This is a genomic window from Streptomyces sp. NPDC020801 (assembly GCF_044334385.1).
GTDB lineage: Bacteria > Actinomycetota > Actinomycetes > Streptomycetales > Streptomycetaceae > Streptomyces.
In genome coordinates, this window is sequence record NZ_JBIRST010000001.1 from 811,453 (window position 1) to 866,881 (window position 55,429).

The 55,429-nt window shown below is 71.5% G+C and carries 54 protein-coding genes and 1 pseudogene (2 of these 55 running past the window's edge); 26 read left to right on the forward strand and 29 right to left on the reverse strand.

Annotated features, from left to right (window positions below):
- A protein-coding gene (locus ACH4UM_RS03830; protein ID WP_398173151.1) for a Na+/H+ antiporter crosses the window boundary here: on the forward strand, positions 1–106 show its 3' portion. The gene continues 1,490 nt to the left of window position 1, outside the view; only the last 106 of its 1,596 coding nucleotides appear in the window; its start codon lies off the left edge, out of view; the stop codon is at positions 104–106.
- Positions 107–160: 54 nt separating this feature from the next.
- Here ACH4UM_RS03830 and ACH4UM_RS03835 read toward each other — a convergent pair whose 3' ends face one another.
- The gene (locus ACH4UM_RS03835; protein ID WP_398173153.1) at positions 161–1,078 is read right to left on the reverse strand and encodes a 1-aminocyclopropane-1-carboxylate deaminase/D-cysteine desulfhydrase; all 918 of its coding nucleotides are present in this window, start codon (positions 1,076–1,078) and stop codon (positions 161–163) included.
- Positions 1,079–1,320: 242 nt separating this feature from the next.
- Between ACH4UM_RS03835 and ACH4UM_RS03840 the strand changes: the two genes are divergently transcribed.
- From ACH4UM_RS03840 to ACH4UM_RS03855, 4 genes are all read left to right on the forward strand, one after another.
- Positions 1,321–2,727 carry a family 2B encapsulin nanocompartment shell protein gene (locus ACH4UM_RS03840; protein WP_398173155.1) on the forward strand — a complete coding sequence of 469 codons (1,407 nt, stop codon included), beginning with the start codon at positions 1,321–1,323 and terminating at the stop codon, positions 2,725–2,727.
- A 121-nt stretch (positions 2,728–2,848) separates the two neighbouring features.
- The gene (locus tag ACH4UM_RS03845) at positions 2,849–4,003 is read left to right on the forward strand and encodes a family 2 encapsulin nanocompartment cargo protein polyprenyl transferase (protein ID WP_398173157.1); all 1,155 of its coding nucleotides are present in this window, start codon (positions 2,849–2,851) and stop codon (positions 4,001–4,003) included.
- Positions 4,004–4,207: 204 nt separating this feature from the next.
- Positions 4,208–4,834: a GNAT family N-acetyltransferase gene (locus tag ACH4UM_RS03850; RefSeq protein ID WP_398173159.1), complete on the forward strand. Its 627-nt coding sequence runs from the start codon at positions 4,208–4,210 to the stop codon at positions 4,832–4,834.
- A gap of 89 nt (positions 4,835–4,923) precedes the next feature.
- On the forward strand, positions 4,924–5,112 hold the full coding sequence (locus ACH4UM_RS03855) for a hypothetical protein (protein WP_398173161.1): 189 nt from the start codon (positions 4,924–4,926) through the stop codon (positions 5,110–5,112).
- 79 nt (positions 5,113–5,191) lie between these two features.
- On the opposite strand, the gene ACH4UM_RS03860 is transcribed toward ACH4UM_RS03855, so the two are convergent.
- Genes ACH4UM_RS03860 through ACH4UM_RS03870 form a run of 3 tightly spaced genes read right to left on the reverse strand, consistent with a single transcriptional unit; the run spans position 5,192 to position 6,832 of the window.
- Positions 5,192–5,953: a VOC family protein gene (locus ACH4UM_RS03860; protein WP_398173163.1), complete on the reverse strand. Its 762-nt coding sequence runs from the start codon at positions 5,951–5,953 to the stop codon at positions 5,192–5,194.
- Positions 5,954–5,995: 42 nt separating this feature from the next.
- Positions 5,996–6,412, reverse strand: coding sequence for a VOC family protein (locus ACH4UM_RS03865; protein ID WP_398173165.1), 417 nt, complete (start codon positions 6,410–6,412; stop codon positions 5,996–5,998).
- Positions 6,413–6,421: 9 nt separating this feature from the next.
- Complete coding sequence (locus tag ACH4UM_RS03870) at positions 6,422–6,832, reverse strand: helix-turn-helix transcriptional regulator (RefSeq protein WP_398173167.1); 411 nt, start codon at positions 6,830–6,832, stop codon at positions 6,422–6,424.
- Between the two features lie 500 nt (positions 6,833–7,332).
- Here ACH4UM_RS03870 and ACH4UM_RS03875 point away from each other — a divergent pair, with 500 nt between their 5' ends.
- Complete coding sequence (locus ACH4UM_RS03875) at positions 7,333–8,310, forward strand: magnesium transporter CorA family protein (RefSeq protein ID WP_398173169.1); 978 nt, start codon at positions 7,333–7,335, stop codon at positions 8,308–8,310.
- Positions 8,311–8,374: 64 nt separating this feature from the next.
- On the opposite strand, the gene ACH4UM_RS03880 is transcribed toward ACH4UM_RS03875, so the two are convergent.
- From ACH4UM_RS03880 to ACH4UM_RS03890, 3 genes are all read right to left on the reverse strand, one after another.
- A complete protein-coding gene (locus ACH4UM_RS03880) occupies positions 8,375–9,643 on the reverse strand; it encodes an ATP-binding protein (RefSeq protein ID WP_398173170.1) in 1,269 nt (422 codons plus the stop codon).
- A gap of 567 nt (positions 9,644–10,210) precedes the next feature.
- Positions 10,211–10,492, reverse strand: a complete 282-nt coding sequence (locus ACH4UM_RS03885) for a hypothetical protein (protein WP_398173172.1) — start codon at positions 10,490–10,492, stop codon at positions 10,211–10,213.
- A 7-nt stretch (positions 10,493–10,499) separates the two neighbouring features.
- Positions 10,500–11,195, reverse strand: coding sequence for a DUF5994 family protein (locus tag ACH4UM_RS03890; RefSeq protein WP_398173174.1), 696 nt, complete (start codon positions 11,193–11,195; stop codon positions 10,500–10,502).
- Positions 11,196–12,376: 1,181 nt separating this feature from the next.
- On the opposite strand from ACH4UM_RS03890, the gene ACH4UM_RS03895 reads away from it, so the two are divergent.
- Together ACH4UM_RS03895 and ACH4UM_RS03900 are read left to right on the forward strand one after the other, a co-directional pair.
- The gene (locus ACH4UM_RS03895) at positions 12,377–12,805 is read left to right on the forward strand and encodes an STAS domain-containing protein (RefSeq protein ID WP_398173176.1); all 429 of its coding nucleotides are present in this window, start codon (positions 12,377–12,379) and stop codon (positions 12,803–12,805) included.
- Positions 12,754–13,023, forward strand: coding sequence for a hypothetical protein (locus ACH4UM_RS03900; RefSeq protein WP_398173178.1), 270 nt, complete (start codon positions 12,754–12,756; stop codon positions 13,021–13,023). The genes ACH4UM_RS03895 and ACH4UM_RS03900 overlap by 52 nt, the downstream gene beginning before the upstream one ends.
- A gap of 34 nt (positions 13,024–13,057) precedes the next feature.
- On the opposite strand, the gene sodN is transcribed toward ACH4UM_RS03900, so the two are convergent.
- Entirely contained in the window at positions 13,058–13,453 is a 396-nt protein-coding gene (sodN, locus tag ACH4UM_RS03905; protein ID WP_020136639.1) for a superoxide dismutase, Ni, read from the reverse strand.
- 145 nt (positions 13,454–13,598) lie between these two features.
- Here sodN and sodX point away from each other — a divergent pair, with 145 nt between their 5' ends.
- A complete protein-coding gene (gene sodX, locus ACH4UM_RS03910) occupies positions 13,599–14,033 on the forward strand; it encodes a nickel-type superoxide dismutase maturation protease (RefSeq protein ID WP_398173610.1) in 435 nt (144 codons plus the stop codon).
- Here sodX and ACH4UM_RS03915 read toward each other — a convergent pair.
- Entirely contained in the window at positions 13,937–14,566 is a 630-nt protein-coding gene (locus ACH4UM_RS03915; RefSeq protein ID WP_398173180.1) for a CGNR zinc finger domain-containing protein, read from the reverse strand. The two genes, sodX and ACH4UM_RS03915, sit on opposite strands and share 97 nt — an antisense overlap.
- Before the next feature lie 100 nt (positions 14,567–14,666).
- On the opposite strand from ACH4UM_RS03915, the gene ACH4UM_RS03920 reads away from it, so the two are divergent.
- Positions 14,667–15,455, forward strand: coding sequence for a class I SAM-dependent methyltransferase (locus tag ACH4UM_RS03920; RefSeq protein ID WP_398173182.1), 789 nt, complete (start codon positions 14,667–14,669; stop codon positions 15,453–15,455).
- Positions 15,456–15,567: 112 nt separating this feature from the next.
- On the opposite strand, the gene ACH4UM_RS03925 is transcribed toward ACH4UM_RS03920, so the two are convergent.
- The 3 genes from ACH4UM_RS03925 to ACH4UM_RS03935 are packed head-to-tail and all read right to left on the reverse strand — an operon-like array spanning position 15,568 to position 18,296.
- Positions 15,568–16,320 (reverse strand): amino acid ABC transporter ATP-binding protein, encoded by a 753-nt coding sequence (locus ACH4UM_RS03925; RefSeq protein WP_398173612.1) that lies wholly within the window; start codon positions 16,318–16,320, stop codon positions 15,568–15,570.
- Between the two features lie 50 nt (positions 16,321–16,370).
- Positions 16,371–17,306, reverse strand: a complete 936-nt coding sequence (locus tag ACH4UM_RS03930; protein ID WP_398173184.1) for an amino acid ABC transporter permease — start codon at positions 17,304–17,306, stop codon at positions 16,371–16,373.
- Between the two features lie 33 nt (positions 17,307–17,339).
- A complete protein-coding gene (locus ACH4UM_RS03935) occupies positions 17,340–18,296 on the reverse strand; it encodes an ABC transporter substrate-binding protein (RefSeq protein WP_398173186.1) in 957 nt (318 codons plus the stop codon).
- Between the two features lie 547 nt (positions 18,297–18,843).
- Here ACH4UM_RS03935 and ACH4UM_RS03940 point away from each other — a divergent pair.
- The 4 genes from ACH4UM_RS03940 (at position 18,844) to ACH4UM_RS03955 (ending at position 22,082) form a co-directional block, all read left to right on the forward strand.
- Positions 18,844–20,067 (forward strand): NADP-dependent malic enzyme, encoded by a 1,224-nt coding sequence (locus tag ACH4UM_RS03940; RefSeq protein ID WP_398173188.1) that lies wholly within the window; start codon positions 18,844–18,846, stop codon positions 20,065–20,067.
- Positions 20,068–20,208: 141 nt separating this feature from the next.
- Positions 20,209–21,174: a zinc-binding dehydrogenase gene (locus ACH4UM_RS03945; RefSeq protein ID WP_398173190.1), complete on the forward strand. Its 966-nt coding sequence runs from the start codon at positions 20,209–20,211 to the stop codon at positions 21,172–21,174.
- A 126-nt stretch (positions 21,175–21,300) separates the two neighbouring features.
- Complete coding sequence (locus tag ACH4UM_RS03950; protein WP_398173192.1) at positions 21,301–21,510, forward strand: HTH domain-containing protein; 210 nt, start codon at positions 21,301–21,303, stop codon at positions 21,508–21,510.
- Entirely contained in the window at positions 21,510–22,082 is a 573-nt protein-coding gene (locus tag ACH4UM_RS03955; protein ID WP_398173194.1) for a Clp protease N-terminal domain-containing protein, read from the forward strand. The genes ACH4UM_RS03950 and ACH4UM_RS03955 overlap by 1 nt, the downstream gene beginning before the upstream one ends.
- Positions 22,083–22,204: 122 nt before the next feature.
- Here ACH4UM_RS03955 and ACH4UM_RS03960 read toward each other — a convergent pair whose 3' ends face one another.
- Together ACH4UM_RS03960 and ACH4UM_RS03965 are read right to left on the reverse strand one after the other, a co-directional pair.
- Positions 22,205–23,251: a helix-turn-helix transcriptional regulator gene (locus ACH4UM_RS03960; RefSeq protein WP_398173196.1), complete on the reverse strand. Its 1,047-nt coding sequence runs from the start codon at positions 23,249–23,251 to the stop codon at positions 22,205–22,207.
- 1 nt (position 23,252) lies between these two features.
- A complete protein-coding gene (locus ACH4UM_RS03965) occupies positions 23,253–24,251 on the reverse strand; it encodes a DUF4097 family beta strand repeat-containing protein (RefSeq protein WP_398173198.1) in 999 nt (332 codons plus the stop codon).
- A gap of 208 nt (positions 24,252–24,459) precedes the next feature.
- Between ACH4UM_RS03965 and ACH4UM_RS03970 the strand changes: the two genes are divergently transcribed.
- Complete coding sequence (locus ACH4UM_RS03970; RefSeq protein ID WP_398173200.1) at positions 24,460–25,308, forward strand: hypothetical protein; 849 nt, start codon at positions 24,460–24,462, stop codon at positions 25,306–25,308.
- A 240-nt stretch (positions 25,309–25,548) separates the two neighbouring features.
- On the opposite strand, the gene ACH4UM_RS03975 is transcribed toward ACH4UM_RS03970, so the two are convergent.
- The 5 genes from ACH4UM_RS03975 to ACH4UM_RS03995 all read right to left on the reverse strand — a co-directional run bounded on the left by ACH4UM_RS03975 (position 25,549) and on the right by ACH4UM_RS03995 (position 32,604).
- On the reverse strand, positions 25,549–25,728 hold the full coding sequence (locus tag ACH4UM_RS03975; protein WP_028420339.1) for a DUF6104 family protein: 180 nt from the start codon (positions 25,726–25,728) through the stop codon (positions 25,549–25,551).
- Between the two features lie 138 nt (positions 25,729–25,866).
- The gene (locus ACH4UM_RS03980; protein WP_398173202.1) at positions 25,867–29,682 is read right to left on the reverse strand and encodes a multifunctional oxoglutarate decarboxylase/oxoglutarate dehydrogenase thiamine pyrophosphate-binding subunit/dihydrolipoyllysine-residue succinyltransferase subunit; all 3,816 of its coding nucleotides are present in this window, start codon (positions 29,680–29,682) and stop codon (positions 25,867–25,869) included.
- Between the two features lie 281 nt (positions 29,683–29,963).
- Positions 29,964–31,070, reverse strand: a complete 1,107-nt coding sequence (locus ACH4UM_RS03985; protein ID WP_398173204.1) for a sensor histidine kinase — start codon at positions 31,068–31,070, stop codon at positions 29,964–29,966.
- Positions 31,067–31,804 carry a response regulator transcription factor gene (locus ACH4UM_RS03990; protein ID WP_398173206.1) on the reverse strand — a complete coding sequence of 246 codons (738 nt, stop codon included), beginning with the start codon at positions 31,802–31,804 and terminating at the stop codon, positions 31,067–31,069. The genes ACH4UM_RS03985 and ACH4UM_RS03990 overlap by 4 nt, the downstream gene beginning before the upstream one ends.
- A gap of 122 nt (positions 31,805–31,926) precedes the next feature.
- Positions 31,927–32,604, reverse strand: coding sequence for a spermidine synthase (locus ACH4UM_RS03995; protein ID WP_398173208.1), 678 nt, complete (start codon positions 32,602–32,604; stop codon positions 31,927–31,929).
- A gap of 59 nt (positions 32,605–32,663) precedes the next feature.
- Here ACH4UM_RS03995 and ACH4UM_RS04000 point away from each other — a divergent pair, with 59 nt between their 5' ends.
- The 3 genes from ACH4UM_RS04000 (at position 32,664) to lon (ending at position 36,877) form a co-directional block, all read left to right on the forward strand.
- Entirely contained in the window at positions 32,664–33,035 is a 372-nt protein-coding gene (locus tag ACH4UM_RS04000; protein WP_398173210.1) for a hypothetical protein, read from the forward strand.
- A 127-nt stretch (positions 33,036–33,162) separates the two neighbouring features.
- Positions 33,163–34,125, forward strand: a complete 963-nt coding sequence (locus ACH4UM_RS04005; protein WP_398173212.1) for a rhomboid-like protein — start codon at positions 33,163–33,165, stop codon at positions 34,123–34,125.
- Positions 34,126–34,435: 310 nt separating this feature from the next.
- A complete protein-coding gene (lon, locus tag ACH4UM_RS04010) occupies positions 34,436–36,877 on the forward strand; it encodes an endopeptidase La (protein WP_398173214.1) in 2,442 nt (813 codons plus the stop codon).
- Between the two features lie 83 nt (positions 36,878–36,960).
- Here lon and ACH4UM_RS04015 read toward each other — a convergent pair whose 3' ends face one another.
- Positions 36,961–37,779 carry a lysozyme gene (locus ACH4UM_RS04015; RefSeq protein ID WP_398173216.1) on the reverse strand — a complete coding sequence of 273 codons (819 nt, stop codon included), beginning with the start codon at positions 37,777–37,779 and terminating at the stop codon, positions 36,961–36,963.
- Between the two features lie 275 nt (positions 37,780–38,054).
- Here ACH4UM_RS04015 and ACH4UM_RS04020 point away from each other — a divergent pair, with 275 nt between their 5' ends.
- Entirely contained in the window at positions 38,055–38,546 is a 492-nt protein-coding gene (locus tag ACH4UM_RS04020) for a MarR family winged helix-turn-helix transcriptional regulator (protein WP_398173218.1), read from the forward strand.
- A gap of 128 nt (positions 38,547–38,674) precedes the next feature.
- Here the strand turns inward: ACH4UM_RS04020 and ACH4UM_RS04025 are convergent, their stop codons facing one another.
- Positions 38,675–39,463: a hypothetical protein gene (locus tag ACH4UM_RS04025; RefSeq protein WP_398173220.1), complete on the reverse strand. Its 789-nt coding sequence runs from the start codon at positions 39,461–39,463 to the stop codon at positions 38,675–38,677.
- Between the two features lie 415 nt (positions 39,464–39,878).
- Between ACH4UM_RS04025 and ACH4UM_RS04030 the strand changes: the two genes are divergently transcribed.
- From ACH4UM_RS04030 to ACH4UM_RS04050, 5 genes are read left to right on the forward strand one after another with little or no spacing between them, the layout of a single operon-like run.
- Positions 39,879–42,668, forward strand: coding sequence for a nitrate- and nitrite sensing domain-containing protein (locus tag ACH4UM_RS04030; RefSeq protein WP_398173222.1), 2,790 nt, complete (start codon positions 39,879–39,881; stop codon positions 42,666–42,668).
- Positions 42,665–43,168, forward strand: coding sequence for a roadblock/LC7 domain-containing protein (locus tag ACH4UM_RS04035; RefSeq protein WP_398173224.1), 504 nt, complete (start codon positions 42,665–42,667; stop codon positions 43,166–43,168). The genes ACH4UM_RS04030 and ACH4UM_RS04035 overlap by 4 nt, the downstream gene beginning before the upstream one ends.
- A gap of 8 nt (positions 43,169–43,176) precedes the next feature.
- Complete coding sequence (locus tag ACH4UM_RS04040) at positions 43,177–43,599, forward strand: DUF742 domain-containing protein (RefSeq protein WP_398173614.1); 423 nt, start codon at positions 43,177–43,179, stop codon at positions 43,597–43,599.
- Positions 43,580–44,218, forward strand: coding sequence for a GTP-binding protein (locus ACH4UM_RS04045; RefSeq protein WP_398173226.1), 639 nt, complete (start codon positions 43,580–43,582; stop codon positions 44,216–44,218). Before ACH4UM_RS04040 ends, ACH4UM_RS04045 begins: the two co-directional genes overlap by 20 nt.
- Before the next feature lie 57 nt (positions 44,219–44,275).
- Positions 44,276–45,538 (forward strand): styrene monooxygenase/indole monooxygenase family protein, encoded by a 1,263-nt coding sequence (locus ACH4UM_RS04050; RefSeq protein WP_398173228.1) that lies wholly within the window; start codon positions 44,276–44,278, stop codon positions 45,536–45,538.
- Positions 45,539–45,698: 160 nt separating this feature from the next.
- Here ACH4UM_RS04050 and ACH4UM_RS04055 read toward each other — a convergent pair whose 3' ends face one another.
- The 4 genes from ACH4UM_RS04055 to ACH4UM_RS04070 all read right to left on the reverse strand — a co-directional run bounded on the left by ACH4UM_RS04055 (position 45,699) and on the right by ACH4UM_RS04070 (position 49,101).
- Complete coding sequence (locus tag ACH4UM_RS04055) at positions 45,699–46,817, reverse strand: NlpC/P60 family protein (RefSeq protein WP_398173230.1); 1,119 nt, start codon at positions 46,815–46,817, stop codon at positions 45,699–45,701.
- Positions 46,818–46,920: 103 nt separating this feature from the next.
- Positions 46,921–47,304, reverse strand: a complete 384-nt coding sequence (locus tag ACH4UM_RS04060) for a hypothetical protein (RefSeq protein WP_398173232.1) — start codon at positions 47,302–47,304, stop codon at positions 46,921–46,923.
- Between the two features lie 10 nt (positions 47,305–47,314).
- Positions 47,315–47,974 carry a TetR/AcrR family transcriptional regulator gene (locus ACH4UM_RS04065; protein ID WP_398173234.1) on the reverse strand — a complete coding sequence of 220 codons (660 nt, stop codon included), beginning with the start codon at positions 47,972–47,974 and terminating at the stop codon, positions 47,315–47,317.
- Positions 47,975–48,162: 188 nt separating this feature from the next.
- The gene (locus ACH4UM_RS04070; RefSeq protein WP_398173236.1) at positions 48,163–49,101 is read right to left on the reverse strand and encodes a diiron oxygenase; all 939 of its coding nucleotides are present in this window, start codon (positions 49,099–49,101) and stop codon (positions 48,163–48,165) included.
- A 151-nt stretch (positions 49,102–49,252) separates the two neighbouring features.
- Between ACH4UM_RS04070 and ACH4UM_RS04075 the strand changes: the two genes are divergently transcribed.
- Complete coding sequence (locus ACH4UM_RS04075) at positions 49,253–50,365, forward strand: ferritin-like domain-containing protein (RefSeq protein WP_398173238.1); 1,113 nt, start codon at positions 49,253–49,255, stop codon at positions 50,363–50,365.
- A gap of 81 nt (positions 50,366–50,446) precedes the next feature.
- Positions 50,447–50,772, forward strand: a pseudogene (locus tag ACH4UM_RS04080) (Uma2 family endonuclease); the annotation flags it as partial.
- Between the two features lie 227 nt (positions 50,773–50,999).
- On the opposite strand, the gene ACH4UM_RS04085 reads toward ACH4UM_RS04080, so the two are convergent.
- The 4 genes from ACH4UM_RS04085 to ACH4UM_RS04100 all read right to left on the reverse strand — a co-directional run.
- The gene (locus ACH4UM_RS04085; RefSeq protein ID WP_398173240.1) at positions 51,000–52,469 is read right to left on the reverse strand and encodes a peptidoglycan D,D-transpeptidase FtsI family protein; all 1,470 of its coding nucleotides are present in this window, start codon (positions 52,467–52,469) and stop codon (positions 51,000–51,002) included.
- A gap of 68 nt (positions 52,470–52,537) precedes the next feature.
- Positions 52,538–53,899 carry an FtsW/RodA/SpoVE family cell cycle protein gene (locus ACH4UM_RS04090; protein ID WP_398173242.1) on the reverse strand — a complete coding sequence of 454 codons (1,362 nt, stop codon included), beginning with the start codon at positions 53,897–53,899 and terminating at the stop codon, positions 52,538–52,540.
- Between the two features lie 43 nt (positions 53,900–53,942).
- Positions 53,943–54,146, reverse strand: a complete 204-nt coding sequence (locus ACH4UM_RS04095; RefSeq protein WP_398173244.1) for a hypothetical protein — start codon at positions 54,144–54,146, stop codon at positions 53,943–53,945.
- A gap of 41 nt (positions 54,147–54,187) precedes the next feature.
- A protein-coding gene (locus ACH4UM_RS04100; RefSeq protein ID WP_398173246.1) for an ATP-binding protein crosses the window boundary here: on the reverse strand, positions 54,188–55,429 show its 3' portion. 102 nt of this gene lie beyond the right edge of the window; the window shows 1,242 of its 1,344 coding nt (coding positions 103–1,344); its start codon lies off the right edge, out of view; its stop codon occupies positions 54,188–54,190.

A 55,429-nucleotide genomic window follows, 5' to 3' on the forward strand; every position in this document is an offset into this window, starting at 1 on the left:
CTTCGTACGGCTGCGCGACGGCCGCTACATCGACGACGAGATGCTGCGCACCCTGCTGCGCAGGCTGGATCTGGAGGAGGCGGCCGCCTACCGGGAGGCGGCGTGAGGGCGTGCCCGAAGGGGCGCGCTCGTCAGGGACGGCCGGGGACGGGGCACGGCCTCAAGGTCCGGCCGGGAAGGGGCGGCCCGTGATCACCGCGGCGATCGTCGTCCCGCGCGGGAAGGCGCCCTCGCCGGCCAGCGCGACGAGTCCGAACAGCAGCTTGGCGACGTAGATGCGCTCGACGGGGAGGCCGTGGCGGCCGCCGAAGTCCTCGGCGAAGGCGCCCAGTTCGGGTGTGGTGCGGGCGTAGCCGCCGAAGTGGAACCGGTCGTCGAGCGACCAGGTCCCGCGGCGGGCGCCGAATGCCTGTTCCTGCAGCGCCTGTACCTCGGCGGTCAGGAAGCCGCCCTTGAGCACCGGTATCCCGAGGGCGCGCCGGCCGGGGGCGAGTCCGGCGGCAAGTCCCGCCAGGGTGCCGCCGGTGCCGCAGGGCAGGGCGACGACGTCGGCGTGATCGCCCAGCTCCTCGCCGAGGGCGCGGCAACCGCGTACGGCGGCGGCGTTGCTGCCCCCCTCGGGCACGACATGGGCGTCGTCGGCGCCGAGCGTGCGCAGCAGGGCCGCGAGCGTCTCCCGCTCGGCCTTGCGGCGGTACGTCGCGCGGTCGACGAAGTGCAGCCGCATCCCGTCCGCCGCGCACCGGGCCAGGGACGGATTGAGGGGTCGGCCGGCCAGCTCCTGGCCGCGGACCACGCCGATGGTGGGTAGCCCGAGCAGCCGGCCCGCGGCCGCGGTGGCGCGCAGGTGGTTGGAGTAGGCACCGCCGAAGGTGAGAATCGTCCGGCCGGCCGCGTCCTGCAGGTTCGGCGCCAGTTTGCGCCACTTGTTGCCGATCAGCTCCGGGTGGATCAGGTCGTCGCGCTTGAGGAGCAGACGCAGGCCGTGCCGGGCGAAACGGTCGTCGTCGATCTCCTGCAGCGGCGATGGCAGCCGGGGGGAGAGGGCGGCGAGATCGGGGGCGGCGGAGCTGGTCACCCGGCCATTGTCGCCGGACCGCCGGGGCGGCGCCCATGGGCGCCGAAGTGTGCCGATGCCACCGACGCGGCGAGGCGGACCCGAAGCGCCCGGACGTGATCCCCATGTGTGCCCGGGCCGGCGATGATCCATTCCCGCTCGTTCGTGTAATGGCACGGACACGGTGCGTGATGGAAGGCTGGCGCATGCAAATCGATGCCCGGCGCCGCTGGTGCCGGGCATGAGCGGGAGGGCAATTCTTTATGTCGGTAGGCGAAGAGGTCCGCACGGAGCAGGGCCGGCCGCAGCAGAGCCTCGGCACCGCGGCCGCGCGGAACCTGGCCACCACCACCAAGTCCGTTCCCCAGATGCAGGAGATCAGTTCGCGCTGGCTGCTGCGCATGCTGCCATGGGTCGACGTCCAGGGCGGCACGTACCGGGTGAACCGGCGGCTGACCTACGCCGTCGGCGACGGCCGCATCACCTTCGTGAAGACCGGCGACCGCGTCGAGGTCATCCCCGCCGAGCTGGGCGAACTGCCGGCCCTGCGGGGGTACGAGGACGAGGACGTGCTCTCCGAGCTCGCCCAGCGCTGCCGGCAGCGGGAGATCGGCGCCGGCCAGGTGATCGCCTCGTTCGGCAACCAGGCCGAGGAGGTCTACCTTCTCGCGCACGGCAGGGTCGAGAAGGTCGGCACCGGCCCGTACGGTGACGACCAGGTCCTCGGAGTCCTCGCCGACGGGGCGTACTTCGGCGAACAGGCGCTTCTCGACCCGGACTCCATCTGGGAGTACACCGCCCGCGCGGACACCGCGTGCACCGTCCTCGTCCTGTCCCGGCACGACCTCGAGCAGGTCGCCGAGCGCGCCGACACGCTGCGCGCCCACCTCCAGCGGCAGCTGTCCATCCCCGAGCAGCAGACCAACAAGTACGGCGAGAAGGCGGTCGAGCTCGCCGCCGGTCACGACGGTGAGCCGGACATCCCGCACACCTTCGTCGACTACGAGGCCAGGCCCCGCGAGTACGAGCTGAGCATCGCCCAGACCGTCCTGCGCATCCACTCGCGCGTGGCCGACCTGTACAACCAGCCGATGAACCAGACCGAGCAGCAGCTCCGGCTGACCGTCGAGGCGCTCAAGGAGCGCCAGGAGCACGAGCTGATCAACAACCGGGACTTCGGCCTGCTCCACAACTGCGAGTACGACCAGCGCATCCAGCCGCACGACGGGGTGCCGGGCCCCGACGACATGGACGAGCTGCTCAGCCGGCGCCGCGGCACCAGGCTGTTCCTCGCCCATCCCCGCGCGATCGCCGCGTTCGGCCGCGAGCTCAACAAGCGCGGGCTGGTCCCGGAGACCATCGACATGGGCGGCAACCGCATCCCCACCTGGCGTGGCGTGCCGATGTTCCCGTGCAACAAGATCCCGGTGACCGAGGCCCGCACCAGCTCGATCATCGCGCTGCGTACCGGGGAGGAGGACCAGGGGGTCATCGGGCTGCGCGCCAAGGGCATCCCGGACGAGATCGAGCCGAGCCTGTCCGTGCGGTTCATGGGCATCAACGAACAGGCGATCGTCAAATACCTGGTGACGGCCTACTTCTCGGCGGCGGTGCTGGTGCCGGACGCGCTGGGCGTCCTGGAGAACATCGAGGTCGGCCGTTGGCGCTGACGTCTCTCACCCGCACACGGTGTCCCGGCCGGGCAGGCCGGGTACACCCCGGGGGTACGCACCCGTTGACCGAGGCGCCACCGCCCGCGGACTCTCCGAGGGGGATCGGATGGTCGAGTTCATGACGGAGACGACACAGCGCCCCTCCGGCGTGCCGCGCCCCGCCGGCACGGCGCGGCCGGGAGGGGCGGCGCCCGCCGGACCGTTGCCCCGCAGGCCCGTCGGCGAGCGCGACGTGCCGGCGGGAGGCGCCGACGGGCAGGACGCGTCGGGGATCCTCGAGCGTGCCCGGGCCGCTGTGGAGCCCGAGTTGCGGTCGGCGATCGACTCGTTGCCCGACTCGATGCGCCGAATCGCGCGTTACCACTTCGGGTGGGAGCACGCGGACGGCACCCCGGCCGCGGGCAACGCGGGCAAGGCGGTCCGCCCGGCGCTGGTCCTCGTCGCGGCCGCCGCGCTCGGCGGGCGCGGGGCGAGAGCGGCCGCGTCCCGGGCGGCCGCGGCCGTGGAACTGGTCCACAACTTCACGCTGCTGCACGACGACGTGATGGACCGGGACACCACGCGCCGGCACCGGCCCACAGCGTGGACGGTGTTCGGCGACACCGACGCCATCCTCGCCGGGGACGCCCTGCAGGCGCTGGCCCTGCGACTGCTCGCCGAGGACCCGCATCCGGCGTCCCGGGCGGCCGTCGCCCGGCTCGCGGCCTGCGTGGTCGAGCTGTGCGCGGGCCAGCAGGCGGACACGGCACTGGAACGGCGGGCCCCCGGCGAGGTCACGCTCGCGGAGGTGCTCGCCATGGCCGAGGCCAAGACGGGCGCGCTGCTGGGCTGCGCCTGCGCCGTCGGCGCGTTGTACGCGGGAGCGGCCGAGGAGGAGGTCGAGGCGATGGACGCGTTCGGCCGCCAGGCGGGGCTCGCCTTCCAGCTCATCGACGACGTGATCGGCACATGGGGCGACCCGGGCCGCACCGGGAAACCGGCCGGCGCCGACCTCGCCGCCCGCAAGAAGTCCCTGCCGGTGGTCGCCGCGCTCACCTCCGGTACGCCGGCCGCGACCGAACTCGCCGAGCTGTACGCCCGGCCGCACCAGGAAGGAGAGGAGGAGCAGGCGGCGCTGGCCGTGGAGCGGGCCGGCGGCCGCGACTGGGCGCAGACCCAGGCGGCCGACCGGATGGCCCGCGCCCTGCACGACCTGTCTCGCGCCATTCCGGACCCCACGGGCGCGGACGGCCTGCTGGCCCTGGCCGAGTTCGTCACCAGACGCACCAGCTGAACCCGGCCGCCGGCCCGGGACGAAGACCCCGGAGCCAACGGGGCCGTACGGCTCCTGACCCCGTACGGCCCCCGGGCCCCGGTCCGGCGGGTCCCGCACTTCCCCACGGTGTGCGGGGCCCGCCCCTTCACCACCCGCTCGCCGGGCACCCAGTAGGCTCAACACCCGTACGGATGAAGCCGGTTGAAGGCGAAGGGGTGGGGCATGGGCGTAGCGATCCGGGCTGCGGGGGAGGGTGACCGGGAGCTGGTCGTGCGGCTGCTGGACGAGGCCTTCCAGGACGACCCGGTCAGCGGCTGGGTGTTCCCGGGCGAGGAGTACCGCCGCAGGGTCCACCGGCGGCTGATGGCCGCCTTCACCGACATCGTGCTCGCCGCCGGCCGGATCCACGTCACCGAGGACGGCGCGGGATGCGCGCTGTGGCTGTCGATGCCCGCCGCCGACTCCCGGAACGGCCACCACCCGGAGGGCGGCGACGGCCCCGCCGAGGCGGTGCAACTGCGCGAGGCGGTCGATCCGGCGAACGCGCGCGTGGAGGAGATCGCCCGGCTGATGGCCGAGACACACCCCGCCGACCGCGCCCACGAGTACCTGTGGATGATCGGCGTCGCACCGGCCCGCCAGGGCGAGGGCCTGGGCAGCGCACTCATCGAGCACGTCCTCGCCCGCTGCGACCGCGAGGGCCTGCCGGCCTACCTCGAGGCCAGCAGCACCCGCAGCACCAAGCTCTACGAACGCCTCGGCTTCGCCTTCACCGGCACCCCCCTCGACCTCCCGGACGACGGCCCGCGGATGTGGCCGATGTGGCGGGAGCCGCGCTCCCACCGGTAGGCCCCGGCGGACCATCGGGCCCCGGCAGACACCGCCAGGGGCGGTCGGCACGGGAAGCGGCTGGGCCGCGGCAGTCCTAGTCTGAGGACATGGACGGCGAGGAACACCTCTGTCCCCTCTGCGGGCAGCCCGTGGAGACGGTCGTCCGGCGGCACAAGACGCTGGGCGCCTGGGTGCCGGTATGGACGCCCGGACCGTGCCGGAACCCCCGCTGCGAGTCGAACGCCGCCCCGGTCACCGACCGGCCCGAGGAGCCGAAGCCGGAAAGGAAGACCTGAGCGGCGGCCCTCCGGCCTGCGGCTCACACGCGGTGCCGTGCCGGGCGTCGCGAGCAGGTGAACCCTCCCGGTCGCAGCACTAGCCGGCGCCGTCCGTCTGCCGCGGCAGCCCGCCCGTCCCGGGGTCCCGGCCGGTCAGGCAGTACAGGCCGCCGGCCGGGTCGCGCAGCACCGTCCAGTGGGCGTGGTCGGCGACATGGGCCGCGCCCAGGTTCTCGTGCCGGACCCGGGTCGCGGGGATGTCCGCGCAGGCCAGGTCCAGATGGGCGGAGCCGGGCCTTTCCTCGTCCAGGCGTTGCAGCAGGACGCGGATCGGCAGGCCGGGCGGCGGCTTGAGCACATGGAACTCGGGGCGGGAGCCGGGCAGCGACTCCCAGCCGTCCAGGAGTCCGGTCCAGAAGGCGACTTCGGCGTCGTGTGCCGAGGGCGGAACGTCGAGGCACACCTGGTCCAAGCGGCTGCCGTGGACCACTGGCGGGCGTACCGCCTCCCCGTGCCAGGGCACCGCGCAGAACAACTGCCCGGCGGGCGAGCGCAGCACGGCCCAGCCGTCGTGCGCGGCGACCGTCTGTGCGCCGAGCCGCAGGGCGGCCCCCACGAACCCGGGGACGTCCTCGACGGCGAAGTCCGGATGCGCGCCGCCGTCTCCCGCGGCGACGGCCTGGACCTTCACACAGGCGTCCGCGGCCTCGGCACCCTCCGGAAGCAGGGTCACGAACTCGTCGTGCTCGCCCCGGAGTCCGGACGGCCGGGTGTCCGTGACGGCCGTCCAGAAGTCCAGTGCGCGGGCGAAGCGCGCGGCCGGCCGGTCGACGAAGACATGCGTCCAGCGGATGCTCATGGCGTGATCGTAGGCGGCGAACTCCCCGCCCCCGACCGGATTTCAGCCCCCGGACCGTTCCATGAACCGCAGCAGATTCCCGGCCGGGTCGCGGAACGCGCAGTCGCGCACCCCGTACGGCTGGTCCATCGGCTCCTGGACGACGTCGGCGCCGTGCTCCTCGACCCGGGCGAAGAGGGCGTCGCAGTCGGCGGTGGAGAAGATGACCCCGCGCAGCATGCCCTTGGCCAGCAGCTGGGCCATGGCCTCCCTGTCGGCGGGAGAGGCGTCCGGGTTGGCCGCCGGCGGCTCCAGCACGATTTCCACATCCGGCTGCAGCGGCGACCCGACGGTCACCCACCGCATCCCCTCGAATCCGACGTCGTTGCGCACCTCCAGCCCCAGCACGTCGCGGTAGAAGGTGAGCGCCTTGTCGTGGTCGTCGACGGCGATGAAGCACTGGTGGAGTTTCAGGTCCATGCCCTCACGCTAGAGCGTGGGCCGCGGTCCCGCGCGCCTCGGGCGTGTAAAGGTCCGGGCCACGCACGACGGGATCACCGCGCTGTCCTCGTGCGACCGCGCCCGGTAGGCGCTCGGAGTCTCGCCGACGAGCTCGGTGAACCGGGAGCTGAACGACCCCAGGGACGTGCAGCCCACTGCCAGGCACACCTCCGTCACGCTCAGGTCCCCCCGCCTGAGCAGCGCCTTCGCCCGCTCGATACGGCGGGTCATGAGATAGCCGTACGGCGTCTCACCGAAGGCGGCGCGGAAACTGCGCTGGAAGTGCCCGGGAGACATCAGCGCACCCCGGGCGAGCGAGGCCATGTCCAGTGGCTCCGCGTACTCGCGGTCCATGCGGTCGCGGGCCCGCCGCAGCCGTGCCAGGTCTTCGGGCATCATCCGGCCAGCATGGCACGGGGCGACGCCGAGCGGGTGGCGAGCGGCGGAAGGAAGGACGCGGGCCACTGGCAGGGCGGCTGGCAGGGCCGGTTCGGCGGTGTCGCTTCCACCGCTGCCGGGTGATCGCATCGACCACCGGGTCGCGGAGACCGGCGATGAGCAGGGAGCTCTTCCTCTGGCCAGGCGGGACGGGCGGGACGGGCGGGACGGGCCGACCGGAACCCGGGGACCCGACCCGGCGGGGGGCCGGCGGCCGCCTCCGGCGCGGAGAGCACCCGCTCGACCATCCGCTTCCGCTCGCGTCCGCAGAACAGCCGCCGGTCCACACCGGCCGGGAGAACAAGCCCGCACCCGGCTTGTGCGGGACGCAGTGCCCGGCGGCCTTGGGGCGGGTGCGGGCAGGAAGAGGGCGCGTTGACCGTCCGGTCATCTCTTGAGCCTGCCGCGCTGGTATTCGGGCGAAGCGGCATGATCGGGGCAGAAGACACTAGCCTCGGGCCATGGTGACGCGCTCCCGGTTGTATCACGACGGCACTCTCGTCCTGGAGGACTTTCCCGCCAGCGACGTCGCCGGGCATCTCACCGATCCGGAATCGGTGGTGTGGCTGGACCTGTACCGGCCCGGGCCCGCCGAATTCACCATGCTCGGAGAAGAGTTCGGCATCCACGAACTTGCGTTGGAGGATGCCGCACAGCGGGGCCAGCGGCCGAAACTCGACCGCTATCGCACCCACGAATTCCTCAGCGCCTATTCCGTCGCCGTCGGTCCGAACGGTTCGGAACTGTCGTACAGCGAGATCGCTGTGTTCCTCACCAGCCAGGCGGTGATCACCGTCCGCAAGGACGACGGGTTCGACATCGGGAACGTCGTCGCTCGCTGGGACGACAGCCCGGACCTGGCCGGCCATGGTGTCGGATTCCTGTTGCACGGCCTGCTCGACCATCTCGTGGACGGGCATTTCGCCGCGGTCCAGCAACTGGACGACGATATCGAGGAGTTGGAAGGTCTGCTCTTCGCGGCCGGGCGTCGTCAGATCGAATCCGTGCAACGCCGGACTTTCGCACTGCGCAAATCGCTCGTCCAGCTGCGCCGCGTCGTGCTTCCGATGCGTGAAGTGGTCAACTCCCTCATGCGCCCCGGCCTGCACGTGATCACCGACCCTCTCGTCCCCTACTACCAAGACGTCTACGACCACGTGCTGCGCGCCACCGAATGGACCGAATCGCTGCGGGACCTGGTGGCCTCGGTCATGGAGACGAACCTCTCGGTCCAGGCCAATCGCATGAACCTCATCATGAAGAAGGTGACGAGCTGGGCCGCGATCATCGCCGTACCCACCGCGATCACCGGTTTCTACGGCCAGAACCTCCCCTACCCCGGATTCGGCCGCCAGTCCGGCTTCATCACCTCCGCCGCCGTCATCGTGGTCCTGTCCGCCCTGCTGTATCTGACGTTCAAGCGCAAGGACTGGCTCTGACCAGCTGCTCCCGAGCCAGGGGAACGGCTAACAGCTGGTCATGCGCCCGTTTCCGGCCACAGCACTAGATACGGGCGAACTTCTCGGTCTGGTGGGCGAACTCCTGGGCCATGGCGATGCCGACCGTGGGCCGCGTGTCGCGGATCGTGGCCAGGTAGTCGTCCGTGGTGGGGTGGGCCCGGGTCCCGGTGTCGAAGGTGCGCTCGAACTGGACCTGGGAGACGGTACGTGCCACGTGGGCGATGTCGGCGGGTGTGAACCCCTCACTGGCCGACGAGAGCGCCGCGCTGTCGGCCTGGGCGCCCGCCCGTGCCAGGTAGCTCTCCCACAGTGCCGTCCTGGCGCTGTGGTCGGGAGGTCCGATGGGCAGCACGTAATCGAAGCGACCGTGTCGCAGGAAGGCCGAGTCGAGCGTGGTCACGTTGTTCGTGGCGCAGACGAGCAGCCGCCCGTCCTGGGTTCGGAACCGGACGATCGCCTTGAGCAGCTCGTTGACGACGCCGACCGCGGTCGCATCCGCACCGCTGCGTTCCCCGGCGACCTCTTCGACCTCGTCGATGAACACCAGGACGTGGTCGAGCCGGGAGATCTCGTCGAAGCGCCGGCTCAGCCCGGTCGCCAGGCCGTACTCGGCGGCCAGGCGTGCGGGGAACAGTTCGAGGAAGGGCCATCCCAGGCGACTGGCGATCGCGCGCGCGAACGTGCTCTTGCCGGTCCCTGGGGGCCCGAAGAGCATCACCGCACGCGGCGGTTCCACGCCGTGCTGGGCGGCGAGTTCGGGGTGGGCCAGCGGCAGGACCAGGCGGCGCTCGATGAGCTGCTTCTCCTTCTGCATGCCCGCGACCTTCTGCCACAGCCCCCCGGGTGGCAGCTCCGCTCCGAGTGAGGACAGCGTGCCGGCCGACTCCGGAGTCACCGGGCCGCGCTTTTCGAAGAAGACCAGGCCCGAGCGGGCGCCGAAGTCGCAGTTGCGCAGCGCGGCCGCTCCGGTCTCGCCCTCGGGCAGGACGGCTTGCACCACGCGGACCCCATCGGTGAAGAGCCGTTGCTCAAGGACTGTGATGAGGGCACTGCCCAGCCCCCGCTGCCGCCAGCCCGGCGCTATGCAGATGCGCAGGATCCATGCCCGGTCGCCCTCCACTCTGCTCACCGCGGCGCCGACCACGGCCTCGTCCGCCGTGGCCACCACCGCCGGGTGGAGGGCTTGTAGGGCGGCCACGGCGTCCGAGAGCGGAAAGAGCGGCGGCTCCTCGGTCGTGCCGCTCTCCGTCTCGACGCGGACCACCGCTTCGAGATCGTCCTGGGAGTAGTCCCTGACATGCCAACTCGTCATGATCAGCTCCGCGTGTTCGCCCGTGTTCCCATCATCAGCCGCTTCGCGGAGGACGTGCGCGACGGGCACCGGCGACGCGTCCGGTCGGCCGGCGCCGCGCCACATGCAGCGGGTCGCCGTGGAGGGCGTGGCCGAGGCTGTCGCCGGCCACGCCGTGGGCCGGCTCCGGAATCCCGGAAAGCACGACCCGAGGCGTGGACGTCGCCGGCGGCGGCAGCAGCGACCACTGGATCTCCGCCGCCTAACGCATCGGGTTCTCCGCGCCGGACCCGGAAGAACAGATCGGTGCAACCGTGCCCGGTCACCAGCATGTCGGTCAGCACGGCGGTGCCCCTGCGCAGCAACCGCCGGACGTCGTCGATGCCGTCCAGAGCGACGGCCATGACCCCCACATGGTCGCCGCCGTCCGACAGCGGCAGGCAGACCCGCACACCGTCGGCCTGCGGCACCTCGACGCCGGTCCTCCGCGGGGCCGCCCCTGCAGCTCCCGGTTCCTGCGGCACGGCCGATACCGCTCGGTACGGGCCGCCCCGACGGCCGGTGCGCGGGGCCGGGGATGTCGCCTCGTCACCTGTGGTGGGTGGTGCGGTTGCGGCGGCGGCGCGGTGGGAAGCGGCCGCGTCCCCCGTCGCGGTGGTCATGCCGTTCGCCGACGGTCGGCGAGTTGGGCACCGCTGGTCCCGCAGGGGGTTGCGCCGCGCCCGTGCCGCGGCGCGGGCCGCCGGGCATGGCACGGCCGTACCGGTGCACGGCGATTCTTTCCGCGTGCTCGGTGTTGAGCCGGTGGATCACGAATGCCGCCGCTGCGATGAGGACCAGGAAGGCGGCGGTCGTCAGGAAGGCGTTCATGGCGGCCTCACATGCCGATGATCAGACGGCTGACGCGACCGGCCTGTGCCGGAACGGCCGCGGAGGCCGAGGAGGCGCCGCCCTCGTACTCCCATGCCTCGTCCGGATCGAGTGGCCGGTCGGCCGAGGAGGCGGCGTGCCGGGCCCCGTCCGCGGCGATGAGCGCGCTCGCGGTCAGCGGCGGGCCGTCGGAGGCGGACGCGGCCGCCATCAGGCGGGCCGCGGTCGTCGCCCCGGTCCCGGGTGGGATGACCAGCAGGTCCCAGCGGCCGGTGCCGTAGGAGAGCAGCAGTAGCTTGTGCGGGTCGATTTCGGGGGTGAACCAGCCGACCTTGACGACGTGGCCGTCCACGGGAACCTTGTGCGGGATGACCGGCCAGTACTTCGGGTTGACGGCGATGCGGGTGATGCGGCCCCACAAGGGGTCCAGCACATCGGTCAGCGCGGGCAGCTCGCTCAGCAGATCCCGGGAGCGGGGCCACCAGGCACCGTCCAGCAGTCCACGGGAGGTGCCGTCCCTCTTCAGCGCGAGACGCGCGGCCGGGGCTGCGACGGGCTCGGGGTGTGGCAGGGGTGGTTGCAAGGTCGCCGACATGACGCGAACCCGTCTCCGGGCCGCCTCTGCGGCGACCCGGGTTTCATCTCTCGCCGAGAACGACCCGGCGTGGAAGCCGGTGTGCGAGATGCCCTCGGTACCACCCACGGTACTCCGTACGCCGATGTCGCCGCCCGGCACGACACCGTATGAGCGCCGTGGGCGCCGGTCCTGCGAACCGTCAGCGGTCCGGAGCGGTCCGTCGGGCCTCGACGAGGAGTACCCTGGTGGTTACCGAGAGCACTTCGTACCCGGCTTCCACGCCGGCGTCGTTCTCGGCGATTCACGACCAACCGGGCCGGCCACGACCGGCCCGGGGTTGGGTCCGCGCCATGACCGCGACCATTCTGCTGATGCCCGCGGTCGAAGACCGGATGCCTTCTTCGTTGCCGCTCCGATTCGTGCCGGCACGAGCCGACACCGCTCCAGCCCTGATCGACGGTGCCTGGTGGCCCGCTCCCGCGACCTGACGGCGGAGCTTCCGGGGCTCATCGGGGCACTCGACCCGCTGCGGGGGCGGATCACCCGGGTAGCGGCTCCGAGGCCCGGCTGGTGGCCGCGGAGCCGCTACCCGGCGCGGGACCGGTGCGCGGAGACTCACAGCGGGCGGTCCGGTCCAGGAGGCCGGACGCCTCCGCGTCGCGGCAGAGGAAGCGGCCGGCTCGGACTCGATCCGGGAGGCGGTCTGGACCTCCGAAGCCGGGCATCATGCCGGCCACGCGACCTCACGTGCCCCTGTCGGGGCGGTCACCGGTTACGTGCGGACCCGGCACATGGAAGGTGAGAGGAATGGAGACCTTTGCGATGTCGGGCGTACTCCTGGCCGATGATCGTGGCGACCCTGCCCTCCGGCCGTTCCCGGCGGTGGCGGCTCCGCCCGTGGCACCACACCGAGCAGTGAACACCCGGCACGACCGGCTCAGTCTGGACCACGGCTCAGTCCAAGGGGCTGTTCCGCAACAGGGGCGTCTGCCATGACCGGTGAACGACAGCCGGCCGGGAAGCGCAGCCTGCCGTTCCCCTGCCCGACCGCCGACTGTGCCACGTAAAGACGTCGACGTCCCGGATTCCGATGCGTGTTGCTGTTGGCGCAGATGCCCGCGGCAGCGGACTCCGTCCGATCGCCCGCGCATCCCCCGAGGCGACCAGCCGGCCTGCGCCTGGAACACGGGCTGCCGAACCGGCCGTTCGCCTCTCTGCACGAGAGCCCGACCGCGTACGGCGCGCAGGAAGAGCCGGGAGCCCGGCCCCCACGGCGCTGCCCGGCCGGTTTCCTGAACCGAGGCGCCATGCCCACTCCGCAACTGACCCTCTACCGGCGCGACAAACGCAGCCGGGCGCTGATCACCCTGGCCGGTGCGATCGACCTGCTGACGGAGCACCTGGTGCGCGAGTCGCTGGGGCGATGCCTGCGCGACGGCATCCGCACCATCGACGTCGACCTGACCACCGTCACCTTCTGCGACGTGACCGGCCTCAACGTCTTCCTCCACGCGCCGAGGGCCACCGCCGTGGCCGGCGGATCCCTGTCGTTGCATCACCCACCACCGGTGCCGGCTCGAATCATCGCCCTCACCGGCAACGGCACCCTGCTCCTCGGCCACCCGCGCGACCTCCCGCCGCGGCCGGCTTCTTCCCCGCCCCGGACGCCCAGCACGCCACGTCGGTGGCCCTCCCGGGCACCGAGGCCGGCCGGGACCCCTACGACCGGGACCTGACCGGCCTCATCGGCGAACCGTCCACCCGCAGCCAGGAGTTCCGCACCCGGTGGGCCGCCGGTGCTGATGCGGCTCGCCCCCGGGCGCGCGTCCGCCGTCGTCACGCTGCGGATCTGCGCCCACCTGTGGCCGGGCGAACAAGACCGCACCCGGACCGTCATGTACGCCGTGCTCGGCGACCTGCGGACCGGGTGCGGACAGAGAGACACTGCAAGTAAAGAAGAAATTGCAGGTCAAGCGGCCTGTCGAAGATCAGGCCTTCTTGGTCTCCCAGAAGATCTTGTCGATCTGGGCGATGTAGTCCAGCGCCTTCTGGCCCGTGGCCGGGTCCGTGGAGGCCTTGGCGGCCGAGAGGGCCTTCAGCGTGTCATTGACCAGCTGGTGCAGCTCCGGGTACTTCTCGAAGTGCGGGGGCTTGAAGTAGTCGCTCCAGAGCACGGAGACGTGGTGCTTCGCCAGCTCGGCACGCTGCTCCTTGATGACGGTGGCACGCGCCTGGAAGTGCGGGTCGTCGTTGGCGGCCATCTTCTCCTGGACGGCCTTCACCGACTCCGCCTCGATGCGGGCCTGGGCCGGGTCGTACACACCGCAGGGCAGGTCGCAGTGTGCGCTGACCTTGACCTTGGGGGCAAACAGGCGGGAAAGCATGGAGCATTCCTTCCTCGTGATCGTCTTCTCAGGTGGGACATTACTCCCTGCAAGGCGTGTTTTCGCGAGTGCCCCCTAGGGCTTAGGACAAAAGTCCGGGGTCACACTGAGACTGGTGGAGGAACGGACCGGGGAGGTGCCGGGGATGCCGGAGCTGTCGCAGGAGACCGAGCGCACGCGGGCGGTGCTGCCCTTCGGGCTGGCCGAGGTGACCGGGCCGTCCATGGTGCCGACGCTGCACCACGGGGACCGGCTCCTGGTGCAGTACGGCGCCCGGATCCGGCCCGGTGACGTGGTCGTCCTGCGGCACCCCTTCCAGCAGGACCTGCTGGTCGTCAAGCGTGCGGCCGAGCAGCGCGAGGGCGGCTGGTGGGTGCTGGGGGACAACGCATACGCGGGAGGCGACAGCACCGACTACGGCACGGTGCCGGAGGAACTGGTGCTGGCGAAGGTGTGGTTCCGTTACCGGCCGCGCCCGTCGGCTCAGCGCTCCCCGCTGGCGCTGGTGCGCTGGGTGCTCTCGGCCGCCAGGCCCGTCTTCACCGACCGGTCGGCCTCCAGGCGTTTGCGGGCGCGGTAGGCGGCCACGTTGGCGCGGGTGGCGCAGCGGTCGGAGCAGTAGCGGCGCGAGCGGTTGGTCGAGGTGTCGAGGTAGGCGTTGCGGCAGGGCGCGGCCTGGCACAGGCCGAGGCGGTCGACCCCGTATTCCGTCAGGTGGAAGGCCAGGCCCATCGCCGCGATCGCCGCGTACCCGGCCGTGGCGTTCGACGGGTGGTCGGCCAGGTGCATGTGCCACAGCGGACGGCCGTCCTCGTCACGGTGGTCGTGCCCGGAGATCTGCGGACTCACCGGGAACTCCAGCAGCAGCGAGTTCAGCAGGTCCACGGCCAGGGTCTCGTCTGTGATGTCGGCCGCCTCGAAGACCGCGCGCAGCCGGGCCCGCACCGAGCGGAAGCGCGTGACGTCGGCGTCGGTGGCGCGGCGGGCCGCCGAGGAGTTGGCGCCGAACAGGTCCCGGACCGCCTCGACCGAGGTCAGGTCGTCGTTGCCCCGGGCCGGCTCCTCGCTGTTGACGAGACGTACGGCGTAATCCGAGTAATAGGCGAGTTCCACTTGTAGTCCTTACGAGGGCGCTCTATGGTCATGGACGCGGTCGGGTAACAGACGGTCGTGGTTCCAGGGTATTACGCAGTTCGCGTCAGGGAGGGCAGCGATGACGGACATGGACAGGGGCACGGGTACGGACATCACCGCGGTGGGGGCCGACTGGCCGGCCTGGCAGGAGAGCTGGGACCGGCAGCAGGAGTGGTACATGCCCGACCGCGAGGACCGCTTCCGCATCATGCTCGACATGGTGGAGGCCCTCGTCGGCACCACGCCGCGCGTCCTGGACCTCGCCTGCGGCACCGGCACCGTCACCGCCCGGCTGCTCGCCCGTTTCCCCGGGGCCACCAGCACCGGCGTCGATCTCGACCCGGCCCTGCTCGCCATCGCGCGGGGCACCTTCGAGGGCGACGACCGGGCCTGCTTCGTCACCGCCGACCTGAAGGAACCCCACTGGCGGGCACGACTGCCGTACGGCTCCTACGACGCCGTCCTGACCGCCACGGCCCTGCACTGGCTGCACAGCGAACCCCTCGCGGCCCTCTACGGTCAGGTCGCGGAACTGGTCCGCGACGGCGGTGTCTTCATGAACGCGGACCACATGATCGACGAGACGACGCCCCGGATCAACGCGGCCGAGCGCGCCCAGCGGCACGCGCGCATGGATCAGGCCAAGCGGGACGGCGCCCTGGACTGGGCGGAGTGGTGGCAGCTGGCCGCCAAGGACCCGGTCCTCGCCGAACCCGCCGCCCGCCGCTTCGAGATCTACGGCGAGCACGCCGACGGCGACATGCCGTCCGCCGCATGGCACGCGCGCGTGCTGCGCGAGAAGGGCTTCGCCGAGGCACGCCCGGTGTGGTGCTCGCCCTCGGACACACTGCTGCTCGCGCTCAAGTAGGCGGCGGACCGAGCCGGCGGCAACGGAAACGAGCAGGCGGCAGGGGAACAGGCCGGCGCAGGGGAAAGGGGCGGTACGGAAGATCCGTACCGCCCCTTCGCCGTCGTGGCGGCTACAGCACCTTCGACAGGAACGACTGCGTGCGCTCGTGCTGCGGGTTCGTCAGGACCTCCCGCGGGTGGCCGGACTCGACCACCACACCGCCGTCCATGAAGACCAGGCTGTCGCCGACCTCACGGGCGAAACCCATCTCGTGGGTGACGACGACCATCGTCATGCCGGACTCGGCGAGGTCGCGCATGACGTCGAGGACGTCACCGACCAGCTCCGGGTCCAGGGCCGAGGTCGGCTCGTCGAACAGCATCAGCTTGGGGTCCATGGCCAGGGCCCGGGCGATCGCCACCCGCTGCTGCTGGCCGCCGGAGAGCTGCGAGGGGTAGTACCCCGCCCGGTCCGCCAGGCCCACGCGCTCCAGCAGCTGGATCGCCCGATCCCTGGCCTGGCTCTTGGCCGCGCCCTTGACCTGGACCGGCGCCTCGATGACGTTCTCCAGCGCGGTCATGTGCGGGAACAGGTTGAAGCGCTGGAAGACCATGCCGATGTCCCGGCGCTTCATGGCGACCTCGCGGTCGCGCAGCTCGTAGAGCTTGTCGCCCTGCTGGCGGTAGCCGACGAGCTCGCCGTCGACGTACAGCCGGCCGGCGTTGATCTTCTCGAGGTGGTTGATGCACCTCAGGAAGGTCGACTTGCCCGAGCCGGAGGGGCCGATGAGGCAGAAGACCTCGCCGGGCCTGACCTCCAGGTCGATGCCCTTGAGGACCTCCACCGGACCGAAGGACTTGTGGACGCCTTCGGCCTTGACCATCGCGACGGACGTGTCCCTGGGGACGGAGTCGGTCTTGGTGAGCTTGTCGGTCATGCCGTCACCTTCCTGCTGGAGAAGGTCGTCAGGTGCGCCTTGACCTTCTGCCACGGCGTCGGCGGCAGGCTGCGGCTGGAGCCGCGGGCGTAGTAGCGCTCGATGTAGTACTGGCCCACGCTCAGCACCGAGGTCATGATCAAGTACCAGGCGGCGGCGAGGAAGTACATCTCCACCGGGGCGCCGGAGACCTGGCCGATGTCCTGGGCGTAGCGGAACAGCTCCGGATACTGGACGGCCGCCACGAGCGAGGTCGTCTTCAGCATGTTGATGACCTCGTTGCCGGTCGGCGGCACGATCACCCGCATGGCCTGCGGGATGACGATCCGGCGCAGCGTCCTGCCGTGGCTCATACCCAGCGCGTGGGCCGCCTCGGTCTGGCCCTCGTCGACCGCGAGCAGGCCGGCGCGGCAGATCTCCGCCATGTACGCGGCCTCGTTCAGGCCGAGGCCGAGCAGCGCCGTCAGCAGCGGGGTCATGAAGTCGGACCAGTAGTTCTTGTAGATCGGACCCAGGTCGATGTACTCGAACACCAAGCCGAGGTTGAACCACAGGAACAGCTGGACCAGGACCGGCGTGCCGCGGAAGAACCAGATGTAGAACCAGGAGATGGACGAGGTCACGGGGTTCTTCGACAGGCGCATCACGGCCAGCACGATGCCGCCGACGATGCCGATCACCATCGACAGGACCGTCAGCAGCAGGGTCTTGCCGACACCTGTCAGGATCCGGTCGTCGAAGAAGTAGCTCGGAACGGCATGCCAGTTGATCTTGCCCTGGCCGAACGCGTAGACGATCGCGACCAGAAGGGCGATCGCGACGACGGCGGACACATACCGTCCGTAGTGCCGGACCGGGATGGCCTTGATGGCCTCGGGTCCGGCCGGGGGCGTGCCCTTCGGCCCCGCCGTCTTGTCGATGTCAGCAGTCACGGGTCTTGCCTCTCAGTGGCCGCTCGGAGACGGTCACTTGCCGCCGTTGATGACGGAGTCCTTCACGGCGCCGTCCTGGGCGCCCCACTTCTCCAGGATCTTCTGGTACTCGCCGCTCTTGATGATCGCGTTCATCGCGGCCTGCAGCGCGTCGCGCAGCTGCGTGCTGGTCTTGCCGACCGCGATGCCGTAAGGGGCGGCCTCGACCTGGGCGCCGACGGTCTGGAAGTCCTTGCCGCCACCGGAGGTCTTCACCGCGTACGCGGCGACCGGGAAGTCCGAGGAGGCCGCGTCCGCGCCGCCCGAACGCAGGCGGGTCTGGGCCTGCTGGTCGTCGTCGAAGGCCTCGATGGTGAGCTTCTTGCCGCTGGGGCACTTCTTCGCCTCGGCCTTCGCCAGGTCCTCCGAGACGGTCCCGCGCTCCAGGGCGATCTTCTTGCCGCACAGGTCGGACCAGTTGGTGATGCCCTTGGTGTCGCCCTTGCGGGTGTAGATCGAGACACCGGCGGTCAGGTAGTCGACGAAGTCGACGCCCTCGCCGACCTTCTTGCCGGTGGTGGGGTCGACACCGTTCTGGCGGCTCTTGTTGTCGGTCATCGCCGACATCGCGATGTCGTAGCGGTTGGAGCGGATACCGGTGAGCAGTGCGTCGAAGGTGCCGTTCTCGAACTGGAACGTCACGCCGAGCTGCTTGCCCATCGCGGCGGCGAGGTCCGGGTCGAGGCCGGCGACCTTGCCGGAGTTGTCCTTGAACTCGACCGGCGCGTAGGCGATGTCGGAGCCGACCTTGATGACACCCTTGTTACGGATCGAGGCGGGGAGCTTGTCGGCCAGCGGGGCCGTGCTGGCGGACCCGCTGCCGGACTTGTTCTTGTCCTTGGTCTGGTCACCGCAGCCGGTGAGAATCAGGGCGCCTGCGACCGCGATCGCACCGACCGCGGCCAGACGGGAGTGCGCGGCGGTGGTACGACGGGTGGAGCGTGCGGTCATGGTGGGTTCCTCCGCGGCGGGTGAGTGGAGTTGCCAATGGGTCGACGAGAACACACACCTTCGGGTGTCGCGACCTCGTGTGATTGACGCATCTTGCCATTTGGGCTGCGCCATTCAGGGGAATCGCCATGTCAAAATCGGATAACGGGTGATCCTCGAACCCGCCGAGTCGGCCCATCAAGGCCGGACCATCTGCGGGAATGTCTCCTTCCGGCCGGAAGATCTTCGGTGGATCGCGGGATGCGGCCCGTCGGAACGGGGTGTTTGCGAGCTTCGGACCTCCTCATGCATTCGACCATGGCTTGTCCCCATATTGGGTCAAATGTCAGGTCGTCGTCATGTGACCTTGGCGTTATGGACTCGTCGCCGACGCCGTCCGTCCGGTAAGAAGGTTCTTTACACCCCTCATCCGGGGCTCAGGGCGCGTGTGCGGCGCGCCCGTCGCGTATGTGCCCGAACGCCTCACCCCTGGGCCGTGCGCGGTCCCGCCCACCCCTCACCAGGAGTGGCAACCCTCAAACCATGAACACTTAAGGGGTAAAACCAAGTGGCAGCGGAGATCGTCAATCCTCGCAGCGACAGCAATACGGATCAGGACGGCGGGGCAGAGCCGCTCGATTCCTTCGATCCGGCTTTCGCGCTGCACCGCGGCGGCAAGATGGCTGTGCAGGCCACCGTGCCCGTCCGCGACAAGGACGACCTGTCCCTGGCGTACACGCCCGGCGTCGCGCGGGTGTGCACCGCCATCGCCGAGCAGCCGGAACTGGTCCACGACTACACGTGGAAGTCGTCCGTGGTCGCCGTCGTGACCGACGGCACGGCCGTGCTCGGGCTCGGGGACATCGGCCCTGAGGCCTCCCTTCCGGTGATGGAAGGCAAGGCGATTCTTTTCAAGCAGTTCGGCGGTGTGGACGCGGTGCCGATCGCACTCGCCTGCACCGGGGTCGACGAGATCGTCGAGACCGTGGTGCGCCTCGCGCCGTCCTTCGGCGGTGTGAACCTGGAGGACATCTCGGCGCCCCGGTGCTTCGAGATCGAGCGCAGGCTCCAGGAGCGGCTGGACATCCCGGTCTTCCACGACGACCAGCACGGCACGGCGGTCGTGACGCTGGCGGCGCTGCGCAACGCGGCGCGGCTGAGCGGGCGGGCGATCGGTGAGCTGCGGGCCGTCATCTCCGGCGCCGGCGCGGCGGGTGTCGCCATCGCCAAGATGCTGGTCGAGGCCGGTATCGGGGATGTCGCGGTGGCCGACCGCAAGGGCATCGTGTCGGCCGACCGGCAGGACCTGACGCAGGTCAAGCGGGAACTGGCGGAGTTCACCAACAAGGCGGGCATCACCGGGTCGCTGGAGGACGCACTGGCCGGCGCCGACGTCTTCATCGGGGTCTCCGGCGGTACGGTCGCGGAGTCCGCCGTGGCGTCGATGGCCGAGGGGGCCTTCGTGTTCGCCATGGCCAACCCGAACCCCGAGGTGCACCCCGAGGTCGCCCACAAGTACGCGGCGGTCGTGGCGACCGGGCGCTCCGACTTCCCGAACCAGATCAACAACGTCCTGGCGTTCCCCGGCATCTTCGCGGGCGCGCTGCAGGTGCGGGCGTCGCGGATCACCGAGGGAATGAAGATCGCGGCGGCCGAGGCGCTGGCGGGGGTCGTCGGCGACGACTTGGCCGCGGACTACGTGATCCCCTCGCCGTTCGACGAGCGGGTCGCTCCCGCGGTGACCGCCGCGGTGGCCGCGGCGGCGCGCGCGGAGGGCGTGGCCCGTCGCTGAGTGACCTGAATGGCCCCGCCCGAACGGGCGGGGCCATTTCTCTTGCCCGGCTCCTGCCCGGCACCACCTGCTTGGCAAGAGGGTGTGTGTCACAGAGCCCCCTGGTTCCGTCGGCCGGAGCGCGCCCCTATCGTCAAGGTCATGTTCGCTGTCTACGCCGCCCGAATCGACCGCGACCGGCCGCTGCACGGTCTTGAGTCCGGTGAGCGCCCGGCCCCCGGGGTCCGTCCCGGCTGGAGCACCGTCAACGTCAGGGCCGCCTCCCTGAACCACCACGACCTCTGGTCGCTCAGGGGTGTGGGCCTGTCCGAGGACAAGCTGCCGATGATCCTCGGCTGCGACGCCGCCGGCGTCGACGAGGACGGCAACGAGGTCGTCCTGCACTCAGTGATCGGACAGAGCGGGTACGGGGTCGGACCCGACGAGCCCCGCTCCATCCTCACCGAGCGCTATCAGGGCACTTTCGCCGAACAGGTCGCCGTGCCGACCTGGAACATCCTGCCCAAGCCCCGGGAGCTCTCCTTCGAGGAGGCCGCATGCCTGCCCACGGCATGGCTGACGGCGTACCGGATGCTCTTCACCAACGCCGGTGTACGGCCCGGTGACTCCGTGCTGGTCCAGGGCGCCGGCGGCGGTGTCGCCACGGCCGCCGTCGTGCTCGGCAAGGCGGCCGGTCTGCGGGTCTTTGCCACCAGCCGGGACGAGGCCAAGCGCAAGCGGGCGGTCGAGCTCGGTGCCGTGGAGGCGCTGGAGCCGGGGGCGCGGCTGCCGCAGCGGGTGGACGCGGTGATCGAGACGGTCGGCGCGGCCACCTGGTCGCACTCGGTGAAGTCGCTGCGGCCGGGCGGCACGATCGTCATCTCCGGTGCCACGAGCGGCGACCGGCCCTCGCACGCGGAGCTCACCCGTATCTTCTTCCTGGAACTGAAGGTCGTCGGCTCGACCATGGGCACCAAGGACGAGCTTGAGGACCTGCTGTCCTTCTGCGCCGCCACGGGGGTGCGTCCCGTGATCGACGAGGTACTGCCGCTCGACCGCGCCCGCGAGGGCTTCGAACGGCTGGAGTCGGGCGACCAGTTCGGCAAGATCGTGCTCACCAACCCCTGACCGTCACCGCGTGGCGCGACGGCGGGCCCGGGCTTCCGGGCCCGCCGTTCGTGTCTCCGCGTCTTCCGTACGATCCGCATGTCAACTTTGGTTGACATCGCGAGAGTGTCAACGTAGGTTGACATCATGACCGAAGCAACGGATCTCGCCGAGCGCGCGGGCGACCGCGACCCGCGGGTCGGGCTGCGCGCCGTCGCCGCACTGCGCCGGCTGCTGGAGCAGCTGGAGGCGGTGCAGGTGCGCAGCGCGCGCAACCAGGGCTGGTCCTGGCAGGAGATCGCCGACGAACTCGGCGTCAGCAGGCAGGCCGTGCACAAGAAGTACGGGAGGCAGTGATGTTCGAACGGTTCACCAAGGACGCCCGTGCCGTGGTCGAGAACGCGGTCGGGCACGCCGAGCGAGCCGGCGCCGACCAGGTCGACGAAGACCATGTGCTGCTGGCCCTGCTCGACCGGGAGGGCAGCCGCGGCTCGTTCGCGCTGGCGGCGGTGGGCCTCACCTCGTCCCGCCGGCAGGCGGCGGTACGTGACCTGGCCGAGGCGCGCCGTCGCGGAGGCCTCTCACGGGCCGACGCGGACGCGCTGTCCGGGCTGGGCATCGACCTGTCGGCGATCGTGTCACGGGTCGAAGAGGCCCACGGGGCGGGCGCGTTGGCGAGGGGACGGAAGAGCGGCGCCGGGCGCCGGTCCGGGCGGCGGCCGTTCAGCCCCGCCGCCAGGGCTCTGCTCACCCAGTCGCTGCGGGTCGCACTCGGCCACCGCGACCGCCACATCGGCGACGAGCACCTGCTGCTCGCGCTGACCGCCCGCTCGGGCGTACCCGCCGAGGTCCTCGCCGATCACGGGGTGACGCACGAGACGCTGACCCGTGTCCTGTACGGCGGGGGAGACACCCGGGCGGGCGGCTGAGGCCGACCGGGTGCGGGCGCCGGTGCAGGCGTCTCGGCCCGGGGCGGGCCGAGACGTCCGCCGGCCGCCTCCGTCCGAGGCCGCCGCGTCCGGCCCACGTCCGGCTTCCGGTGCGGAGTCTGTCAGGACTTCGGCCCGCGCAGTACCGCTCCGATGTGGGCCGCGGCCGTGGACAGGTGGCGGCGGGTGTCGCGGAGCTGGTCCGTGGTGACTCCGTGGTCGCGGGCCGCGTCGCGGATGTCGTCCCGGAAGCGGTCCAGGAGCCGGTCCAGGTCGCGGGCCGGGTCACCGGTGAAGTCCTCGTGCGCCCAGGCCGGTTCGTATTCGGCCGGGAAGCCCTCCGGTGTCTCGGAGTACTCGGCGCGCGCCGTCGAGGTGCCGGTCGCCGAGCGCCCGAAGCCGAAGTCCTTGCCGAACTCCTTCCCGAAGTCCTTGCCGAAGTCACCGAACTCCTTGGCCAGCTCGGTCAGGCCCTCGCGCACCCCGGTCGGCCAGTCGCCCCGTGCGAAGTGGTCCTGGACCTGCTCCTGGACCCGCCGGGCGATGCGCTGCAGCTCCTCCTGAGCCTGTTCCCGCGCCCGATCCTGGGCCTCCTTGGCCTGGCGCCGGGCGCGCTGGGCCTCCTCGCGGGCCCGGCGGCTCTCGTCCTTGGCGCGCCGGGCCTGCTCCTTCCACTCCTGCTTGACGCGGCGCATCTCCTCCTTGGCGGCCCGCCAGGACTCCTTGTCGTCGGTGTCGGCGTACTCCCCGGCGACCGCACCCGCGCCCGCACCGGGGCCCCTGCGGGCCTCGGAGGCCGCCGCGCGCATCTCGCGGCGCAGATCGCCCGCCGCGCCCCGCACATCGGCCCGGATCTCGGCGGCGAGCTCGGCGACCGACTCGCGGATCTCCAGCTCCAGATCGGCCAGTTCACCGCTGCGGTCGGCCAGTTCGGCGCGGCCCGCGTCCGTGATGGAGTAGACCTTCCGGCCGCCCTCGGTGGTGTGCGTGACCAGGCCCTCGGCCTCCAGCTTGGCCAGACGGGGGTAGACGGTGCCCGCCGAGGGTGCGTACAGCCCCTGGAAGCGCTCCTCCAGGAGGCGGATCACCTCGTAGCCGTGGCGCGGGGCCTCGTCGAGCAGCTTCAGCAGGTAGAGGCGCAGGCGGCCGTGGGCGAAGACGGGGGGCATGTCAGAGCACCTTCTTGTCGGTCGTGCCGTCGGTCGGGGCGCCGGTGGAACCGTCGCCCGGACCGGAAACGGAATTCTCCCCCGTGTGGGTGCGCGAATCGTCCGCCCGGTGGTCGCCCGCCGGGCTGCCGGCCGCCGGACCGTCCGCCGGCGGGCGGGTGTCCCGCGGCTCCGTCTCCCAGGGGCCGTCCTCCGTCGGCGGGCGGCGCAGCAGGGCGATCGAGCCGGAGACCGTCGTGGCCTTCAGCCTGCCGTTCCCCGCGCCCAGCCGGCCGGTGATCCGCTTGGCGCCCCACTGGCCGCTGACCCGGAGGTCCTCGAAGGCGTTGGACACCGTGCCGCTCGCGGTGTTCGCCTCCACCTCCGCGTCCGCGGGGTGGGGGAGCCGGATGGCGATCTCTCCGGAGACGCTGGTCAGGCTGATGTCGGTGGGGCGGCCCGCCGGGTCGAGGTCGACGATCATCGAGCCGCTCACCGAGTCGGCCCTGACCGAGGAGCCGGCTCCCTCGACCACCGTCAGATCGCCGGAGACCGAGTTGAACCGCAGGTCGCCGGAGAGCGCCTGCGCCTCCACGTTGCCCGACACGGTGTCCGCGCGGACCGGGCCGGTGAGGCTCACCAGGGTGGTGTCCCCGGAGACGCCCTTCACCTCGGCGCGCCCGTCGATTCCCGAGACCACCGCGGCCGCGCCGACCACTCCGAGCTCGACGCGGGTGCTCGCGGGCACGGCCAGGGACACCACGGCGCTGCGCCGCCAGCCCTTGCGGTCGAGCCACTTGAGGAAGCCCTTCCAGGGCAGGTCCTCGTACGCCACCGTGAGAGTGCCGCCCTGCTGGGTGACCAGCAGGGGCGGGCCCTCGATCCCGGAGACCTCCAGGCGGGCGGAACCCTCTTCCGTGCCCACGACGTTGACCGTTCCGTGCACGATGCGGACGTTGAGCTCGGTCACGGGCTCGTCGAAGGTGAGCTTCCTGGGCTCGCCGACGGACCACTCGGACATGGTGCAGACCTCCTGGGACGGGCCGGACCGCGTGGGAGCGCAGGGCCGGAGACGGGACCGGACGGCGGACGCGACACGCCATATCGCGTCTTGCGTAAAACACGATATATCGCGCCCGCCGAAAGTCAAGACACCCGTTCCGGTGATCGCGATCGGTTCAAATTGGGCATATGGGCCGAATCGGTCGTGCGGCTCTAGCCTGGGCCTCATGTCGACGGACAAGCCCCCGGCCGCCGCCTCCCGAGCCGGTCCCGCTCCCGGCGCCCTGCTGCTGTGCCGGGCGGACCCCGGCTCCGTCGCCCCCGCCGCCCACCTGCTGCGCGAACGCATGCTGCTGGCCCACGCGGGCGGCCGATGGAGCGTGCTCGTCCCCGAGGGGAAGCCATGGCGGCACGGCGGCGAGCCCGTGGACCGCGTGCTGACCGGCTGGGCCACCGCCCTCGCCGTCGCCGCGCCGTGGCCGGTCGTGGCTCTGTGGTGGGACGCCGACCGCGCCGGTTACACCCTCGCCTCCGGCTTCCGCCGGCCCGTGGGCTACGTCTGGCTGGCGAACGGCACTCCGGCCGGCGAGGACGAGGCCATGCGGACCTTCGCCGCCCGCCTCGGCCTCGACCCCGTCCTGGACCTGCAGCTTCTCGAACGGCTGACCCGGCCGGACCCCGGGGCCGACGCGCGCGTCCGGCTGCACGGCCTGCTCGCCGTCCTCACCCGCGCGGGAGTCTCCCTGCCGGACGGCCTCGCCCCCGGCGACAGCGCCGACCGTCTCCTGGAGGTGGCCGGCGGCCTGCGGGGCGTCCAGCAGGTCGAGTGGAGGACATGGCGGGAGGCGGTCCGTGCGGAACTCGACGCGGTCGACCACAGTCTGCTCGCCCCCTGGATGCCCTGGTCCGGCGGTCCCAGGGCGCAGGCGGTGGCCCTCGCCCAGGCGGCCGCCGGCCTCCCTCTCACCGTCTGGGGCCTGCGCCACCGCAGCCACGGCTGGACCGCGGCGGGTGTTCTCCTCCTGGCCCACGGCACCCTGGGCCTGGTCTACGCCCTCGCCCGCCCCCGCGACTGAGGGCCGGCCCCGCCGCGAGGCCTCGCACAGGCACTCCGCTCCCGCGCAGCCCCCGCGTCCGAGGGCCCCGCCGAAAAGCGCCCCACAGGCACGCCCGGCCGAGAAGCGCCAGCGGGCCCGCCCGACGACACGCCCGGCCGAAGACCCGACGACACGCCCGGCCGAAGACCCGAAGGCCCGACGACACGCCCGCCGGAAAAGCCGCGGGGCGCCGCAACCGGCGCCCCGCCCGATCAGCCCCTACTCGTCGTCCTCGTCGTCCAGACGGGCCAGCCAGGTGGCCAGGCGTTCCACCGGAACCTCGAAGTCCGGGTTCAGGTCGACGAAGGTGCGCAGTTGCTCGGCGAGCCACTCGAAGGTGATCTCCTCCTCGCCGCGCCGCTTCTCCAGCTCCTCGATGCCGCGGTCGGTGAAGTACATGGGGTGGTGTCTCCTGCGATTTCGTACGGGGCCCTGCTCAACAGCGTACGCAGCGTACGCAGTGCACGGGCGGCCGATGCGGAAGGGCCCGGCCCGAGACGAAGCTCGGGACCGGGCCCACGGTGCTGTCGTGCGGGCTTACGCCTCGAACACCTCGCGCACCAGCTGCTCCTGCTCCGCCTGGTGCCGCTTGGCGGAACCCACGGCGGGGGAGGAGCTGTGCGGACGCGAGATCCGGCGCAGTCGCTCGCCCGGCGGGATGTCCGCGCCGACCGCCAGGTCCAGGTGGTCGATCAGGTTGAGTGCGATGAACGGCCAGGCACCCTGGTTCGCCGGCTCCTCCTGGACCCACAGGTACTTCTCGGCGTGCGGGTACTTCTTGATCTCCGCCTGGAGCTCGGCACCCGGCAGCGGGTACAGCCGCTCGAGACGGATGATCGCCGTGTCCGTCGCACCGCGCTTGTGACGCTCGGCCTCGAGGTCGTAGTAGACCTTGCCGGAGCAGAAGACGATCTTGCGGACCGCGGCCGGGTCGACCGACGCGTCACCGATGACCGGGCGGAACTGGCCCGTCGTGAACTCCTCCGCCTTCGAGGCCGCGGCCTTCAGGCGCAGCATCGACTTCGGGGTGAAGACGACCAGCGGCTTGTGGTGCGGGTTGTGCACCTGCCACCGCAGGAGGTGGAAGTAGTTCGACGGCAGGGTCGGCATCGCGACCGTCATGTTGTTCTGCGCGCAGAGCTGGAGGTAGCGCTCGATGCGGGCCGAGGAGTGGTCCGGGCCCTGGCCCTCGTAGCCGTGCGGCAGCAGCAGCGTGACGCCGGAGGTCTGGCCCCACTTCTGCTCGGCGGCCGAGATGTACTCGTCGATGACCGACTGGGCGCCGTTGGCGAAGTCGCCGAACTGCGCCTCCCACATCACCAGCGCGTCCGGACGGGTGAGCGAGTAGCCGTACTCGAAGCCCATCACCGCGTACTCGGAGAGCAGCGAGTCGTAGACGTTGTAGCGGGCCTGGTCCTCGGACAGGTACAGCAGCGGCGTGTAGTCCTCGCCGCTCTCGCGGTCGATCAGCACCGCGTGGCGCTGGCCGAAGGTGCCGCGGCGGGAGTCCTGCCCGGACAGCCGGACCGGGACGCCCTCAAGGAGCAGCGAGCCGATGGCGAGGGTCTCGCCCATGCCCCAGTCGATCGTGCCGTCCTCGACCATCGCCGCCCGGCGCTGCAGCTGCGGCAGCAGGCGCGGGTGGACGGTGAAGTACTCGGGGATGTTGACCTGGGACTCGGCGATGCGCTTGACGACCTCGGCGGAGATCGCCGTGCTGACCGCGACCGGGAATCCGGCCTGCGGGTCCGGGGACTGCGGAACGGCCGGCTGCGAGGTGGCCTCGCGGACCTCGGTGAAGACCTTCTCCAGCTGACCCTGGTAGTCCTGCAGCGCCTGCTCGGCCTCCTCCAGGGTGATGTCGCCCCGGCCGATCAGCGACTCGGTGTAGAGCTTGCGCACCGAGCGCTTCTTGTCGATCAGGTCGTACATCAGCGGCTGGGTGAAGGCCGGGTTGTCCGACTCGTTGTGACCACGGCGGCGGTAGCAGATGAGGTCGATCACCACGTCCTTGTTGAACGCCTGGCGGAACTCGAACGCCAGCCGCGCGACGCGGACGACGGCCTCGGGGTCGTCGCCGTTCACGTGGAAGATCGGGGCCTCGATCATGCGGGCCACGTCCGTCGCGTACATCGACGAACGCGAGGACTCCGGGGCGGCGGTGAAGCCGACCTGGTTGTTGATGACGATGTGGACCGTGCCGCCGGTGCGGTAACCGCGCAGCTGCGACATGTTCAGGGTCTCGGCCACCACGCCCTGGCCCGCGAAGGCGGCGTCGCCGTGGATCGCCACCGGCAGGACGGTGAAGTCCGTGCCGCCCTTGTTGATGATGTCCTGCTTGGCGCGGGTGATGCCCTCGATGACCGGGTCGACCGTCTCCAGGTGGGAGGGGTTGGCGGCCAGCGAGACCTTGATCTGCTCGCCGTCCAGGCCGGTGAAGGTGCCTGCGGCGCCCAGGTGGTACTTCACGTCGCCGGAGCCGTGCATCGACTTCGGGTCGAGGTTGCCCTCGAACTCGCGGAAGATCTGCGCGTAGGACTTGCCGACGATGTTGGCGAGCACGTTGAGGCGGCCGCGGTGGGCCATGCCGATGACGACCTCGTCCAGGCGGGACTCGGCGGCCGAGTCCAGCACCGCGTCGAGCAGCGGGATGACGGACTCGCCGCCCTCCAGGGAGAAGCGCTTCTGGCCGACGTACTTCGTCTGCAGGAAGGTTTCGAAGGCTTCCGCCGCGTTCAGCCGGCGCAGGATGCGCAGCTGCTCCTCGCGCTCCGGCTTGGAGTGCGGGCGCTCCACGCGGTCCTGGATCCACTTGCGCTGCTTGGGGTCCTGGATGTGCATGTACTCGATGCCGGTGGTGCGGCAGTACGAGTCGCGCAGCACGCCGAGGATGTCGCGCAGCTTCATCATCGACTTGCCGGCGAAGCCGCCGACGGCGAACTCGCGCTCCAGGTCCCACAGGGTGAGGCCGTGCTCGACGATGTCCAGGTCGGGGTGCTTGCGCTGGCGGTACTCCAGCGGGTCGGTGTCGGCCATGACGTGGCCGCGGACCCGGTAGGAGTGGATCAGCTCGAAGACGCGGGCGGCCTTGGTGACGTCGTCGTCGTGCGAGGCGTCGATGTCCTTGAGCCAGCGGACCGGCTCGTAGGGGATGCGCAGCGCCTCGAAGATGTCGTCGTAGAAGCCGCTCTCGCCCAGCAGGAGGTTGGCGACCTGGCGCAGGAACTCGCCGGAGGCGGCGCCCTGGATCACCCGGTGGTCGTAGGTCGACGTGAGCGTCATGACCTTCGAGACGCCGAGCTTGTTGAGCGTGTCCTGGCTCGTGCCCTGGAACTCCGCCGGGTAGTCCATGGAGCCGACGCCCATGATCACCGACTGGCCGGGCATCAGGCGCGGCACCGAGTGGACCGTGCCGAGGCCGCCGGGGTTGGTGAGGGAGACGGTCACGCCGGTGAAGTCGTCCATCGTCAGCTTGCCGTCACGGGCGCGGCGGACGATGTCCTCGTAGGCCTGCCAGAACTCGAAGAAGTTCAGCGTCTCGGCCTTCTTGATGGCCGCGACGACCAGCTGGCGGTCGCCGTTGTGCTTCACCAGGTCGATGGCCAGGCCGAGGTTGACGTGCGGCGGCTTGATCAGGGCCGGCTTGCCGTCCTTCTCGCCGAACGACCAGTTCATCGACGGCATGGCCTTGATGGCCTGAACCATCGCGTAGCCGATGATGTGCGTGAAGGAGATCTTCCCGCCGCGGGCCCGCTTCAGGTGGTTGTTGATGACGATGCGGTTGTCGAACAGCAGCTTCACCGGCACCGCGCGCACGGACGTGGCCGTGGGCAGCTCCAGGGACGCGTTCATGTTCTTGGCGACCGCGGCGGAGGGGCCGCGCAGGGTGATGAACTCGGGACCCGCGGCGGCCTCGCCGGCGGGCGCGGCCTTGGCGGCCGGCCCGGCCACCGGGGCGGCGGCCCTCGCGGGCGCCGGAGCCTGAGCGGCGGGCTTCGCCGGAGCGGGCGCCGGGGCCTGGGCGGCGGCGGGCTTCGGGGCGGCCGGGGCCTGCGCGGCGGGGGCCGCGGGCCGGGCCGGGGCGGTGGGCGCCGCCTGAGCCGTGGTGGGGGTCTCTGCGGCCCCCGCGGCCGCAGTACCCGTACCCGCCGGAGCCGCGGAGGCAGCGGCCCCCGGCTTGTAGTCGGCGAAGAAGTCCCACCAGGCGCGGTCTACGGAGTTCGGGTCCTGGAGGTACTGCTGATAGATCTCGTCGACGAGCCACTCGTTGGGACCGAACGCGGCCGCGGGGTTCTTCCCGGCTTGGTCGGTGTCGGTCGAGATGCTCGAGTTACTGGGGGACTGTGGCGACACGGCGGCAACCGCCCTCTTCCGCTTCACAAGGTGATGGACAGCGGGAATAAAGGCTACGCCTCCAGGACCGTGAAGGTCAGGTCGGGCCGGTTCTTCGTCGTGTAAGTCACATCGAAAGCTGTGTTTCGGGGCTTGAAATGGCGGGAAACAAGCGTGGTTCGCCGGTGAATGGGAAGGCGCGAGCAGGGCCTGACCCCTCGAAGGTGCAGGCCCCTGCCTGATCACACGTGTCCGTCTGCGCGGACGGTCGTGGATCTTGTGGTTCCGGATCGAACTTTACGTCAACTTGGCACAGAGGGAAGTCCTGGAAGGGTGACGAGGATCCGGCAGCCGCGCTCGGATTCGGCCACCCCGATCCGGCCGCCGTGCAGATCCACCGCCCAGCGGGCGATCGCCAGGCCCAGTCCGGTGCCGCCGTCGCTGCCGGGGCCGTGCGGCCTGCTCACCGCCCCCCGGTTGAAGCGCTCGAATACGCGGTGCCACTCCGAGCGCGGAATGCCGGGCCCCTCGTCCAGGACCTCCAGCGCCAGCGACTCCGGCTGCGGCCCCCGCCGCGCCTTCACCGTCACGCGGCCGTGCGGGGGGCTGTGCTTGACCGCGTTGTCGATGAGGTTGGCGACTACCTGGTGGATGCGTTCGGGGTCGGCGTGCGCGGTCAGCTCCGGCGGCGAGACGTCGAGGTGCAGATGGACGTCGGTGCGCGTGTGGCTGCCGGACCCGGAGGCGATGCCCGCGCGCGCCGAGGCCACCATGTTGGCCTCCTTCAGCACGCCCGACAGGTACGGCCACACCTCGAACCGCCGCATCTTCAGCGGCACCACGCCGTTGTCCAGGCGGGAGAGGTCCAGCAGCGTCTCGACCAGCCGGCCCAGCCGCTCGGTCTGCTTCAGGGCCGTGCGCATGGTCTCGGGGTCGGCCTCGGTGACCCCGTCGACGATGTTCTCCAGCACCGCGCGCAGGCCGGCGATCGGGGTGCGCAGCTCGTGCGAGACGTTCGCCACCAGCTCCTTGCGCTGGCGGTCCTGCGCCTCCAGCTCGTCGGCCATGACGTTGATCGTCTGGGCCAGGTGGCCCAGTTCGTCGCGGCGGCCCTCACGCACCCGGCGGGTGTAGTCGCCGTGCGAGATCGAGCGGGCCACCGTGTTCATCTCGTCCAGCGGCGCGGTGAGCGAATGCGCCACGAACTGCGTAATGAGAAGTGTGGCGATCATCGAGAAGACCATGATGAAGCGGAGCTCGGTCTTGGTGTGCACCGCGATCATCGACAGACCCGTGGTGATCAGCACCGAGATGACCACCAGCGCGCCCAGCTTGGTCTTGATCGAGAACGGGCGTACGCCGCCCCAGGGTTCCCCGGGGTCCCTTCGCGCCGCCGGCCCCTCGCTCATGGTGTCGGCGTCTCCAGCGCGTAGCCCACGCCGTGCACCGTGCGGATCCGCTCGGCGCCGATCTTCCGGCGCAGCGCCTTGATGTGGCTGTCCACGGTCCGGGTGCCGGAGGCGTCCGCCCAGTCCCACACCTCCGCCAGCAGCTGCTCGCGCGAGAGCACCGCGCGCGGGGTGTTCGCCAGGCACACGAGGAGGTCGAACTCCGTCGGCGTCAGGTGGACGTCCTCGCTGCGCACCCGCACCCGGCGCTGCGCGTGATCGATCTCCAGCTCGCCCAGGCGCAGGATGCCGCTGCGCGGCGTCGAGGCGGCGATCGCCGCCCGCTCCACGCGGCGCAGCAGCACGTGCACGCGCGCGGCCAGCTCCCGCATCGAGAAGGGCTTGGTCATGTAGTCGTCGGCGCCGACCCCGAGCCCGACCAGCATGTCGGTCTCGTCGTCCCGTGCGGTGAGCATCAGGACCGGCACCGGCCGCTGCGCCTGCACCCGGCGGCAGACCTCCAGACCGTCGAAGCCGGGCAGCATGATGTCGAGGATCAGCAGGTCGGGCTGCCAGGCCTCGGCGGTGTCGACGGCGGCCGGCCCGTCGCCCGCGGTCTGCACGAGGAATCCCTCGGCGCGCAGGCGGGTGGCGATGGCGTCCATGATGGTCTGGTCGTCCTCGACCACCAGAACCCGGCGCTGGGCGCCCGGGGTGGCCGTCGTGCCGTTGTGCGCGGTGTGTGTCTGCTCCATCGCCCGCCCCTGAGTGTGCTTTCCGGAATCCGTGGGGTGATCCCTTGACTGCGCATGGTTGCGATTGACGCTTGAATGATCGGCGTCAGGAAAGCAGCGTACGGGGAGTCACCGCGCCTTTGCTATCCAGGTCGGATGCCGAGGTGCACGACGTCCGGAACGCCCCGGGCAACGGGGATCTCTTCGGTGCGCACCTGCTGGAACCCGACATTCCGTAGGGTTCCTTCAAATTCCGGAGAGGGCTTCGCCGACCACACCGCGAGCACCCCGCCGGGGTTCAACACCCTTGCACAGCTTGCCAGTCCGGCCGGTGCGTACAACCCCTCGTTCCCCTCGGTGACCGTCCAGTCCGGGCCGTTGTCGATGTCGAGGCACAGCGCGTCGAAAGTGGCGGATGTCTCATTGACGTAGTCGGTCAGATCACTTTCGACGATCTCGGTGCGCGCATCGGCGAACGCGTCGGCGGTCAGCCCGGCGAACGGGCCGTCGCGGTGCCAGTCGACGATCGCGGGTTCGCGTTCGACCACCGTGATCCGCCCCCAGCGCGGGTCGGCCGCGGCGTGCGCGAGTGAGAAGCCGACGCCCAGTCCGCCGACCAGCACGCCCGGCCCGGGCCGGCCGTCCAGCGCGGCGAGGGCGGCGTCGACGAGGAGCCGCTCGGAACGCCCGTCGGAGGTGTCCATCAGGAAACAGCCGTTGGCGATGATCTGCAGCAGCGAGCCGTGCCGACGCAGTACGACCTCGCCGTTCGGACCCTCGCGACGGTCCAGCACCACGGGAGTGTCGTACGAGGCGGTCATGGGGACCATCCTGCCCGAACGGACCTGTACGGCCACGTGAATTACGGATGACGGGCGCGGTGCGTCCTGCGCCGCCCGCCGACCGTGCCCACGCTCGAAGCAGCCGGCCGGGCGGCGAGGCGGCAGGCGGCGAGCAGGCAGGCGGCCGGGCGGACGCGGCCCGCACGGCGCCCGTCCTGCTCCTGGCGACGGCCCGGGACGGCGACTCGGCGTGGCGCGACCGCGCCTGGGCCCGTGCCCAACTGCTGCGCCGGGGACGCACGTTGCCTCTCGGGCCGCTGCGGGAGGAGGACATCGCGGCACTGGTCCAGTTGCTCCGTGCCGACCTTCGCGACGGCGCGCTGAGCGAGGTGTCCGTCTACTGCACGGGCGACTGGTCCCCGGCCACCCAGGCCGCCCGCCTCCGCGAGGTGAGGCTGCTGCGTCCGTGATGAGGAAACCCGGCACGACTTCGAAGAACTTAATAGGTTGCTATGAATCGACTGCCGGGTGGCGTCGGTCATAGACAGAGGCGCCTGTGACACGAAGGGTGGGGCGCAACGGAAGGAGCCCCACACCTTGGAACGGACTGCGACGGCTGACGCCGCGGCCTCGTCGACGCCTTCGAGCGCCCCCCTTCCGCCGGACGCGCCCGCGCACTACGAGCTCATACTCAACGGGCTCGCGGACGTCTCGCAGCTGCTGGACGGTATGCCGCAGCAACGTTCCCGGGCCGAGGCCGGTGCCGTACCGCGGACCGCCTGCGCGGCCGTGTCCGGTCCGGCGGCGAGGATCCCGGCGCTCACGACGGTCACCCCGGCAATGCCGGACACGCGGCCGGAGCCGGCCCCCGGTCCGTGTCCCGGCCCGCCTCCCGCCTCCCGCCTCGCCGCGCGGCTGCGCGTGCTCCGCCCCTGGCGGCTGCTGCCCAGCCCCACCGGCACCCCGTTCACCCTCGGGTACGCGGCCCTGCTGGCCGTCACCTCGCTCATCGCCCGGTACGCCGACCCCGCGGTGATGGACTTCCTCTACCAGAGCTCCAGCACGGACGTCGCGCACCTGGTCCGGGCGCCCCTGCTGGTGCTGCCCGCCAGTGCGCTGTGGATCGCGGGCGGTGTGACGTCGCCGTACGCCCTCTGCTTCCTGCTGGTGCTCACCGCGCTGGAGCGCCGGACGGGCGGCCTGCGTACGGCCGGCGTCTTCCTGTTCGGGCACGTGCTGGCCACTGTCGCCACCGAGGTCCCCGTGGGGCTCGCGGTGCTGGCCGGGGACCTGCCCGACAGTTCCCTGCACCGCCTCGACTACGGCATCAGCTTCGGCGTCGCCACCAGCGTCGGCGCTCTGTCCGGCCTGCTCCCCCCGTGGCTGCGCTGGCCGATGCTCGTGGTGTTCGTCGGGACGGTCCTGGAGGACCTGTACACGTTCGTCGACCCGATGACGAGCTGGGGCCATCTCATCTCCGTGGGCCTCGGCATCGCGACGTGGCCGGTCATTCGCCGGCGGCAGCGGACGCTCGCCCAGGAGCCGGCGGCCTCCCGCTGAGCCGCGGGAAGGAAATTTCTCCCGCTCCTCCACGCGTTCTCCTCCACACGTTTCCCCGGCCCCTTGGCTCGGCTTCCCCGTGTCTCGGCCCTCCTTCCGCTCTTCCGGCCCTCCTTCGACCCTCCCGGCCCTCCCGGCCCTCCTCCGGCCCCGCTTCGTCGCCTGCTCCGTCCGCTTCCTTCCTGCCTTCTCCCTGCGTTTTCTCCCCGCTTCTGCACTGATCGCTGTGGGCGAACAGCCGTTGGGGAACATACGAAGGCTCACGTGCATTGAGTCGGCATAGCTCAACTTGACTGCCGAAGGGGAGATCATGGCTGCTGAGTCCACGGCGTTCACACCGCTCGCCTTGCCCGTGCTGCCGCTCGACGACGAGGTCGTGCTGCCCGGGATGGTGGTTCCGCTGGACCTGAGCGACAACGAGGTGCGCGCCGCGGTCGAGGCCGCCCAGGCCGCCGCCCGCGCGGAGCCCGGGAAGCCCAGAGTGCTGCTGGTGCCCCGCATCGAGGGCACTTACGCGACGACCGGTGTGCTGGGCACCGTCGAGCAGGTCGGCCGGCTGGCCGACGGTGATCCCGGCGCGCTCATCCGCGGCCGCGGCCGCGTGCGGATCGGCGCCGGGACCACCGGCCCGGGCGCGGCGCTGTGGGTCGAGGGCACACGGATCGAGGAGAGTGTGCCCGATCCGCTGCCCGGTCAGGTGGCGGAACTGGTCACGGAGTACAAGGCCCTCGCCACCGCGTGGCTGCGCAAGCGCGGCGCCTGGCAGGTCGTCGACCGCGTCCAGGCCATCGACGACGTCTCCGCGCTCGCCGACAACTCCGGCTACTCGCCCTTCCTGACCACCGAGCAGAAGATCGAACTGCTGGAGACCGCCGACCCGGTTGCCCGCCTGAAGCTCGCCACCCAGCAACTGCGCGACCACCTCGCCGAGCAGGACGTCGCCGAGACCATCGCCAAGGACGTCCAGGAGGGCGTCGACAAGCAGCAGCGGGAATTCCTGCTGCGACGCCAGCTCGAGGCCGTCCGCAAGGAGCTGCGCGAGCTGAACGGCGAGAACGGCAAGGATCCTGCCGAGGAGTCCGACGACTACCGTGCCCGCGTCGAGGCCGCCGACCTGCCCGAGAAGGTCCGCGAGGCCGCGCTCAAGGAGGTCGACAAGCTGGAGCGCGCCTCCGACGCCTCGCCCGAGGGCTCCTGGATCCGCACCTGGCTCGACACGGTCCTCGACATGCCGTGGAACGAGCGGACCGACGACAGCGCCTCCGCCTACGACATCCAGGGCGCCAAGGCGGTCCTGGACGCCGAGCACGCGGGCCTGGAGGACGTGAAGGAACGCATCGTCGAGTACCTGGCGGTGCGCAAGCGCCGAAGCGACCGCGGCCTGGGCGTGATCGGCGGCCGGCGCGGCGGTGCCGTCCTGGCCCTGGTCGGGCCGCCCGGCGTGGGCAAGACCAGCCTGGGGGAGTCCGTCGCCCACGCCATGGGACGCAGGTTCGTCCGGGTCGCCCTCGGCGGCGTCCGCGACGAGGCCGAGATCCGCGGCCACCGGCGTACGTACGTCGGCGCGCTGCCCGGCCGGATCGTGCGCGCCATCAAGGAGGCCGGGTCCATGAACCCGGTCGTCCTGCTGGACGAGATCGACAAGGTGGGCTCCGACTTCCGCGGCGACCCGGCCGCGGCCCTGCTCGAAGTCCTGGACCCGGCGCAGAACCACACCTTCCGGGACCACTACCTGGAGGTGGAGCTGGACCTGTCGGACGTCGTCTTCCTCGCCACCGCCAACGTCCTGGAGGCGATCCCGGAGGCCCTTGCCGACCGTATGGAGATCGTGCGCCTGGACGGATACACCGAGGACGAGAAGGTCGTCATCGCGCGCGACCACCTGCTCCCGCGCCAGCTGGAGCGGGCCGGCCTGCACAGGGACGAGGTGACGATCGACGAGGCCGCGTTGCGTAGCCTCGCCGGCGAGTACACCCGCGAGGCGGGCGTGCGCACCCTGGAGCGGTCCATCGCGCGGCTGCTGCGCAAGGTGGCGGCCCAGCACGAACTGGGCGAGCGGGAGCTGCCGTTCACCGTCACCGCCGGCGACCTGCGCCCGCTGATCGGCCGGCCGCACCATGTGCCGGAGTCCGCCCAGGACCCGGCGGAGCGCCGTACGGCGGTCCCCGGTGTGGCGACGGGCCTCGCGGTCACCGGCGCCGGTGGGGACGTCCTGTTCGTCGAGGCGTCCCTGGCCGACCCGGAGACGGGCGCGGCGGGTCTGACCCTGACCGGTCAGCTGGGCGACGTGATGAAGGAGTCGGCGCAGATCGCGCTGAGTTTCCTGCGCAGCCACGGCGCCGAGCTGGAGCTGCCCGTGGGCGACCTGAAGGACCGGGGCGTGCACATCCACTTCCCGGCGGGCGCGGTCCCCAAGGACGGTCCCAGCGCGGGCATCACGATGACGACGGCGCTCGCCTCGCTGCTGTCCGGCCGCCTGGTCCGCACGGACGTGGCGATGACCGGCGAGGTCTCCCTGACCGGCCGGGTCCTGCCCATCGGTGGCGTGAAGCAGAAGCTGCTCGCCGCCCACCGGGCCGGCGTCACCACGGTCGTCATCCCCAAGCGCAACGAACCCGATCTGGACGACGTCCCGGCGGAGGTGCTGGACAAGCTCGACGTCCACGCCGTCACCGACGTCCGCCAGGTCCTGGAGCTGGCCCTCGCGCCCGCCACGAACGGCGCGGAGCCGGAGGTTCCGGTGGCGGCGTGACGGACGTCATCGGATAAGGGAAGGCCCGGGTCCCGTGAGGGAGGCCCGGGCCTTCACCATGCGCGTTCGACCAGGTCAGGGCGTCAGCCGTTGGCGAGCGCCTGCACACGGTCCAGTGCGCCGTTGAACTTGTCGTGGTCACCGACCGTCGGCCCGGACGACGTGTACTGCCACATCGTGTAGTAGCCCCAGCCGGCCGGCAGCGTCCCCGGGTCCGAGGCGTAACGGGCCGTCCACAGGGGGTTGTCGGCGGCGAAGCCGCCGTAATTGCCGGTGCACTGGGTCCACCAGCTGGTGGCCGTGTAGACGACGGCGTCCCGGCCGGTGCGGGACTTGTAGGTGTTAAGGAAGTCGGCGATCCAGCCGACCATCGCGCTCGCCGTCTTGCCGTAGCAGGCGGCGCCGTAGGGGTTCCACTCGATGTCGAGGGTGCCCGGCAGGGTCTTGCCGTCGCGGGACCAGCCGCCGCCGTGGTCGACGAAGTAGTTGGCCTGGGTGGCGCCGCTGGTGGTGTCCGGGGTCGCGAAGTGGTACGAGCCGCGGATCATGCCGACGTTGTAGGAGCCGTCGTACTGCTGGGTGAAGTAGGGGTTCGTGTAGTACGTCCCCTCGGTCGCCTTCGTGTACGCCCACCTGACGCCGCTGTTCCACAGCGTGGACCAGGCGACGTTGCCCTGGTAGCCGCTGACGTCGACGCCCTCCGTCCGGGTGACGTAGGTGCTGCCGGGCGTGCCGCCCCGGCCGTCGTGCGCCGCCACGCCCATGCCCATGTACGCGGAGCCGCGGGCGGGCGTGGTGGCGGCGGAGGAGGGGGTGGTGAAGAGGAACGAGAACGCGGCGAGCAGGATCCCCGCGGCGGTCAGCCGCCGTATTCGGGCCGTTCCGGATCTGTGCACGGGCATGACGTGCCTCCGAAGCTCGGTGGTGCTCGGTGGGGGGAAACGCGGGCATGCCCGGTTCGCGCTGGGGAGGGCGGGCCGTCGCCGGGCTGCGGGCGGCGATGGCGTGAGCATGCCAGTCAGTGCTTCATGAGGAAGCTACGCACGTAGACCGGACCCTGGGAAGGGGGTCCGGAGGCTGCCGTTGGTCTACGCCTGCGAAATACTGACTCAGCTGCGGTGATGGCGGCGATTGGCGGAAACTTTCAGTACCGGGAAAACTCGAGGCAGGGGCTGACGTGCACGAAGACGCGAACGGCGACGGACGTGAGGCCGCACCCGGTATGTCGCCCGGTGGTGTGGACCGCGAGTTCCTGTCCCTGGAGCGGGAACTGACGGTGCTGCTGCGCCGGGCACGGGCCAGTCAGGGCGAGATGGCCCGCGAGGTCCACCCGGACCTCGAGTCCGCCGCGTACGGACTGCTGGTCCGGCTGGACGAGTGCGGCAGCCAGCGTGCCACGGGTCTCGCCGCGTACATCGGCGTCGGCAAGGCCACCATGTCCCGCCAGCTGCGCGCCCTGGAGCAACTCGGCCTCGTCGCCCGGGAACCGGACCCCGCGGACGGCCGGGCCTGGCTGGTGGCCCTCACCGAGGACGGCCGCCGCCGCGTCGGCCAGGTCCGCGAGGCCCGCCGGGCCCGCTACGTCAGCCAGCTCGCCCACTGGGACCGCCGCGAGGTGTCCGAACTGGCCCGCCTGCTGCACGAGCTGAACGGAGTCATGGAGAAGTAACCCGCGCCTGGCCCGCTTTCCTGGTCCCGGTCCGCTTCCCCGGCCCCGGCCCGCTTCTCGCTCCCCGGCCCGATTCCCGCTCCCCGGGCCACGGCCCCGGCGCCGTGGCCCGCCTCCCGCCGTGTGTCTCAGAGTTCCGCGAATACCACCGTCGCGTCGTCGTGCGTCTTGCTCCGCCCCAGGTACGTCCGCTCCTCCCGGTCGGCCGCCTCCCGGGCGCGTACACGGTCCACGAGCGCCCGTGCGCCCTCCTTCCGCAGCAGACCGAGACACTGCGCCCAGTCGCCCTCGTGGAACTTCTCCACCCACCGCGCGGCCCCGTCCGTCAGCGCGGCCAGGGCGCGGACCTCGTGGCGCGGCACGGTGCCCGTCACGGCCCGGTCCGCCACCGACGGGTCGGCCGCCGCGGTGAAGAAGCCGCCCTCCTTGTTGCGGATCTCGGCGTCGATGAGCGCGTCGGTGGCGAGCGAGGCCCGGGGCAGGCGGGCCAGGCGGTCGTCCAGGACGGGGGTGACCGGGCCGGCGGGGGACTCCAGCAGGAGAGCCGAGTCGGACAGGACCAGGTACTCGACCGTTTCCGCCGACCAGCGGGCCAGGACGACGGTTGCCTGAGGCGTTCGCGGGTGAGAAAGGTCACAAGTGATCGCGTGTGCCTCGGCGGTTCGGGCAATCGCGCGCGAGAGAATCTCCGGCAGCGTCAGATCTCCGCAGGAAACGGTCAGTTCGGTCAATGCGCCGCCGAGTCGGGCGGTGAACCAGGGGATCGAATGCAGACACCCCGTGCCGGTCCTCGGTGGTGTCACCCCGTCCAGGACGACAAGGCAACCGCCCTGCCCAACGGCGGGTAGTCCGATACTCGCGAAGTCCTCGTTGGGGCGGTCCGGATGGCCGGGCTCCGAAACAACTTCAGTGCGCATCCGGCCAGTCTGCACGAGCCCTTCACAAGGTTTGCGAAAGGCTGTCAATTGACCAGGAATTGACGCAGCGACCCAGGTCAGCCGCCTGTTTTGGGATGGAATGGCGGGCTCCGGCAAGGCGTGGTGGCGAATACTGCCAAAGCCTGCCGCCGACGTCCAACCGGCCCGCCGCAGGGGGGCGTCGCACGCGCCGGAGGAACTTGCCCGCCAACTCATCTCCGATGTTCACTCCTTCGGGTGGCCGGTCGGACGATGCGGGACCACTGCCCACCGGCACTGGGAGGGTCGGGAACCGATGAAGGTCCCCCCTGCTCGAGCGAAGTCGAGAGCTCGGGGGAGGGTGTACGCCAGTCGCACCAGCTGACGGGGCGCCACCCGGGCCCATGAGTACACGAGTACAGGAATGCGAGCACCGGTGCAGAAGACGCGGCCTCGGCGCACAGGCAAGCAGACGGCCTCCGCAGGGGGACCGGAGCCCACGCCCGCCACACCCCCCGCGGCCCCTGTCGGCAATGGCCGTCCGACCCACGTACGCAACCGACTCATCGCCGCCGTCGCCGTGGTGGCCGCCGCCGTGGCCGGGGCCGGCGCCCCCTCCGTGATCGCCGCCTCCGGGCAGCTGAGCGACTCCCAGGACCTGGTGACGCTCGCCGGGCAGACCCAGGACGCGCTCACCCTCGCCCACTCGCTCGCCGACGAACGCGACGAGGTCACCTCCTACGTCGCCGCCGGCCGCCCCAAGTCCAAGGCGCCCTCCGAGCAGCGCAGCACCCGGGTGGACCGCCAGGTCGACGAGCTGCGCGCCGACCCCGACACACCGGCCTGGCTGCGCTCGGACCTGGACGGCATCGCCGCCGTGCGCCGCGCCGCGCTCACCGGGCAGAGCACCGCGCTCCAGGTCCACCAGGCGTACTCCGCCGCCATAGCCGAACTGCACAAGCTGGCGGAACAGCTGGCCGAGCAGACACCCCCGCGGGCCGGCTCCGGGGACCACGCCCTGGCCGAGCTCGACACCGCCGTCGAGCAGGCCGCCGCCGCCCGCGGGCTGCTGCTCGCCGCCCTGAACGTGCCGCACTCCACGCAGACCGTGATCAACCCCGTCACCGGTCTGCCCACCACGACCAGCACGTCCTCGGACGCCAACACCAAGCAGCGCGACGCGCTGAGCGCCGGAGCCCAGCAGGCCCGGCTGCGCTCCGACGCCGCCCTGGCCGGCTTCCGCGACACCGCGCCCGAGGCGGCCCGCGCGTCGTACGACTCCACCGTCACCGGGCCCGAGGTCAACTCCGCCGCGAGCTATCTGAGCAGGCTCACCGACCAGCCGACGCTCTCCGACTCCGATCTCGGCACCAGCACCAAGAAGGTGGACGCCGCCCTCTCCGCCCGCGTCGACCTGATGCGCGGCGCGGAGGCCTCGCTCTACGACCACCGCACCAAGGACCTGGCGGCGCTCCGCGACGACGACGTCACCGCGCTGGAGATCCGCATCGCCCTCCTCGGCGCCCTGCTGCTGCTCACGATCGGCATCGCCACCGCCCTGGCCCGCACCCTGACCCGCCCGCTCGCGGTGCTCCGCCTGGGCTCGGCCAGGCTGGCCGGCGCCGCGGACGCGACGGCCGAGGAGCCGATCGGGTTCACCGGCCGCGACGACGAGTTCGCCCAGGCCGTCCGCTCCGTCAACACCCTGCACGCGCAGGCCGCCGCCCTCGCCGAGCGCGTCGCCACCCTCGAGGCCGACCGCAAGCACCTGGTCGGCCAGCGCCAGAAGATGGCCGAGGCACGCGAGGAGCTGCGCGCCGAACTCGCCGCCTCCGCCGCCCAGCTGGAGCGGCTGCGCACCAGCATCGGCGGCACCTTCGTCAGCCTGGCGCTGCGCACCCTCGGCCTGGTCGAGCGGCAGCTCGCCGTCATCGAGGGCCTGGAGGAACGCGAGCAGGACCCCGACCGTCTCGCCACCCTCTTCAAGCTCGACCACTTCGCCACGGTCATGCGCCGGCACAGCGAGAACCTCCTGGTGCTGGCCGGCACCGAGCACGTCCAGCAGCACGCCGGGCCGGTCCCGCTGGTCGACGTCGTCCGCGCGGCGGTCAGCGAGATCGAGCGCTACGAGCGCGTCCGCATCGCCGCGCTGCCGCCGCACGCACATGTTGTGGGCTTCGCCGCCGACGACCTCTCCCACCTGCTGGCCGAGCTGATGGAGAACGCCACCTCGTTCTCCCCGCCCGACCAGCCGGTCGAGGTCTCCGGCTGGCTGCTGGAGAACGGCGAGGTCATGCTCTCCGTCCAGGACGAGGGCATCGGCATGACCACCGAGCGGATGACCCGCCTCAACTCCCGCCTCGCCGCCTTCGACCCGGAGGCCACCTACGACCAGGAGGGCGAGGACGGCCTGGGCCTCGGCCTGTATGTGGTGGCCCGTCTCGCCCACCGGCACGGCGTGCGTGTGCAGCTGCGCGAGCAGAAGCAGGGCGGCATCGCGGCGGTCGTCGTAGTGCCCCAGCCGTTGCTGGCCGCCGCGCCCGCCGCCGCCGTCCCGGTCTCCGGCCCGGTCCACGGAGGCACCCAGACCTTCTCCCTGCCCGGTGCCGACGCCGAGGTCAACTCCAACGTCCTGCACGCCCGCCAGAAGCCCGGCGACCCGCTGGTGGCACTGGCGGAGCAGGCGGTACGGCACTCGGAGACGCCCGCCGGGGCACCGGCACCGCAGCCACCCGCCGGGGCACCGGCACCGCAGCCACCCGCCGGGGCACCGGCACCGCAGCCACCCGCCGGGGCACCGGCAGAGGCACCGGCACCGAAGGCCCCCGCCGAGTCCCCCGCCGAGACGACGATGGAGCTCCTGCTCCCGTCCCAGGCGGGGGAAGTGGACCCGACGCAGCCGCACGGCGCGACCGTCGACGGCGAGGCCGGGGCGGCCGGGGGCGCTCCGCTGCCGCAGATCTCCAGCACCGAGTCCGAGGCGGAGCACCAGCGCACCCCGGACGGGGCAGAGGAACCCGTCACCGCCAAGGGCCTGCCCAAGCGCACTCCCAAAATCACCGCCCCCACCCAGGCTCCGCGTCAGCGCAGCGGCTCGGTGGACGCCGAGGCCCTCCGCCGCCGCCTCGGCGGCTTCCGCCGCGGCGCCGACGCCGGCCGTCGCGACGTGGAGGCGGAAATCGCAGACCAGACCACGGGGGGCACAGTCGAGGAGGCAAGCAGTTGACCGCGCCCAGTACCTTCGGACTGAGCAGTGAAGCCCGCAACCTGCACTGGCTGCTGACCAACCTCGTCGAGGAGGTACCCGGTATCCAGTCGGTTGCCGTCGTCTCCTCCGACGGCCTCCTGCTCCTGTCCTCCGACCCCGGCCGCAACGCAGAGGCCCGCGAAGCCCGGCAGGTCACCCGCAGCGGCCCGCGCGGCTCCTCCGCCGACCTCGCCACCATCGTCTCCGGCATCGGCAGCCTGACCGTCGGCGCCGCCAGGCTGATGGACTTCGGTCCGGTCAGGCACACGATGGTCGCGATGGACGAGGGCAGCCTGTTCGTGATGTCCATCAGCGACGGCTCGCTGCTCGGCGTCCACGGCTCCGCGGAGTGCGACATGAGCGTGGTGGCGTACCACATGGCACTCTTCGTGGGCCGTGCCGGGCACGTGCTGACGCCCGAACTCCGCAGCGAGCTGAGGAAGTCCCTGGAGTCCGAGTCGGCGGGGAGTGCCCGATGAGCAGTGCGATGAGCGGTACGCCCACACATCAGCTCCCCGTGCGCGGCGGGGACCGCAAACCCGCCCGCGTCCGCCCCTACTCGCTCACCGGCGGCCGTACCCGCTTCGGTCACGTCCTCCTCGTGGAGACGTTCGTCGGCAGCACGGCCGCGCTGGAGGCCGCGGAGGAGCGCAAGGAACTGACGAATGGTTCCCTCACCGCCCGGGTGATGCCGGAGATGCGGGCCATCGTCGAACTGTGCCGCCGGATGCGCACGGTGGCCGAGATCGCCGCGCTGCTGAAGATGCCGCTCGGTGTGGTCCGCGTGCTCCTGAGCGACCTCGCGGACCAGGGAAAGATCCGTGTGTACGGAACCGGAACCGGTCACGGCACCGGCCGACCGGACCGCGCTCTGCTGGAAAGGGTGCTGAGTGGACTCCGCCGTCTCTGACGCCGCCCGCGGCGTCTCCCCGCTCGTCGAGCCCGACGAGACCCTGCCGCCCTGGCAGACGGACCGCACCCGCGCCCCGATCGCCACGAAGATAGTGGTGGCCGGCGGCTTCGGCGTCGGCAAGACCACGCTGGTCACCGCCGTCTCGGAGATCACGCCCCTGCAGACCGAGGCGCTGATGACCGAGGCCAGTGAGGAGACCGACGACCTCACCGCCACGCCGGGGAAGCTGACCACCACGGTGGCCATGGACTTCGGCCGCATCACGCTCGACGACGACCTGGTGCTCTATCTGTTCGGCACACCCGGCCAGCAGCGGTTCTGGTTCATGTGGGACGACCTGGTGCGCGGCGCGATCGGCGCCGTAGTGCTGGCCGACACCCGCCGGCTGAAGGACTGTTTCCCGGCGCTGGACTACTTCGAGAGCTGCGGGCTGCCGTACGTCGTCGCGGTCAACCACTTCGACGGCAGTGAGCTGTTCGAGCCGGAGGACGTGCGGGAGGCGCTCACCGTCCCTCCGCACATACCTGTCATGATCATGGACGCGCGAGGCCGGATCTCGGTGATCGAGACCCTGCTGGCCCTCGTGGCCCACGCACTCGAGGAGACCCCCGAGTAGGAAGGGTCCCCGAGAAGTCCAGCGAGTAGTCCAGAAGTCGTAGGAGGCAGCACCCGCATGCGGAAGATACTCGTCGTGGGGGCCGGTCAGTCCGGTCTCCAGCTCGCCCTCGGCCTCCAGTCCAAGGGGTACGAGGTCACCCTGATGTCCAACCGGACGGCGGACGAGATCCGTTCCGGCCGGGTCATGTCGACGCAGTGCATGTTCCACACCGCCCTGCAGCACGAGCGTGACCTGCAGCTGAACTTCTGGGAGTCGCAGGCTCCGAGGATCGAGGGACTCGGCGTCTCGGTCGCCGCCCCCGGCTCCTTCGACCCGGGCCCCTCCCAGCGCGCGATCGACTGGGTGGGCAGGCTCGACGGGTACGCGCAGTCGGTCGACCAGCGGGTGAAGATGGCCGGCTGGATGGAGACGTTCGCGCAGCGCGGCGGCCAGCTGGTCATCCACGGCGCGGCGGTCGGCGACCTCGACTACTTCTCCCGGGCCTACGACCTCGTGCTGGTCTCGGCGGGCAAGGGCGAGCTGGTGTCGATGTTCGAGCGCGACGCCGCCCGCTCCCCGTACAGCGAGCCGCAGCGCGCGCTGGCGGTGGCCTATGTGCACGGGCTGGGCCCGCGCCCGGAGCACCCGGAGCACGAGGCGGTCCGCTGCAACCTGGTGCCCGGCGTCGGCGAGATGTTCATCATGCCGACGTACACCGTCTCCGGCCGCGCGGACATCCTCTTCTGGGAGGGCGTCCCCGGCGGCCCGCTCGACGTCTTCAACGGCGTCAAGGACCCGGTGCAGCACCTCTCCCTGACCCTGGAGCTGATGAAGAAGTTCCTGCCCTGGGAGTACGACCGGGCCAGGGACGTCGAGCTCACCGACGCCGGCGGCACGCTGGCCGGCCGCTACGCCCCGACCGTGCGCAAGCCGATCGGCCGGCTGCCCGGCGGCGGCCTGGTGCTCGGCGTCGCGGACGTCGTCGTCGCCAACGACCCGATCACCGGCCAGGGCTCCAACTCGGCCTCCAAGTGCGCAGCCGCGTACCTGGCGTCGATCCTCGAGCACGGCGACAAGCCGTTCGACGAGGAGTGGATGCAGCAGACCTTCGACCGCTACTGGGCCACCGCCCAGCACGTCACCAAGTGGACGAACGCGATGCTGGCCCCGCCGCCGGAGCACATCCTGAACCTCATCGGCGCCGCGGGCCAGCTCCAGCCGGTCGCCGACCGCTTCGCCAACGCCTTCAACGACCCGGCCGACTTCGAGAACTTCTTCTACGAGCCGGACAAGACCCAGGCCTACCTGGCCGAGGTGGCCGGGGCGCCGGCCGCCTAGTGCTGCGGCCGGAAAGGTTCACCGGCTCGCGGCGCCCGGTACGGGACCTCGCCGCGTTGTCGCATCACCCGAGTACGTCCGGTACGCGGGCGGTGCTCCGCCTTGCGATGCACCGCACCGGACGCCGCGAGCTTTCCGGCAAACCTTTCCGGCCACAGCACTAGCGGTCCGCGTTCCGCGTGCCCAGGGCATTCTCGGGGAGCCTCGGCGGCGCGTACCGCCGCAGCGGCTTCCCGCCCGGGTCGGGTCGCACGGCACCCAGCACCGGGTTGGCCGCGACGGGTGACACCTTCACCTTCGCGCCGGGCCGTGGGGCCTGCACCACCATGCCGTCGCCGAGGTAGAGCGCGACATGGGTGGCCTGGGGGAAGTAGACGACCAGGTCGCCCGGCCGCAGCTCCTTCAGCGGTACGTGCTTCAGCAGGGCCCACTGCTGCTGGCTGGTGCGGGGGATCGGTGTTCCGGCCTGCCCCCAGGCCCGCGAGGTCAGCCCCGAGCAGTCGTACGCCTTCGGGCCCGCGGCTCCCCACTGGTAGGGCTTGCCCAGCTGGTCCACCGCGTAGCGCACGGCCCGGTCGCCCTCCTCGGTCGGCCGGGCGGTGCCGTCGCCGAGCGCCCCGGAGGCCAGGAACCTGCGCTGCGCCTCGGCGTTCCCGATCTTCTCGAACTCGGTGAGCGCCGCCAGTTGCGCCGCGCTGAGGGAGGAGAGCAGCCGCTCCACGTCGTGCAGCCGTCCCCGCACGTCGTCCCGGGCCCGCTGCTGCCGCCGGACGAGGGCGAGCCGGGTGTCGAGCGCCTTGCGGGCCTTGCGGGCGAGGTCGTCCGCCTTCTTCTCGCTGCCTGTCAGACGCCTCACCGTTTCGGCCCGCTCGCGCGCCAGCTGCCCGAGCATGTGCCCCTCGTCCAGGGCGTGCTGCGGATCGCGGGCCAGCAGCAGCCGCACGTAGGGGGAGAGACCGCTGCCGCCCTGGTACTGCTGCCTGGCCAGCTGTCCCGCGGCCGCACGGCTGTCGTGCAGGGCGAGCCGGGCGCGGGCGAGGGCGGCGTCCAGCCGTTCCACCTCGGCGCGTTGCTGCTTCAGCTGCTCGGCGGCGGCGTCGTAGGTCTCGGTGGCCTGCTCGGCCTGCCGGTACAGCTTCTGAAGTCGCGTCAGCTGCGCGGCCACGGACACCGGTCCGGGCTCCGGGCGCCCGGGCGCGGCCACGGCACAGACCGGTGCGAGGGCGGCCTGTGCCGCCACCGCCGCCGTGCACACCAGACGCGGCACTCTTCCTGACACGTCATCACCTCCGGTGCGGGCGCGGCCTTTCCGCTCCACACCGTGAGGATTCGACGTACGGACCGATTCGTGTCCCCGTTGTGCGCCATGCGGCGCAACGCGGTCACCCGTCGGTGTCACCCGGCTTGCCGCCCGGCCCGGCACCGGGCCCGGCGTCGGGCCGGGAACCGGCCTCGTGCCCGGACTCGCGCTCGGCCTCGTGCCCGGGCTCGGGCCTGGGCCCCGGCTTCAGCCACGGCCATCCGAGCCGTCCGCCGCCCTTCTTCCCCTCGGGGTCGAACTCGTACTTCCACCCCTGCGGCACGCCGAGCCGCTTGCTGTGCCCGCGCGGCACCCGCCGGTACACCAGCACGGTCGGCGGGCCGCCGGCCGCGTCCGGGACGGGGATGCGGTACGTCTTGGGCGGATGCCCGGTGGGCCCCAGCAGCACGGGCAGCACCCGGCCGTCCATGGGGCCGCCCTCGAAGGGGGTGTCCTGACTCTTCACGGCACCAGTGTCAGCCATCCGCCGCCGACAGCACACGCTCCACCAGCGCGGCGGTCTGCGCGTCCCGGGCGGCGGTCACCGACAGCACGGCCACGAACTGCTCCACCAGCCAGTCCCGCAGCTCCTCCACCGGCGGCTGCTTGCCCTCGTCGAGCCAGATCAGGGAGGCGGCCTCCACGGCCGTGATCCACATCCGTACGGTCATGCGCAGCCGCGGCCCCGGGTCGGTGACCTGCAGATGGCTGAGGATGCGCTCGGCGGCGGCCCGCCGCACGCCGTCCACGATGGCGGTCGTCCGCGAGGTCTCGACGACGCTGCCGCCCTGGAGCAGCGCGGTGAACCCGGCGTCGTGTTCGTCGACGAACGTCAGATAGCGGTCCAGGGCGCGGGCGAGACGGGGGAGGAGCGGCCCTTCCTGCGGCTCGTCGAAGCAGCGCCGCAGCTCCTCGGCGGCGGAGCGCAGTGCGGCCTCGTACAGCTGCTGCTTGCCGCCGGGGAAGTACCGGTACACCAGCGGCCGCGACACCCCGGCCGCCTCCGCGACGTCGTCCAGCGACACCTCCTCGGGCACCCGGTGCGCGAAGAGGGACAGCGCCGCCTCGAGCAGCTGCGCACGCCGCTCCTCGACGCTGAGGCGGCGGTAGGCGGGGGTGGACGCGGCAGGGCTCATGCCCGGCAGCGTAATCGCTCACCGCGGCGTCCTGCCTGCGCCGCATCCCCGCTCCCCGCGAGCCCGCCCGGCCGGCTCCCGCCGCCGTCACCGGCACACCGGGCCGTGGGTACGGGCCGAGGCCGGCGGCCCGGGCATCGTGGGAGCCACCGGCCCGTGCACGGTCCCGTCGCCGGGTGGGGCAGGGTTCAGGCCAGCAGGCCCGACGACTTCCACAGCCGCCGGCCGACGCCCCGCAGCACCCCGATGTCGTCCAGGAAGTCGGTGAGCCGCTTGGCTCCCGTCTGCATGACCTCCCGCCGGTGCCCGCTCGCCTTCACCTGCGCCATGGCCTCCCGCCTGTCCAGGCCGACGTTCGTGTAGACCTCGGGATTGACGAAGGCGACCGAGAAGACCCGTGCGAACTCGCCGGAGGTGACCCGGGTGAACTCCTGCGACCACTTCGGTGCCGTCACCATCTGCCGGCGCAGCTCCTCGCGGGCGTACCGCACATGCCGTGCCTCCTCCACCACGTGGATCCGCGTGACGCCCCGGATCAGCGGCTGCACCCGCTCGTCGGGGAACGTCAGCCGCTGCATCCAGTCCAGGACCTCCTCGCCGAGCAGCGTCGCCGTGAACGAGCCGGGGGTCGTGGAGATCGTCTTGAACAGCCGACCGAGGTTCTGGTGGGCGCGGCCGACCGGGTACCAGGGCGTCCCGCCGCGCGAGATCACGCGGGCGAACATCTTGGAGTGCCGGCACTCGTCCTCGATCTCGGTGAGGGCGTAACGCACATGTGCGCTCGTGGCCGCCTTGTCGTAGATGTGCCGGACGAGCAGCTGCATCAGGATCAGCTCGAACCAGATGCCGAGCGAGGCGAGCGCGGCGGCCTCGTGCTGGGAGAGCAGGATCCGCTGCTCCTCGCTCATCCGCTTCCACAGCGGCGTGCCGTACAGCGAAACGAGCTCCGGCGGCCAGAACCACTTGCCCTCCTCGAAGGGCGCGTCCCAGTCCAGCTCCTTGTCCGGGTCGAAGGAGTGCCTGGCGGAAGAGTCGAGCAGCCGCTCGGCCACCTGCTCGCGGTCCTTCAGCAGGCCGAGCGCGTCGCGCAGTCCGGCGAGCGCGTCCGCTTCCGTCACGGTCGTCATGGCTGTCCCACCTCGTCGTACAGGTCTGTGGCCGGTTGGCTGGTTACTCTGGAGTCAGGTCGTGCGCCTCTTATAAGACTGCCTGTCAGCAAGTGCGTCAATCCCTTGCACATGACTTGTTGACTCGGCGTCTACGTGTGAGCCTGCGGGTATGCCGACCTATGACCTGTACGCCAGGAATCCAGGCGACCCCCACTGGCAGGTTCCCGCGACCGGCGCAGCCCGCTTCAGCTGGGAGTACGACGAGGGACGTGACCGCCTCCTCGCCCTGTACCAGAAGGGCAAGGACAAGCAGTGGGACGGGCAGAAGCGGATCGACTGGGAGCTGGAGGTCGACCCCTGCGACCCGCTCGGCACCCCGGACGAGGCGATGACCCTCTACGGGACGCCCTACTGGGCGAAGCTGACCGACCGCGACAAGGGCGACCTGCGGCAGCACTTCGCGTCCTGGCAGTTCAGCCAGTTCCTGCACGGCGAGCAGGGTGCGATGATCTGCGCCGCGCGGATCGTGGAGTCCGTCCCCGACCTGGACGCCAAGTTCTACTCGGCCACCCAGACCATGGACGAGGCCCGGCACGCCGAGATCTACGGCCGCTTCCTGCACGAGAAGATCGGGATGGTCTACCCGATCAACGACAACCTCCAGTCCCTCCTCGGCGACACCCTCCGCGACAGCCGCTGGGACATGCCGTACCTCGGCATGCAGGTTCTGATCGAGGGCCTGGCGCTCGCCGCCTTCGGCATGATCCGCGACACCACCGACAAGCCCCTGCCCAGGCAGATCCTGGCCTACGTCATGCAGGACGAGGCCCGGCACGTGGCCTTCGGCCGCATGGCCCTGCGCGACTACTACCAGCAGCTCACCGACGCCGAGTTGCGCGAGCGCGAGGAATTCGTCATCGAGGGCTGCTACTTGATGCGCGACCGCCTGCGCGGGGTCGAGGTCCTGGAGAACTTCGGCATCCCCCGGGCCGAGGCCGAGGAGCTGAGCGAGCGGTCCGAATTCCTCCGGCTCTTCCGTCAGTTGCTGTTCAGCCGCATCGTCCCCTGCGTCAGGGACATCGGCCTGTGGGGCAAACGCCTCCAGCAGGCCTACGTCGGCATGGGCGTCTTCGAGATGGGCAACTCCAGCCTCGACCTCCTCATGGCCCAGGACGAGGAGATCGCGGAGAAGCTGGACGCCGAGCGCTTCGCGGCGGAGGAACGGGAGCGGGTGGCGGAGGTGGAGGAGACCATCGAGGAGGGCCAGCGCCTCTCCGGGTGATCACTCCATCGCGGGGCGATCGGCATGTGCACCTGGGAACGCCGGCCGTACCAGGCGGACTCCGGCCGCATGGGAGCAATCATGAGCGCCGCACGCGACTACGGGCTGGACGAGCACTACGAGTGGCCCCGTCCGCCGGGTGGCGGCTGGACGGCGGACGACCTGGACCCGCTCCCGAACCTTCCTCCGCACACGGAGCTGATCGACGGGAGCCTCGTCTTCGTGGGCCGCAGACCCGCTTTCACCTACTTATGATCCGGCCTCTGGAGTACGCCCTGCTCGGCCAGGCGCCCGACGCGTACGACGTCGACCGGGAGTTCGGCGTCGAGCTCGACCGACGCGAGCGGCCGGAGCCCGACGTGCTGGTGCACCGCGCGGACGCCGACACCGGCCCGCACCAGACCTGGCACCACTCCAATACCACTCCCTGCCCAGGGCCGGCATCTCCCGATGCCGGCCTTGGAACTCGGCCGACCGTGTCGGCGGATTCCTCCAACTGCGGTGTCCAGAGGGCTTTGAGGCGGCCTTGACCTGGGCGGGTTCGTACGCGGTGGCAGCCGTCGTATCCGAACGCTGGTTCTGTCCCCTCTGCGGACGGTCCCCCCGTCTCACCCGGCTGGGGCCCCGACCCGCGTCACCTCGCCGGCGGCGAGTGCAGCACCGCCTCCATCACCGCCTTGGCGATCGGCGCCGCCGTACCGCCTCCGCTGATGTCCCCGCGCCGCGCCGACGCGTCCTCCACGACCACGGCGACCGCGACCCTCGGGTCCATGTCCTGATCGCCCTGCGCCCAGGAGACGAACCAGGCGTAGGGGGTACCGGCGTTGCCGACGCCGTGCTGGGCGGTGCCGGTCTTGCCGCCCACGGTGGCGCCGGGGATGGCGGCGTTGCGGCCGGTGCCGTCGGTGACCACGTCGCGCATCAGCTCCCGCAGCCGTACCGCCGTCGTCGGACGCATCACCTGCCGCAGCGGCCGTGAACCGGCCGCCGACACCGTCCCCCCGCTCCGGAGCGTCGTGCGCTCCACCAGATACGGCGACCGCACCTGCCCGCCGTTCGAGACCGCGGCAGCCACCATCGCCATCTCCAGCGGCGTCGCCCGCGTGTTGTACTGCCCGATGGACGACATCGCCAGCTGTGCCCGGTCCAGGTGCGAGTCGAAGGTGCTCGGTGAGACCGAGAAGGGGATCCTCAGTCCCTTGTCGTTGAAGCCGAAACTCCGCGCGGCGGCCCGCATGCCGTCCACGCCCACGTCCACGGCCAGCTTGGCGAACACCGTGTTGCACGACCACTTGAAGGCGTACCGCAGGGACGCGTTCCGGCATCCGTCGGCCTCGTTCGCCAGGCTCGTGTTCGTGCCGGGCAGCCGGTACGGGTCCGGCGAGTCGGTCCGCGCGTCGAGGTCCGTCACCACGCCCGCGTCCAGCGCCGCCGCCGCGGTGATGACCTTGAAGGTCGAACCCGGCGGATAGGTCTGCCGCACCGCCCGGTTCAGCATCGGCTGCTCCGGATCGTCGTTCAGCCGTGCCCAGGCCGCCCTCGCCGCCGGCCCGTTCCCGGACAGTTCCGCCGGGTCGTACGACGGCGTGGACGCCAGCACCAGGATCCGGCCCGTCGTCGGCTCGACCGCCACGACCGCCCCCTTGCGGGTGCCGAGCCTGGTGAACGCCGCCTGCTGAGCGGCCGGGTCGAGGGTCGTCACCACGTTGCCGCCCGGGCTCCGCGCCCGGGTGAAGTCGTTCCACAGCGGAAACGCCGAGAGCATCGGGTCCGTGCCCGAGAGCACCTTGTCCTCGGCGTGCTCCAGGAACGTCGTTCCGTACCGCTGCGAGGCGAACCCGGTGACCGGCGCGTACAACGGCCCGTTCGCGTACGTCCGTTCGTAGCGCAGCTGCTCGCGGGTGTCCCTGGAACCGGTGACCGGCCGGCCGCCGACCATGATCTCGCCGCGCGGCCGCTGGTAACGGGCGATGGTGGGACGGCGGTTGGCCGGGTTGTTGCGGTAGGACCGGGCCTGGAGGACCTGGAGCCAGGCCGTGTTCACCAGCAGGGCCCCCAGCAGCAGCACGCAGAACGCGGCGGCATGCCGGATGTACCGGGTCAACGGACGCCCTCCTTCCCGGCGTTCTGCCTACGGCTCACGGCGCCGCCCTCCCGCGTTCTCCCGGCGGCTCACGGCGCCACCTTCCCGTCGTACTGCCGGCGCGCCACATGGCTCACCCGGATCAGCAGCGCCACGATCGCCCAGTTGGTCACCACCGACGAGCCGCCCTGCGCCAGGAACGGCATCGCCATGCCGGTCAGCGGGATCAGGCCGGTCACGCCGCCCGCGATCACGAACACCTGCAGGGCCACGATCGAGGCCAGCCCGACCGCGAGCAGCCGGCCGAAGGGGTCGCGCAGGGCAAGTCCCGCCCGGTAGCCGCGCTCGACCAGCAGCGCGTACAGCAGGAACACCGCGCACAGCCCGGCCAGCCCCAGCTCCTCCCCGGCGGTCGCCAGGATGAAGTCCGACTTGACCGCGAAGCCCACGAGGACCGAGTGGCCAAGGCCGAGCCCGGCGCCGAGCACCCCGCCCGCCGCGAACGAGAACAGCGACTGGGCCACCTGGCCCGGACCCCGGCCCGCCTCGATGGACGCGAACGGGTGCAGCCACTCCCCGATCCGGCTGTGCACATGCGGCTCCAGCCAGCCGACGGCGACCGCCCCCGCCGCCGCCAGCAGCAGCCCGACCGCGATCCAGCCGGTGCGCCCGGTGGCGACGTAGAGCAGGACGACGAAGATCCCGAAGAACAGCAGCGAGGTCCCCAGGTCCCGTTCCAGGACCAGGACGCCGACGCTCAGCAGCCAGATCGCCACCACCGGGCCGAGCACCCGGCCGGTGGGCATCTCGAGCCGCCACACCCGGCGGCCGGTGAACGCCAGAGCGCTGCGGTTGGCGGCCAGGTACGCGGCGAAGAACACCGCCAGCAGCACCTTCGCGAACTCGCCCGGCTGGAAGGAGAGGCCGCCGAGCCGGATCCAGATGCGGGCGCCGTTCACGGCGGGGAAGAGGATGGGCAGCGTGAGCAGCGCGAGCGCGGCGACGACACAGACGTAGGAGTAGCGCTGCAGCCAGCGGTAGTCGCGCAGTACGAGCACCACGAGGATGAACAGCGCCACGCCCAGCGTGGACCACACCAGCTGGATGGGCGCTGCCCGGTCGCCCGGTGTCTCCAGGTCGAGCCGGTAGATCAGCACCAGGCCCAGCCCGTTGAGCAGTACCCCGATGGGCAGCAGCAGCGGATCGGCGTACGGCGCCCGTAGCCGCACCGCGCCGTGCGCGAGCAGCGCCAGCACGCCCAGCCCGGCTCCGTAACCGGCGGCGCCGGGCGGAACGGTGCCGTACCTCGCCAGTCCCACGGCACAGTAGCCGTACACGGACAGCAGGACGGCGACGACGATGAGGGCGAGTTCGACGCCGCGGCGCCGGGGGAGGCGGGCGGTGGGCGTGGGCGGGTCCGCCGCTGCCACGGTGGTTCCGACCTTGGTCATGTCCGGAACCTACCTAAAACAGGCGCCTTGTCCCCCCTGGGGATCAGCACCAGCGTGGCGGAAACCCGAGGGTGTGGACGAAGCGCGCCGGGGCCCATGCCCAGGTGCGGCCCGCGAGCAGGTTCCACAGGCGGTCGCCGCGCACGTCCCGGCCCACCGTCCTGCAGTGGATCCACACCACCTCACCCGGCCGGGCGATCCGCAGAGCCCTGCTGCCCCGGTCCGGCCGGGTGTGCAGGGGGCACATCCGATTGACCGCCCGCTGGGATCGACGCGTCCTCGACGCCGTCACACTCCGCCATCTCGGACGCCGCCATCTCGGACGCCGCCACCTGGTACGGCGTCGCCCGTCCCGTCCGTCGTGGACTTCGGCACCGGAGGTTCCTGAGGAAGCGTCAGTGTCGCCACCGCCCCACCCTCCGCCGCGTTGGCGAACTCCAGCCGGGCCCCCAGCACCTCGGCCTGGCCCAGCGCGATCGTCAGCCCGAGTCCGTGCCCGGTGGCCCCGCCTTCCGTGCGGAAGCGCTGCGGCCCGTGCTCCACCAGGTACTCGGGATAGCCGTCGCCATGGTCCCGCACGGTGACCACCGGACCGTCCACGGTCAGCACCACCGGCGGCTGCCCGTGCTTGTGCGCGTTGGCCACGAGATTGGCCAGCACCCGCTCCAGCCGCCGCCGGTCGGTCTCCACGTACACGTCCCGTACGACCCTGACCTTCGTGTCCGTCCCGGCCGCCGTGCCCGCGGCCCGCACCGCGCGTTCCGCCACCGTGCTCAGATGCTCGGCGTCCAGGGCCGGCCGCTCCCGCCCGGTGTCCAGCCGGGAGATCTCCAGCAGGTCCTCGGTGAGCGTGCGCAGCGCGGCCACCCGGTCGCGCACCAGCTCCGTCGGCCGGCCCGGCGGCAGCAGCTCGGCCGCCGCGTGCAGCCCGGTCAGCGGGGTGCGCAGCTCGTGCGCCACGTCCGCGGTGAACCGCTGCTCGGCCATGAGTTTGCCCTGCAGCGACGCCGCCATGGAGTCCAGCGCGGCGGCGACCGCGGCCACCTCGTCGTAAGGGCGGGACCGGTCCCGCGTCAGGGGGTCGTCCACGCGTGCGTCCAGGTCGCCGGCGCTGATCCGCCGGGCCACCCGCGCGGTGGCGTGCAGCCGCCGGGTCACCCGGGTCACCGCGAACGCGCCGACCAGCAGTGTCGCCCCGATCGCCAGCACCGACGACCACAGGATCGCCCCGTCCAGCCCCGCGATGGTGCGGGCCTGCTGCGAGTAGTCGACCTCCACGGCCAGTGTCCGCCCGTGGTCGGCGGGGCCGGCCGCCCACATCGTCGGCCGGCCGTGATGCTGGTCGACCACCGTGCCGCGCCGCCCGTGCGCCGCCAGCCGCCGCAGCGACTCGGGCAGCCCCGGGGGGTTGACGCCCGCGCCCGGCAGCAGTGTGTCCCCGGACTCGAACGCGCTCGTGGCGTCCTTCAGCCGGGACAGCGCCAGTTCGCGGGCCTGCCCGACGGTCTGGTCGGTCACCGAGACGTGCAC

Coding starts and splice junctions, on each gene's coding strand:
- ACH4UM_RS03870 (WP_398173167.1), bottom strand. CDS start 6,832: ATGATGCCCGAAGACCTGGCACGGCTGCGGCGGGCCCGCGACCGCATG.
- ACH4UM_RS04090 (WP_398173242.1), bottom strand. CDS start 53,899: ATGACCAAGGTCGGAACCACCGTGGCAGCGGCGGACCCGCCCACGCCC.
- ACH4UM_RS03985 (WP_398173204.1), bottom strand. CDS start 31,070: ATGAGCGAGGGGCCGGCGGCGCGAAGGGACCCCGGGGAACCCTGGGGC.
- ACH4UM_RS03950 (WP_398173192.1), top strand. CDS start 21,301: ATGACCGAAGCAACGGATCTCGCCGAGCGCGCGGGCGACCGCGACCCG.
- ACH4UM_RS03885 (WP_398173172.1), bottom strand. CDS start 10,492: ATGAACGCCTTCCTGACGACCGCCGCCTTCCTGGTCCTCATCGCAGCG.
- ACH4UM_RS03855 (WP_398173161.1), top strand. CDS start 4,924: ATGGACGGCGAGGAACACCTCTGTCCCCTCTGCGGGCAGCCCGTGGAG.
- ACH4UM_RS03995 (WP_398173208.1), bottom strand. CDS start 32,604: ATGACCGCCTCGTACGACACTCCCGTGGTGCTGGACCGTCGCGAGGGT.
- ACH4UM_RS03895 (WP_398173176.1), top strand. CDS start 12,377: ATGCCCACTCCGCAACTGACCCTCTACCGGCGCGACAAACGCAGCCGG.
- ACH4UM_RS04025 (WP_398173220.1), bottom strand. CDS start 39,463: ATGCGCACTGAAGTTGTTTCGGAGCCCGGCCATCCGGACCGCCCCAAC.
- ACH4UM_RS03975 (WP_028420339.1), bottom strand. CDS start 25,728: ATGTACTTCACCGACCGCGGCATCGAGGAGCTGGAGAAGCGGCGCGGC.
- ACH4UM_RS03875 (WP_398173169.1), top strand. CDS start 7,333: ATGGTGACGCGCTCCCGGTTGTATCACGACGGCACTCTCGTCCTGGAG.
- ACH4UM_RS03850 (WP_398173159.1), top strand. CDS start 4,208: ATGGGCGTAGCGATCCGGGCTGCGGGGGAGGGTGACCGGGAGCTGGTC.
- ACH4UM_RS03880 (WP_398173170.1), bottom strand. CDS start 9,643: ATGACGAGTTGGCATGTCAGGGACTACTCCCAGGACGATCTCGAAGCG.
- ACH4UM_RS04040 (WP_398173614.1), top strand. CDS start 43,177: ATGAGCGGTACGCCCACACATCAGCTCCCCGTGCGCGGCGGGGACCGC.
- ACH4UM_RS03970 (WP_398173200.1), top strand. CDS start 24,460: ATGTCGACGGACAAGCCCCCGGCCGCCGCCTCCCGAGCCGGTCCCGCT.
- ACH4UM_RS03945 (WP_398173190.1), top strand. CDS start 20,209: ATGTTCGCTGTCTACGCCGCCCGAATCGACCGCGACCGGCCGCTGCAC.
- ACH4UM_RS03955 (WP_398173194.1), top strand. CDS start 21,510: ATGTTCGAACGGTTCACCAAGGACGCCCGTGCCGTGGTCGAGAACGCG.
- ACH4UM_RS03935 (WP_398173186.1), bottom strand. CDS start 18,296: ATGACCGCACGCTCCACCCGTCGTACCACCGCCGCGCACTCCCGTCTG.
- ACH4UM_RS03920 (WP_398173182.1), top strand. CDS start 14,667: ATGACGGACATGGACAGGGGCACGGGTACGGACATCACCGCGGTGGGG.
- sodN (WP_020136639.1), bottom strand. CDS start 13,453: ATGCTTTCCCGCCTGTTTGCCCCCAAGGTCAAGGTCAGCGCACACTGC.
- ACH4UM_RS04070 (WP_398173236.1), bottom strand. CDS start 49,101: ATGACGACCGTGACGGAAGCGGACGCGCTCGCCGGACTGCGCGACGCG.
- ACH4UM_RS03845 (WP_398173157.1), top strand. CDS start 2,849: ATGACGGAGACGACACAGCGCCCCTCCGGCGTGCCGCGCCCCGCCGGC.
- sodX (WP_398173610.1), top strand. CDS start 13,599: ATGCCGGAGCTGTCGCAGGAGACCGAGCGCACGCGGGCGGTGCTGCCC.
- lon (WP_398173214.1), top strand. CDS start 34,436: ATGGCTGCTGAGTCCACGGCGTTCACACCGCTCGCCTTGCCCGTGCTG.
- ACH4UM_RS04050 (WP_398173228.1), top strand. CDS start 44,276: ATGCGGAAGATACTCGTCGTGGGGGCCGGTCAGTCCGGTCTCCAGCTC.
- ACH4UM_RS04065 (WP_398173234.1), bottom strand. CDS start 47,974: ATGAGCCCTGCCGCGTCCACCCCCGCCTACCGCCGCCTCAGCGTCGAG.
- ACH4UM_RS03960 (WP_398173196.1), bottom strand. CDS start 23,251: ATGCCCCCCGTCTTCGCCCACGGCCGCCTGCGCCTCTACCTGCTGAAG.
- ACH4UM_RS04075 (WP_398173238.1), top strand. CDS start 49,253: ATGCCGACCTATGACCTGTACGCCAGGAATCCAGGCGACCCCCACTGG.
- ACH4UM_RS04095 (WP_398173244.1), bottom strand. CDS start 54,146: ATGTGCCCCCTGCACACCCGGCCGGACCGGGGCAGCAGGGCTCTGCGG.
- ACH4UM_RS03860 (WP_398173163.1), bottom strand. CDS start 5,953: ATGAGCATCCGCTGGACGCATGTCTTCGTCGACCGGCCGGCCGCGCGC.
- ACH4UM_RS04015 (WP_398173216.1), bottom strand. CDS start 37,779: ATGCCCGTGCACAGATCCGGAACGGCCCGAATACGGCGGCTGACCGCC.
- ACH4UM_RS03840 (WP_398173155.1), top strand. CDS start 1,321: ATGTCGGTAGGCGAAGAGGTCCGCACGGAGCAGGGCCGGCCGCAGCAG.
- ACH4UM_RS03925 (WP_398173612.1), bottom strand. CDS start 16,320: ATGGTCAAGGCCGAAGGCGTCCACAAGTCCTTCGGTCCGGTGGAGGTC.
- ACH4UM_RS03965 (WP_398173198.1), bottom strand. CDS start 24,251: ATGTCCGAGTGGTCCGTCGGCGAGCCCAGGAAGCTCACCTTCGACGAG.
- ACH4UM_RS03990 (WP_398173206.1), bottom strand. CDS start 31,804: ATGGAGCAGACACACACCGCGCACAACGGCACGACGGCCACCCCGGGC.
- ACH4UM_RS03865 (WP_398173165.1), bottom strand. CDS start 6,412: ATGGACCTGAAACTCCACCAGTGCTTCATCGCCGTCGACGACCACGAC.